This is a genomic window from Streptomyces sp. NPDC059743, from assembly GCF_042732975.1.
Classification (GTDB): domain Bacteria; phylum Actinomycetota; class Actinomycetes; order Streptomycetales; family Streptomycetaceae; genus Streptomyces.
Window position 1 is genome coordinate 505,691 of record NZ_JBHWGS010000002.1, and the last position, 57,243, is coordinate 562,933.

The 57,243-nt window shown below is 70.1% G+C and carries 49 protein-coding genes (2 of these 49 only partly in view); 28 read left to right on the top strand and 21 right to left on the bottom strand.

Translation table 11 applies throughout. The features are described from left to right. Window positions 1-226, bottom strand: partial view of an ABC transporter ATP-binding protein gene (locus tag ACFV6H_RS05435; RefSeq protein WP_385538981.1) — the 5' end (the start) only. 1,052 nt of this gene lie to the left of the window's left edge; 226 of the gene's 1,278 nt are visible here — the first part of the coding sequence; it begins with the start codon at window positions 224-226; the stop codon falls past the left edge of the window. Window positions 227-367: 141 nt separating this feature from the next. Between ACFV6H_RS05435 and ACFV6H_RS05440 the strand changes: the two genes are divergently transcribed. The 3 genes from ACFV6H_RS05440 (at window position 368) to ACFV6H_RS05450 (ending at window position 3,611) form a co-directional block, all read left to right on the top strand. Then, entirely contained in the window at window positions 368-2,059 is a 1,692-nt protein-coding gene (locus ACFV6H_RS05440; RefSeq protein WP_385538983.1) for an aromatic amino acid ammonia-lyase, read from the top strand. Then, complete coding sequence (locus ACFV6H_RS05445; RefSeq protein WP_385538823.1) at window positions 2,056-2,892, top strand: MurR/RpiR family transcriptional regulator; 837 nt, start codon at window positions 2,056-2,058, stop codon at window positions 2,890-2,892. Before ACFV6H_RS05440 ends, ACFV6H_RS05445 begins: the two co-directional genes overlap by 4 nt. Before the next feature lie 155 nt (window positions 2,893-3,047). Next, on the top strand, window positions 3,048-3,611 hold the full coding sequence (locus ACFV6H_RS05450) for a hypothetical protein (protein WP_384977466.1): 564 nt from the start codon (window positions 3,048-3,050) through the stop codon (window positions 3,609-3,611). Between the two features lie 324 nt (window positions 3,612-3,935). Here ACFV6H_RS05450 and ACFV6H_RS05455 read toward each other — a convergent pair whose 3' ends face one another. The 5 genes from ACFV6H_RS05455 to ACFV6H_RS05475 form a co-directional block, all read right to left on the bottom strand. Then, window positions 3,936-4,310, bottom strand: a complete 375-nt coding sequence (locus ACFV6H_RS05455) for a hypothetical protein (RefSeq protein ID WP_384785455.1) — start codon at window positions 4,308-4,310, stop codon at window positions 3,936-3,938. A gap of 89 nt (window positions 4,311-4,399) precedes the next feature. Beyond that, window positions 4,400-4,834, bottom strand: a complete 435-nt coding sequence (locus ACFV6H_RS05460; protein WP_093593568.1) for a roadblock/LC7 domain-containing protein — start codon at window positions 4,832-4,834, stop codon at window positions 4,400-4,402. A gap of 58 nt (window positions 4,835-4,892) precedes the next feature. Then, complete coding sequence (locus ACFV6H_RS05465; protein WP_385538826.1) at window positions 4,893-5,717, bottom strand: transcriptional regulator; 825 nt, start codon at window positions 5,715-5,717, stop codon at window positions 4,893-4,895. After that, window positions 5,714-6,178 (bottom strand): hypothetical protein, encoded by a 465-nt coding sequence (locus tag ACFV6H_RS05470; RefSeq protein WP_385538827.1) that lies wholly within the window; start codon window positions 6,176-6,178, stop codon window positions 5,714-5,716. The genes ACFV6H_RS05465 and ACFV6H_RS05470 overlap by 4 nt, the downstream gene beginning before the upstream one ends. Before the next feature lie 143 nt (window positions 6,179-6,321). Then, window positions 6,322-7,860 (bottom strand): diaminopimelate decarboxylase, encoded by a 1,539-nt coding sequence (locus ACFV6H_RS05475; RefSeq protein ID WP_385538829.1) that lies wholly within the window; start codon window positions 7,858-7,860, stop codon window positions 6,322-6,324. Between the two features lie 186 nt (window positions 7,861-8,046). Here ACFV6H_RS05475 and hutU point away from each other — a divergent pair, with 186 nt between their 5' ends. The 4 genes from hutU to hutI all read left to right on the top strand — a co-directional run bounded on the left by hutU (window position 8,047) and on the right by hutI (window position 13,938). Next, a complete protein-coding gene (hutU, locus tag ACFV6H_RS05480) occupies window positions 8,047-9,738 on the top strand; it encodes a urocanate hydratase (protein ID WP_385538831.1) in 1,692 nt (563 codons plus the stop codon). Further along, on the top strand, window positions 9,735-11,081 hold the full coding sequence (locus ACFV6H_RS05485) for an allantoate amidohydrolase (protein ID WP_385538833.1): 1,347 nt from the start codon (window positions 9,735-9,737) through the stop codon (window positions 11,079-11,081). The genes hutU and ACFV6H_RS05485 overlap by 4 nt, the downstream gene beginning before the upstream one ends. Window positions 11,082-11,164: 83 nt before the next feature. Next, window positions 11,165-12,604, top strand: a complete 1,440-nt coding sequence (locus ACFV6H_RS05490) for a formimidoylglutamate deiminase (protein WP_385538835.1) — start codon at window positions 11,165-11,167, stop codon at window positions 12,602-12,604. Window positions 12,605-12,726: 122 nt separating this feature from the next. Next, a complete protein-coding gene (hutI, locus tag ACFV6H_RS05495; protein ID WP_385538838.1) occupies window positions 12,727-13,938 on the top strand; it encodes an imidazolonepropionase in 1,212 nt (403 codons plus the stop codon). 18 nt (window positions 13,939-13,956) lie between these two features. On the opposite strand, the gene ACFV6H_RS05500 is transcribed toward hutI, so the two are convergent. After that, window positions 13,957-15,387 carry a hypothetical protein gene (locus tag ACFV6H_RS05500; protein ID WP_385538840.1) on the bottom strand — a complete coding sequence of 477 codons (1,431 nt, stop codon included), beginning with the start codon at window positions 15,385-15,387 and terminating at the stop codon, window positions 13,957-13,959. A 131-nt stretch (window positions 15,388-15,518) separates the two neighbouring features. Here ACFV6H_RS05500 and ACFV6H_RS05505 point away from each other — a divergent pair, with 131 nt between their 5' ends. Beyond that, window positions 15,519-15,914 (top strand): DUF6415 family natural product biosynthesis protein, encoded by a 396-nt coding sequence (locus tag ACFV6H_RS05505; protein WP_384785484.1) that lies wholly within the window; start codon window positions 15,519-15,521, stop codon window positions 15,912-15,914. Between the two features lie 83 nt (window positions 15,915-15,997). Here ACFV6H_RS05505 and ACFV6H_RS05510 read toward each other — a convergent pair whose 3' ends face one another. After that, window positions 15,998-16,606: a hypothetical protein gene (locus ACFV6H_RS05510; protein WP_385538842.1), complete on the bottom strand. Its 609-nt coding sequence runs from the start codon at window positions 16,604-16,606 to the stop codon at window positions 15,998-16,000. 62 nt (window positions 16,607-16,668) lie between these two features. On the opposite strand from ACFV6H_RS05510, the gene ACFV6H_RS05515 reads away from it, so the two are divergent. From ACFV6H_RS05515 to ACFV6H_RS05540, 6 genes are all read left to right on the top strand, one after another. Beyond that, entirely contained in the window at window positions 16,669-17,844 is a 1,176-nt protein-coding gene (locus ACFV6H_RS05515; protein WP_385538844.1) for a GNAT family N-acetyltransferase, read from the top strand. Window positions 17,845-17,981: 137 nt separating this feature from the next. After that, a complete protein-coding gene (locus tag ACFV6H_RS05520) occupies window positions 17,982-19,319 on the top strand; it encodes a glycosyltransferase family 2 protein (RefSeq protein ID WP_385538985.1) in 1,338 nt (445 codons plus the stop codon). Continuing rightward, window positions 19,316-20,167: a polysaccharide deacetylase family protein gene (locus ACFV6H_RS05525; protein WP_385538846.1), complete on the top strand. Its 852-nt coding sequence runs from the start codon at window positions 19,316-19,318 to the stop codon at window positions 20,165-20,167. Before ACFV6H_RS05520 ends, ACFV6H_RS05525 begins: the two co-directional genes overlap by 4 nt. Window positions 20,168-20,257: 90 nt before the next feature. Beyond that, window positions 20,258-22,303, top strand: coding sequence for a hypothetical protein (locus tag ACFV6H_RS05530; RefSeq protein WP_385538848.1), 2,046 nt, complete (start codon window positions 20,258-20,260; stop codon window positions 22,301-22,303). Beyond that, window positions 22,300-22,899 carry a hypothetical protein gene (locus ACFV6H_RS05535; RefSeq protein WP_385538850.1) on the top strand — a complete coding sequence of 200 codons (600 nt, stop codon included), beginning with the start codon at window positions 22,300-22,302 and terminating at the stop codon, window positions 22,897-22,899. The genes ACFV6H_RS05530 and ACFV6H_RS05535 overlap by 4 nt, the downstream gene beginning before the upstream one ends. Before the next feature lie 122 nt (window positions 22,900-23,021). Beyond that, window positions 23,022-24,017, top strand: coding sequence for a glycoside hydrolase family 26 protein (locus ACFV6H_RS05540; RefSeq protein WP_385538987.1), 996 nt, complete (start codon window positions 23,022-23,024; stop codon window positions 24,015-24,017). Here the strand turns inward: ACFV6H_RS05540 and ACFV6H_RS05545 are convergent. The 3 genes from ACFV6H_RS05545 to ACFV6H_RS05555 form a co-directional block, all read right to left on the bottom strand. Next, window positions 23,963-26,206, bottom strand: a complete 2,244-nt coding sequence (locus ACFV6H_RS05545; RefSeq protein WP_385538852.1) for a lipopolysaccharide biosynthesis protein — start codon at window positions 26,204-26,206, stop codon at window positions 23,963-23,965. The two genes, ACFV6H_RS05540 and ACFV6H_RS05545, sit on opposite strands and share 55 nt — an antisense overlap. After that, on the bottom strand, window positions 26,199-27,449 hold the full coding sequence (locus ACFV6H_RS05550; RefSeq protein ID WP_385538989.1) for a DegT/DnrJ/EryC1/StrS family aminotransferase: 1,251 nt from the start codon (window positions 27,447-27,449) through the stop codon (window positions 26,199-26,201). The genes ACFV6H_RS05545 and ACFV6H_RS05550 overlap by 8 nt, the downstream gene beginning before the upstream one ends. Before the next feature lie 258 nt (window positions 27,450-27,707). Continuing rightward, complete coding sequence (locus ACFV6H_RS05555; RefSeq protein ID WP_384977514.1) at window positions 27,708-28,565, bottom strand: RNA polymerase sigma factor SigF; 858 nt, start codon at window positions 28,563-28,565, stop codon at window positions 27,708-27,710. A gap of 258 nt (window positions 28,566-28,823) precedes the next feature. Here ACFV6H_RS05555 and ACFV6H_RS05560 point away from each other — a divergent pair, with 258 nt between their 5' ends. After that, window positions 28,824-29,192, top strand: a complete 369-nt coding sequence (locus ACFV6H_RS05560; protein ID WP_384977517.1) for an STAS domain-containing protein — start codon at window positions 28,824-28,826, stop codon at window positions 29,190-29,192. Window positions 29,193-29,438: 246 nt separating this feature from the next. Next, a complete protein-coding gene (locus ACFV6H_RS05565) occupies window positions 29,439-29,939 on the top strand; it encodes an ATP-binding protein (protein ID WP_385538855.1) in 501 nt (166 codons plus the stop codon). A gap of 79 nt (window positions 29,940-30,018) precedes the next feature. Here the strand turns inward: ACFV6H_RS05565 and ACFV6H_RS05570 are convergent, their stop codons facing one another. Next, window positions 30,019-31,542, bottom strand: a complete 1,524-nt coding sequence (locus tag ACFV6H_RS05570) for a peptide MFS transporter (protein ID WP_385538857.1) — start codon at window positions 31,540-31,542, stop codon at window positions 30,019-30,021. 236 nt (window positions 31,543-31,778) lie between these two features. On the opposite strand from ACFV6H_RS05570, the gene ACFV6H_RS05575 reads away from it, so the two are divergent. Then, a complete protein-coding gene (locus tag ACFV6H_RS05575; RefSeq protein ID WP_093592038.1) occupies window positions 31,779-32,456 on the top strand; it encodes a response regulator transcription factor in 678 nt (225 codons plus the stop codon). A gap of 114 nt (window positions 32,457-32,570) precedes the next feature. Continuing rightward, window positions 32,571-33,848, top strand: coding sequence for an ATP-binding protein (locus ACFV6H_RS05580; RefSeq protein WP_385538860.1), 1,278 nt, complete (start codon window positions 32,571-32,573; stop codon window positions 33,846-33,848). On the opposite strand, the gene ACFV6H_RS05585 is transcribed toward ACFV6H_RS05580, so the two are convergent. After that, window positions 33,827-34,345: a GtrA family protein gene (locus ACFV6H_RS05585; protein WP_385538991.1), complete on the bottom strand. Its 519-nt coding sequence runs from the start codon at window positions 34,343-34,345 to the stop codon at window positions 33,827-33,829. The two genes, ACFV6H_RS05580 and ACFV6H_RS05585, sit on opposite strands and share 22 nt — an antisense overlap. Before the next feature lie 211 nt (window positions 34,346-34,556). Here ACFV6H_RS05585 and ACFV6H_RS05590 point away from each other — a divergent pair, with 211 nt between their 5' ends. The 3 genes from ACFV6H_RS05590 (at window position 34,557) to ACFV6H_RS05600 (ending at window position 37,524) form a co-directional block, all read left to right on the top strand. After that, a complete protein-coding gene (locus tag ACFV6H_RS05590) occupies window positions 34,557-35,708 on the top strand; it encodes a 5-(carboxyamino)imidazole ribonucleotide synthase (protein ID WP_385538862.1) in 1,152 nt (383 codons plus the stop codon). Continuing rightward, on the top strand, window positions 35,705-36,241 hold the full coding sequence (purE, locus tag ACFV6H_RS05595) for a 5-(carboxyamino)imidazole ribonucleotide mutase (protein ID WP_384977526.1): 537 nt from the start codon (window positions 35,705-35,707) through the stop codon (window positions 36,239-36,241). The genes ACFV6H_RS05590 and purE overlap by 4 nt, the downstream gene beginning before the upstream one ends. Window positions 36,242-36,348: 107 nt before the next feature. After that, window positions 36,349-37,524, top strand: coding sequence for a dipeptidase (locus ACFV6H_RS05600; RefSeq protein ID WP_385538993.1), 1,176 nt, complete (start codon window positions 36,349-36,351; stop codon window positions 37,522-37,524). A gap of 67 nt (window positions 37,525-37,591) precedes the next feature. Here ACFV6H_RS05600 and ACFV6H_RS05605 read toward each other — a convergent pair whose 3' ends face one another. Continuing rightward, on the bottom strand, window positions 37,592-37,954 hold the full coding sequence (locus tag ACFV6H_RS05605) for a VOC family protein (protein ID WP_384785523.1): 363 nt from the start codon (window positions 37,952-37,954) through the stop codon (window positions 37,592-37,594). Between the two features lie 101 nt (window positions 37,955-38,055). Between ACFV6H_RS05605 and ACFV6H_RS05610 the strand changes: the two genes are divergently transcribed. Beyond that, window positions 38,056-38,574, top strand: coding sequence for a CGNR zinc finger domain-containing protein (locus ACFV6H_RS05610; protein ID WP_385538865.1), 519 nt, complete (start codon window positions 38,056-38,058; stop codon window positions 38,572-38,574). Window positions 38,575-38,973: 399 nt separating this feature from the next. Here the strand turns inward: ACFV6H_RS05610 and ACFV6H_RS05615 are convergent, their stop codons facing one another. Then, on the bottom strand, window positions 38,974-40,320 hold the full coding sequence (locus ACFV6H_RS05615; RefSeq protein ID WP_385538867.1) for a UDP-glucose dehydrogenase family protein: 1,347 nt from the start codon (window positions 40,318-40,320) through the stop codon (window positions 38,974-38,976). Between the two features lie 183 nt (window positions 40,321-40,503). Here ACFV6H_RS05615 and ACFV6H_RS05620 point away from each other — a divergent pair, with 183 nt between their 5' ends. Continuing rightward, window positions 40,504-41,676: an acyl-CoA dehydrogenase gene (locus ACFV6H_RS05620; protein WP_385538869.1), complete on the top strand. Its 1,173-nt coding sequence runs from the start codon at window positions 40,504-40,506 to the stop codon at window positions 41,674-41,676. Window positions 41,677-41,962: 286 nt separating this feature from the next. Here the strand turns inward: ACFV6H_RS05620 and ACFV6H_RS05625 are convergent, their stop codons facing one another. Continuing rightward, window positions 41,963-43,225, bottom strand: coding sequence for an LCP family protein (locus ACFV6H_RS05625; RefSeq protein WP_385538871.1), 1,263 nt, complete (start codon window positions 43,223-43,225; stop codon window positions 41,963-41,965). A 178-nt stretch (window positions 43,226-43,403) separates the two neighbouring features. Between ACFV6H_RS05625 and ACFV6H_RS05630 the strand changes: the two genes are divergently transcribed. Beyond that, on the top strand, window positions 43,404-43,952 hold the full coding sequence (locus ACFV6H_RS05630; protein WP_384785537.1) for an acyl-CoA thioesterase: 549 nt from the start codon (window positions 43,404-43,406) through the stop codon (window positions 43,950-43,952). A gap of 170 nt (window positions 43,953-44,122) precedes the next feature. Here ACFV6H_RS05630 and ACFV6H_RS05635 read toward each other — a convergent pair whose 3' ends face one another. Beyond that, window positions 44,123-45,547: an LCP family protein gene (locus ACFV6H_RS05635; RefSeq protein WP_385538874.1), complete on the bottom strand. Its 1,425-nt coding sequence runs from the start codon at window positions 45,545-45,547 to the stop codon at window positions 44,123-44,125. A gap of 372 nt (window positions 45,548-45,919) precedes the next feature. On the opposite strand from ACFV6H_RS05635, the gene ACFV6H_RS05640 reads away from it, so the two are divergent. Continuing rightward, on the top strand, window positions 45,920-46,957 hold the full coding sequence (locus tag ACFV6H_RS05640; RefSeq protein ID WP_385538876.1) for a glycosyltransferase family 2 protein: 1,038 nt from the start codon (window positions 45,920-45,922) through the stop codon (window positions 46,955-46,957). A gap of 91 nt (window positions 46,958-47,048) precedes the next feature. Here the strand turns inward: ACFV6H_RS05640 and ACFV6H_RS05645 are convergent, their stop codons facing one another. The 4 genes from ACFV6H_RS05645 to ACFV6H_RS05660 form a co-directional block, all read right to left on the bottom strand. Then, complete coding sequence (locus tag ACFV6H_RS05645; protein ID WP_385538878.1) at window positions 47,049-48,875, bottom strand: LCP family protein; 1,827 nt, start codon at window positions 48,873-48,875, stop codon at window positions 47,049-47,051. Between the two features lie 106 nt (window positions 48,876-48,981). Then, complete coding sequence (locus ACFV6H_RS05650) at window positions 48,982-50,811, bottom strand: LCP family protein (protein WP_385538880.1); 1,830 nt, start codon at window positions 50,809-50,811, stop codon at window positions 48,982-48,984. 220 nt (window positions 50,812-51,031) lie between these two features. Continuing rightward, window positions 51,032-52,345: an LCP family protein gene (locus ACFV6H_RS05655; RefSeq protein ID WP_385538882.1), complete on the bottom strand. Its 1,314-nt coding sequence runs from the start codon at window positions 52,343-52,345 to the stop codon at window positions 51,032-51,034. Window positions 52,346-52,588: 243 nt separating this feature from the next. After that, window positions 52,589-53,347, bottom strand: a complete 759-nt coding sequence (locus ACFV6H_RS05660; RefSeq protein WP_385538884.1) for a TIGR03089 family protein — start codon at window positions 53,345-53,347, stop codon at window positions 52,589-52,591. Between the two features lie 126 nt (window positions 53,348-53,473). On the opposite strand from ACFV6H_RS05660, the gene ACFV6H_RS05665 reads away from it, so the two are divergent. The 3 genes from ACFV6H_RS05665 to ACFV6H_RS05675 all read left to right on the top strand — a co-directional run. Continuing rightward, window positions 53,474-54,874, top strand: coding sequence for a peptidoglycan recognition protein (locus ACFV6H_RS05665; RefSeq protein ID WP_385538886.1), 1,401 nt, complete (start codon window positions 53,474-53,476; stop codon window positions 54,872-54,874). A gap of 145 nt (window positions 54,875-55,019) precedes the next feature. Then, window positions 55,020-56,102, top strand: a complete 1,083-nt coding sequence (locus ACFV6H_RS05670; protein WP_385538888.1) for a sugar phosphate nucleotidyltransferase — start codon at window positions 55,020-55,022, stop codon at window positions 56,100-56,102. A gap of 137 nt (window positions 56,103-56,239) precedes the next feature. After that, a protein-coding gene (locus ACFV6H_RS05675; protein ID WP_385538890.1) for a DNA-3-methyladenine glycosylase family protein crosses the window boundary here: on the top strand, window positions 56,240-57,243 show its 5' portion. The gene runs 10 nt beyond the window's last position; only the first 1,004 of its 1,014 coding nucleotides appear in the window; it begins with the start codon at window positions 56,240-56,242; its stop codon lies off the right edge, out of view.

Here is a 57,243-nt window from a genome sequence, read left to right on the forward strand (position 1 = left end):
GCCGCAGCTCGGCGGCGTCCTGCTCCAGGACGTCCTTGCCGCCCAGCCGGATGGTGCCCGAGGTCGGTTCGACCATCCGGTTGATCATGCGGAGCGTGGTGGTCTTACCGCATCCGGAGGAGCCGACCAGGACGGTGACACCGCCCTCCGGCATCTCCAGAGTGAGGTCGTGGACCGCCGTGGTGCCGTTGGGGAAGCGTTTGTTCACCGCGTCGAATCTGATCATCAGTCGTCCCTTGCCCGGCTTGCATATAGTCATGCAGAGTTCTTGGTGGCTGAATAGATTGTCAATGCCCTGGCGTAAATCACTGGTTACGGCTGGTCGCAGGGTGAGACGTAACGTCTGGAATGGAGGCGTTCGCGCATGATGTCGTCCCACATGGTGGACCCGTTGGGTGGGCACGCACCGGCCCCGGCAGGCACCTCCCTCGTCGTTCTGGACGGACAGAGCCTCCCGGTCGCCGATGTCGTCCGGCTGGCGGACGGCGCCGCACGTCCCGTACCCGGGACCGAGGCGATGAAGCGCGTCGAGCAGAGCTGGCATCTCGCCCGTGAACTCGCGGGCTCGGGCCGGGTGTACGGACGTTCCACCGGCGTCGGCGCCAACCGCACCGAGGCCGTGCCCACCGAGGCCGCCGCCGACCATGGGCTGCGGCTGCTGCGCAGCCATGCCGGTGCCATCGGCGATCCGCTGCCCGCCCGTCAGGTCCGCGCCATGCTCGCGGTGCGCGCCAATCAGCTGCTCGCGGGCGGCGCGGGACTGCGCCCGACCGTCGTCACCGCGCTCTGCGAGGCGCTGGAGTCCGGTGCGTATCCCGTCGTCAACGAATACGGTTCGGTCGGTACGGGCGACATCGCGGCGCTCGCGCAGCTGGGCCTCGCGCTCGTCGGGGAACGTCCTTGGGAACACGCTTGGGAACACACCGGGGAGGGCGGCGGGGAGGGCGCAGGGAAGGGCGGCGGCGCGCGTGGCGGCCACGTTCCCGAGCCCCAGGCCCTCGACAACAACGACGCCCTCGCCCTGATCAGCAGCAACGCCCTGACGCTCGGTCAGTCCGCGCTCGCCCTGGACGAGTTGCGCCGGCTCGTCGCCGCCACCGAACTGGTGGCCGCGCTCTCCCTGCTGGCCGTCGACGGCTCGTACGAGGCGTACGCGGAGCCCGTGCACGCCGCGCGCCGGCACCCGGGCTCGTACGCCGTCGCCGCCGATATGCGGCGCTTCCTCGGCGCTCCGGAACGGCCCGGGCCGCCGCTCGGCCGGATCCAGGATCCGTACGGTTTCCGCTGTGTCCCGCAGATCCATGGCCCGGCGCGCGACGCCGCCGACGCGCTGGAGAACACGCTCGCCGTCGAGATCAACGCCGCCGCCGAGAATCCGCTGATCAGCCCCGGCACGGAGGCCGATCCGGTGCCCGCCGCCTATCACCACGGCGGTTTCTATCTCGCCCAACTCGCCCTCGCGCTGGACCACTTCAGGCTTTCGCTGGTGCAGACGGCGCGGCTGTCCACCTCCCGGCTCTCCGCGCTCAACGAGCCCGCCTTCACCAGGCTGCGGCCCTTCCTCGCCGACGGCGAGCCCGCCAGCTCCGGTGTGATGATCCTGGAGTACGCCGCCGGAGCCGCCCTCGGTGATCTGCGGGCCTACTCGGCGCCCGCCTCGCTGGGCCACGCGGTACTGTCCCGAGGCGTGGAGGAGCAGGCCAGTTTCGCCTCGCTGGCGGCGCGTCAGACGCTGCGCGCGGGCAGCGCGTACCGCCTGGTCGTCGGCTGTGAACTCGTCGCCGCCGTACGGGCCCTGCGCCAGCGCGGACTGCGTCCCGAGCCCGGACTCCCGGTCGGGCGGGCCTTCGAGCTGGCCGAGACCGTACTCGACGAGGAGGTCGGCGACCGTCCGCTGACCGATGATGTGACGGCAGCCGCCGCGCTGCTCGACCGCTTCACAGAGCTGGCCGCCGCCGATCCTGTCCAGGCCGCTCCGGTCACCACTGCCACCACCCGCACGCGTAACGATCAGACAGATCTGACAGATCTCACAGATCAGACAAGGGGGATCGCATGAGCGACAGCCCTGCCGCCCGACTCCAGCAGCTCTTCGAGGGCCACCGGCTGACCCCCACCCAGCGGCGCATCGCGCACAGCATGGTGCGCCGGGCCGGCGACGCGCCGTTCCTCTCCAGCGTCGAACTGGCCGAACTGGCCGGAGTCAGCCAGCCGTCCGTCACCCGCTTCGCGGTCGCGCTCGGCTTCGACGGTTATCCGGCGCTGCGCCGGCATCTGCGGGAGGTCGCGCCCGGCGCTCCCGCGGAGGGCGGGGCCGGCCTCAACGAGTACCAGCAGGCCGTACGCGGAGAGATCGAGAATCTGCGGCAGCTCGCGGAGCTGCTCGCCGACCCGGAGCCGGTCGAACGCGCGGGCAGGCTGCTCGCCGCGTCCCGTCCGCTGCCGGTGCTCGGTCTGCGCGCCGCCTCCTCGCAGGCGCGCGGCTTCGCCTACTTCGCGGCCAAGGTCCATCCGGACGTACGGCTGCTCGACGAGGGCGGCACGATGCTCGCCGACCGGATCGACACCGCCCGGCACGCGGGCGCGAGCACGCTGCTCTGCTTCGCGCTGCCGCGCCATCCGAAGGAGGTCGTGGAGACGCTGGCGTACGCGCGGTCGGCCGGGCTGACGGTGGTGACGGTCGCCGACTCCGCGTTCGCGCCCGTCGCCAAGCACAGCGATCTGCTGATTCCGGCGGCCGTCGGGACCGGCCTGGCCTTCGACACGGCGTGTGCGCCGATGCTGCTGGGACGGATGCTGCTGGAGGCGATGTGCGACGGGCTGCCGGAGGCGCAGGCGCGGCTGGAGGAGTTCGACGCGCGGGCGGCGGCGCGGGGGCTGTTCGTCGAATAGCCGAGCGGCGGGGTGGCCGGGTAGCCGAGTGGCTGATCCGGTTCTGGCCGAGCGGTTTGTGCGCCGCCGGTTCGACGGATCGTGCTGTTCTCAGGAAAAGTTCAGAGAACGCCATTAATCTGCCCGCCAAACTCACCGGGACGAGGAGGCGGACAGTGGGGCGCGGAGGGCAGTCGCTGGCACGGGTGGCAGTGATCGTACGGGCCGGTGCGGTCCCGCTGTGGTGGCTCGGAGTGCTCGCCACCGGGATCGGGATCCTGTTTCCCGGACTGACCGGTCGCAGGATCGGTGTCTACACGGGCGCGGCGCTCTTCGTGGTGTGTGCCGCCGCCGTCGCTCTCGTACGCCGACGCAGATACAGCGCGTGGGCGGAACGGGCCGAGCGGGCCGGCCGGTACGACTACCTCCAGGACCGTCGGGTGACAGCCCGGAACTGGCGGCGCGCGCACCGCTGGTGGCTGCTCGCGGCTTTCCTCGCGGCCGTGGCCGGTTCGCTGGCGCTGCCCGCCGCCGGCGGCCTCGCTTTGGCGGGCGCGGGCGCCGGTCTGTGGCTCAAGGCCGGCTGGCTGGGACGGCGTGAGCGCCGGGAGGACGAACTGCTCTGGGTACGCACCGACTGGGCCGGCTCCGGCCGGCCCGTCGGCAAGCAGGTGAAGGGCTTCCGCACGACGGGCGTCGCCGCAGGCGACGCCCGCCCGGGCGGAGCCCGCCGCCGCTGAGCGGGGGCGCTCGGGCGGGGCGGCTCGGGTGTACGGGCCGGGCGCCGTCCGTTCGGGCTCGGGCCTCGGATCGCGATGCCCGGATCCCGATACCGATCGGGGAAGGGCCCCCGACCGGTGGCCCTGGGCACGGCCTGCGGTTCCGGTGCGTGGCTTCGGCCACCGGGCTGCGGTTCCGGCCCCGGGCCCCGGCCTCCGGCTTCGGGAGCCGATCCCGGGCCCCTGGGCCACGCGCCGCACCCTCGGTCGACCGCCTGCGGGCCCCGCCGCGTCGGGCCGTATCCGTACCCGTATCCGGACAGGGCCCGGCTTCGGGCTGGCCGGTCAGACCTCCAGGTCGGCTTCTATCTTCATGAGCTGATGGCGGGCCATCGCCAGATTCGCGCGTGACTTGTCCAGCGCCAGATAGAGGAACAGCCCGTTGTTGCCGCGTCCCTTGAGCAGCCGGATCAGGTGGTACTGGCCGCCGAGCGTGATCAGGATGTCCTCGATCTCGTCCTTGATCCCGAGCAGTTCCAGCGCGCGGACCTTGGCCCTGACCACATCGGTGTTGCCGGCCGCGGCGACCGTCATGTCGAGGTCCTTGCCGCCGCCGACCGTACCGAGGGCCATACCGCTGGTGTAGTCGACGAGAGCGGCCCCGAGGGCTCCTTCGATGGCGGTCGTGGCCTGCTTGAGGGCTGCGTCGGTGTTGGCCATGGATGTCGCACTTCCTTCCGTTCCGATGGAGGTCCGGGGAGGTCCGGGGAGTTCCGGACGCCCGGTGGGTGTTCAGGCTCGGCTCCGGCTCAGGCGTTCTCCAGCCGTTCCAGGGCGCCGTCGACCAGTTCGCCGATACGGGCGCCCGAGCGGCGGCCCTCCAGATGGAGCCGGCCCACATTGATCCGGGGCTCCGCCAGCAGCGTCAGGACCGCCGAGGAGCCGGCCGCGTACGTCGCGACATAGCCCAGCTCGCCACGGATCACCAGCTCCCGGAATCCGCCCTGGCCCGTGGCGTCCGTCAGCCGTACGGCGACGCCCAGTGCGGCGGCGGTGAGCGCGGCCACTCCCTCGGGCTCGACCTCGGCGGTGTCCTGGGCCAGCACCAGCCCGTCCGTACTGGCCGCGAGCGCGCCCGTGAGCTGGGGCAGCCGGGCCCGCAGCCGTCTGAGTTCACCGAGCACCTCGGCTTCTGCCGTCATGAGCTGTCTCCTCTCGGCACGTGCCCGCAGAGCGCGCCTCATGACGCCGTGGCGGCGTACCGGACGAGGCGGCGAACGGGCTGGTGAATGGAGCGGGGAGTCACAGGCTTGCCTCCAGGGCGTCGCGGAGCCGGCGTAACAGAGCGATGTCCGGGTCGGCGGCCACCGTCGCGACCCAGGACGGGACGGCGGCGGGCGTGGCCGCCGACGGTTCGTCGGGCGTCTCGACCAGTCCGGCCGCGGCCAGCCGCCGGACATCGAGCAAGGTGTGAAAGGCGGGCCGGCCCAGGGCCCATGCGATGGCCACCGGTGTCCGCGCTCCGTCGGCCAGTTCCAACAGGACGCGCTGCCTGCGGGTGACGGCCTGGCCGGGCGCGGGCCGACGGGCCACCACGGGAGCGGTGTCGACGGCCGGATACGGCCAGACCCGGTCGAGGAGTTCGCGTCTGCGCAGCGTCTCCCGCTCGACGGCCGCCGCAGGTACGGGCCGTACGGGACCGATCCAGTGCGCCACGCCGTAACGGAAGCGGGTGGGACCGCTGCCCGGCGCGAGCGCGAAGAAGGCCGCGTCGAACAGCGCGCCGAGATGGCAGATCTCCAGCTCGCCGTCGCCGAGCCGGCCGCTCTCGACCAGGAATCTGCCGACCTCGCGGCGGGCACCGGCCCGGTCGACCGCCTCCTCCCAGCCCTCGCGCGGCAGCCGGCCGCCCGCGGTGAGCAGGACGTCGATGCCGGGAGCGGCGGGACTCTCGGCGTGCACGATGCGGCCGTCGGTGAGATAGAGCGTGCCGTGGTCGCGGAGGAGGGCGCCGGTGGCGCGCTCACCGGCCAGCCGGACGAGCATCGGGGAGACGGAGGCGGACGACTGTGCCGACTGCGCGGGCGGCGTCGGCGGTATCGCCGGTAAGGGAGCCTTCGCGGTCATCCCAGCACCAGCCGTTCGGCGAGTTGGCCGAGGCGCAGCCGGGCCAGGGCGAGATTGCCGGTGTCGCGGTCGAGCCAGAGATACAGGAAGACGCTGCTGTCGAAGGTCGTCTCGACAAAGCTGAGGATGTGATAGCCGGTGCGGCTGGTGACGATCAGGTCCTCGACGGGCGGGCCCTTGTCCTGGTCGTCGGAGTCGGAGTCGGCGTCTACGCCGTCGGCCGATCCTGGTCCCGATAACGACCTCCCGGCCGCCGCCGTGGTCGCCGTCGGCGCGAACGCGGTGTACTCCGCCGCCGCCCTGGCCAGTTCGGCCGTCTCGGCGGCGGTGGCCTCGTGATCGCCGCCCGGCGACTCGCCCGCCGTACCGAGGGCGAGTCCGCTGGTCCAGTCGACAATCGCCGCTCCACGCGCTCCTGGCAGGCTCATGGCTTCCTGAAGGCATGCGTCGATTCCGGGCACGCGGGCTCCCCCTCCCGGCCGGGTGTACGGGTGCACTGCTGTGCGGCAGTAACCGTGAGATTACGCAACGTCGGTGCGGCGGGAGGGAGTTCCGGCATTTTCCATCGGAACATGCCGACAGAACGCGGTCGGGCCGCCGGGACCTACGCCTTCTCGTCCAGCAGTAGCGCGTCCGCGTACGCGCCGCCCGACTCGCTGACGATCTCCTCGACCGTCTGTGGCGCTCGTACGGTACTGAAGCGCACCCGGCCCGGACCGTCCGTACCGGCGCCGGGCCCGTCCGTACCGGCGCCGGGCCGCACCGTGAAGCCGTGGATGCCCGGTCTGACAAGGCTGTTGTACGCGTAGTGGTTGGTGAAGTAGTACGCGCCCGTGTCCAGCGCGGCGACGAAGTCACCTTGCTCCAGCAGCGGCAGCGGCCGGTTCTCGGCCAGCAGATCGCCCGCGAAGCAGGCCGGTCCCGCGATGTCCTGGGCCACGTGCGGGCCGCTCCTGGGCCGTCCGCCGGCGTCGTACGCGGCGATGCGCAGCGGCCAGGACACCGGGTTGTAGACCGTACGTGTGGCGATCTGCGCGCCCGCGTGTGTCACGGCGATCGGGCGGCCTCCGGCGGACTTGGCGTACTCGACGCGGGCCAGGACCAGACCGTGCTTGGCGACCAGTGACCGGCCGAATTCGGTGACCAGTCCGTAGCGGCCGTCCAGCAGCCCGGGAACGGTCTCCTTGAGCAGCCGGGCGTAGGCCGCGTACGTCGGTGTCTCCTCGTCGGAGGCGAAGTTGACCGGGAGGCCGCCGCCGATGTCGAGGGTGTCGATCTGCCAGCGGCCCGCTGCCGCGTTGATCTCCTCGGCCAGTTCGTAGACCGCCTGTACGCCCTGCGCCATCAGCTCCAGCGGGAGGCCCTGCGAGCCGGAGTGGGTGTGCAGCCTGGTCAGCCAGGGACGGTCCAGACAGGCCTGGACGACCCAGGCGCGGGCGCCTTCGTCGCGCAGCGCGACGCCGAACTTCGAGGTCGCCGTCGCCGTGGACAGCGCGCCGATGGAGCCGGCTCCGATCTGCGGATTGACCCGTAGCCCGAACGGGACGGTGACCGGGCCCGGGCCCGCCGCGCCCGAGCCGATCAGGGCGTCGATACGCTCCAGCTCCTGCGGATTGTCCGCGTTGACGGCGATCCCGAGGGCGATGGCCTCACGCAGCTCGGCGGTGGTCTTGGCGGGCGAGTCGAGGACGATACGGCCGGCCGGTATTCCCGCCGCGCGGGCGATGGCCAGCTCACCCGGACTGGCGACCTCCGCGCCTATGCCCTCCTCGGCCAGCAGACGCACCACGGGCACGAGCGCGGTCGCCTTCACGGCGAAGGCGTGCAGTACGGCGGTGCCGGGCGCGACGACCTCGTCGAAGGCGGTACGGAGCGCGGCGGCCGAGGACCGGATTCCGGCCACGTCGAGCAGCGCGACCACCGGTTCGGACTCGCTGATCAGCCCTTGTGCCACCGCCGCCCGTACGGCCAGATCGCGGCGGGCCGCCGCGTCGGCGTGTTCGGCGCGTGCGGTGCGTCCGTCGTGTCCGGCGCGTTCGCCGTGTCCGGACGCGGATCCGGCCGTACGGCGATCCGTACCGGACCGGCTGTCGTGTCGCGCGCCGTGATCCGCGCTCTGACTGTTGTGCTGAACCGAGGCCATGGACTCCAGCCAATCATCCGGCGGGCGGCCACGCAGCGGTTGACTACAAGTATTCATCTGGCCAGGATGTGAATAGATCAGCCAACAAGTCCATCGGGTCGCGGCCCTCAAGGGACACCTCACGGGACCTCAAGGACCGGCGGGCCCGCCGAGGAACGGCAGACCCATCAAGGAGGAGGCAACGCCATGTCGGGACCCCGCCCCGTACGGGCACCGCGCGGTACGGAACTGAGCGCCCTGGGATGGCAGCAGGAAGCCGCCCTCCGCATGCTCCAGAACAATCTGGATCCCGAGGTCGCCGAACACCCGGACAAGCTCGTCGTCTACGGAGGCACCGGCAAGGCCGCCCGCGACTGGCGCTCCTTCGACGCCATGGTCCGTACGCTGCGCACGCTCAAGCAGGACGAGACGATGCTCGTCCAGTCCGGCCGTCCGGTGGGCGTCATGCAGACCCATGAGTGGGCGCCGCGCGTGCTGCTCGCCAACTCCAATCTGGTCGGCGACTGGGCGAACTGGGAGGAGTTCCGGCGGCTGGAGGCCCTCGGGCTCACCATGTACGGGCAGATGACGGCCGGATCCTGGATCTATATCGGCACCCAGGGCATCCTCCAGGGCACGTACGAGACCTTCGCCGCCGTCGCCGCCAAGCGGTTCGGCGGGACGCTGGCCGGGACGATCACTCTCACCGCCGGTCTGGGCGGGATGGGCGGTGCCCAGCCGCTGGCCGTGACCATGAACGACGGCGTCGCGATCTGTATCGACTGCGATCCGCGAGCCATCGACCGCCGGATCGAGCACCGCTATCTCGATGTACGGGCCGACAGCCTGGAGCATGCCCTCCGGCTGGCGACCGAGGCCCGCGACGCGCGCCGGCCGCTCTCCATCGGTCTGCTGGGCAACGCGGCCGAACTGCTGCCCAGGATGCTCGCCGAGGGCGCGCCCGTGGACATCGTCACGGACCAGACCTCCGCGCACGATCCGCTGGCGTATCTGCCGCTCGGTGTCGACTTCGCCGACATGGCCTCCTACGCGGCCGAGAAGCCCGCCGACTTCACCCTGCGCGCCCGGGAGTCGATGGCACGCCATGTCGAGGCGATGGTCGGCTTCATGGACGCGGGCGCCGAGGTCTTCGACTACGGCAACTCCATCCGTGGCGAGGCCCAACTCGCCGGATACGACCGTGCCTTCGCCTTTCCCGGCTTCGTACCCGCCTATATCCGGCCACTCTTCTGCGAGGGCAAGGGACCCTTCCGCTGGGCGGCGCTGTCCGGTGAGGCGTCCGACATCCACAAGACCGACAAGGCGATCCTCGAACTCTTCCCGGAGAACGAGTCGCTGCACCGCTGGATCAGGATGGCGGGCGAACGCGTCCACTTCCAGGGCCTGCCGGCCCGGATCTGCTGGCTCGGCTACGGCGAGCGCGACAAGGCGGGCGAGCGCTTTAACGACATGGTCGCCACCGGCGAACTCGCCGCGCCGGTCGTCATCGGCCGCGACCATCTCGACTGCGGCTCGGTCGCCTCGCCGTACCGCGAGACCGAGGCCATGCTCGACGGCTCCGACGCCATCGCCGACTGGCCGCTGCTCAACGCCATGGTCAATGTCGCCTCCGGCGCCTCCTGGGTCTCGCTCCACCACGGTGGCGGCGTCGGCATGGGCCGCTCGATCCACGCAGGGCAGGTCTCGGTCGCCGACGGTACGAAGCTCGCGGGCGAGAAGATCCGCCGAGTCCTCACCAACGATCCGGGCATGGGCGTCATCCGCCATGTCGACGCGGGCTACGACCTCGCGGAATCGGTCGCCGAGGAACGCGCCGTACGCATCCCCATGCGCGAGGACAAGGCCGCCACCGCAGTCGGCGAGGGCGTCCCGTCATGACTCCGCGCGATCCCGAGGACACAAGTCCGGCTCGTACGGGAACGGCCCCTACGGCCCCTACGGCCCCTACGGGCACGGCGGCGCGGGCGTCCGCTCCCGCCGCGTCCGAGGCAAGCCCGCCCTCCTTCCATGAGATGTGGCGTGATCTCGCACCGCTCGGACGCGACCCGGGCAGCGGCGGCTACCGCCGCTACGCCTGGACCGCCGCCGACACCGACTGCCGCGCCTGGTTCCGCGCGCAGGCCGAGGCCCGTGGGCTGGTCCATGAACTCGACCGCAACGGCAACCAGTGGGCCTGGCTCGGCGATCCGCTCGCCGGTGACGCCGTGGTCACCGGCTCGCATCTCGACTCCGTACCCGACGGCGGCGCCTTCGACGGTCCTCTCGGTGTGGTCTCCTCCTTCGCCGCGCTCGATGAACTGCGCCGCAGAGGAGCGCGGTTCACCAGGCCCGTCGCCATCACCAACTTCGGTGACGAGGAAGGCGCGCGCTTCGGGCTCGCCTGCGTCGGCTCCCGGCTCACCGCGGGCCGACTCACCGCCGCGAAGGCCCAGGAACTGCGCGACGGAGACGGTGTTCCGCTGCCCCGGGCGATGGAGGCGGCGGGACACGATCCGTCCGCCATCGGGCCCGATCCCGAACGGCTCGCGCGTATCGGCGCGTTCATCGAGCTCCATGTCGAGCAGGGCCGCGCGCTCGATCTCTCCGGTGATCCTGTCGGTATCGCGTCCGCGATCTGGCCGCACGGCCGCTGGCGGTTCGACTTCCACGGCGAGGCCAACCATGCGGGCACCACCCGGCTCGCCGACCGCCGCGACCCGATGCTGACCTACGCCGAGACCGTGCTCGCCGCCCGCCGTGAGGCGGAACTCGCCGGGGCCCTCGCCACCTTCGGCAAGGTCTCCGTCGAGCCCAACGGAGTGAACGCCATTCCCTCCCTCGTCCGTGGCTGGCTCGACTCCCGCGCCGCCGACCAGTCCGCCCTGGACACCGTGGTCGCCGGTATCGAGTCCGCCGCCCGGGCCCACGCGGACCGCGCCGGTATCGAACTACGGGTCGTACGCGAGTCCTTCACTCCCGTCGTCGAATTCGAGCACGCCCTGCGGGACGAACTCGGCAAGATCCTCGGACAGCGTCCCGGAGCCCGGTCCGCGGTCCCTGTCCTCGGTACCGGCGCGGGACATGACGCGGGTATTTTGTCCGGCTCCATCCCTACCGCCATGCTGTTCGTACGGAATCCCACCGGTGTCTCGCACTCTCCGGCCGAGTACGCCGCCGAGGACGACTGCGTGGCCGGGATCCTGGCACTCGCCGACGTACTGGAAGGACTCGCGTGCACATGACGCAGCCGACAGCGGCAGCACGTCCGTCCGCGGAGCGGCCGAAGCCCGCCCGGCCGACAGCGGCGCCGGGAAGGACACGGATCATGACGCCCGCCGCGATCGCGGAGGCCGCCCGAGTCCCACGGAGCACACCGGAGACCGGCACCGCACCGGTCGCCCACCGGACGCCCGACGTCCTGTACTGGCTGGAGTACGCCTGGCACGACAACCATGTCGAGCCCGGTGTGACCGTCGGTGTCACCGCCGACGACGGCCGGATCACCGAGGTGCGCACCGGCGTCCCGGCGCCGCCGCCCGGCGCGACCGTACTGCGCGGACTGACTCTCCCAGGGCTGGCCAACGCCCACTCCCATGCCTTCCACCGCGCCCTGCGCTCCACCGTCCAGGTCGGCTCCGGCACCTTCTGGACCTGGCGCGAGTTCATGTACGGCTTCGCCGCCCGGCTCACTCCGGACTCGTACCACGCGCTCGCCCGCGCCGTGTATGCCGAGATGGCGCTGGCCGGTATCACGGCCGTCGGTGAGTTCCACTATGTCCACCACGCGCCGGACGGCACGCCCTACGACAACCCGAACGCGATGGGCGAAGCCCTGATCGCGGCAGCCGCCGAGGCCGGGATCCGGATCACGCTCCTCGACACCGCCTATCTCTCCGCCGGTCTCAGCAAGCGCCGTGGCGGCGCGCCGCTGGAGCGCCATCAGCTCCGCTTCTCCGACGGCACCGCCGACGCCTGGGCCGAGCGCGTCTCCGCGCTCAAGGACAGCGACCACGCCCTGATCGGCGCGGCCATTCACTCCGTACGCGCCGTCCCCGCCGAACAGCTCGCCACCGTCGCCGAATGGGCCGAGGCGCGCCGGGCCCCGCTCCATGTCCATCTCTCCGAACAGACCGCGGAGAACGACTCCTGTCTCGCCGTCCACGGCCGCACGCCCACCCGGCTCCTGGCCGACCACGGTGTCCTGGGCGCACGCACCACCGGGATCCACAACACACATCTCACCGACGAGGACATCACCCTGCTGGGCGCCGGCCACACCGGCACCTGTATGTGTCCCACCACGGAACGCGATCTGGCCGACGGCATCGGCCCGGCGGCCCGGCTTCAGCGCGCGGGCTCGCCGCTGTCGCTCGGCAGCGACAGCCATGCCGTGATCGACCTCCTCGAAGAGGCCCGCGCGATGGAGCTGAACGAACGGCTGCGCTCCCGCAGCCGCGGCCACTGGACGGCCGCGTCCCTCCTCCACGCCGCCACCGCCGGCGGCCACGCGGCGCTCGGGCGGCCGGAGGCGGGCCGGATCGAGGCCGGCGCGCTCGCCGATCTCGTCACGATCGCGCTCGACACGGTCAGAACAGCGGGCCCGCTGCCACGGCTCGGTGCGGAGACCGCTGTATTCGCCGCCTCCGCGGCGGATGTACGCCACACCGTCGTGGGCGGCCGTCATCTCGTACGGGACGGGCTCCATACGCTCGTGCCCGATGTGCCCAAAGCCCTCGCCGAGTCCATCGCGGCCCTGCGCGGCTGACAGCTCCCGGACTCCCGACAACTCCCGGACTCCCGACAGCCCCCGTACGCCTTACAGCGCCCAGGCCACCCGGGCCACCCGAGCCGCGCAGGCCGAAGCCGCCGGAGGAGAGAACCCCCGCCATGAGCATCACCACCACCATGACCGCGGCCACGACCACGCCCACGTCCACCGTCATCACCAACATCGCCAGTCTGGTCACCAACGACTCCTCCCTCGGTGACGGAACCCCCATCGGTCTGATCCAGGACGCGGCCGTCGTCATCGACGGCGACCACATCGCCTGGGTCGGTGAATCAAGCAAAGCACCCGCCACTGACAACGCCGTCGACGCGGGCGGCCGGGCCGCCGTTCCCGGCTTCGTGGACTCCCACTCCCATCTCGTCTTCGCCGGTGACCGCACCGAGGAGTTCAACGCCCGGATGTCCGGACGCGCCTACTCCGCGGGCGGCATCCGCACCACCGTCGCCGCCACCCGCGCCGCGACCGATCCCGAGCTGGCCGCCAATGTCGCGCGCTATCTCGCCGAGGCGCTCCGTCAGGGCACCACCACCCTGGAGACCAAGTCCGGCTACGGGCTGACCGTCCAGGACGAGGCCCGCGCCGTGCGTATCGCCTGTGATCACACCGACGAGGTCACCTATCTCGGCGCGCACATCGTCCCGCCCGAGTACGCCGACGATCCCGCCGCGTATGTCGCCCTCGTCACCGGCGAGATGCTCGACGCCTGTGCTCCGTACGCCCGTTGGATCGATGTCTTCTGCGAACAGGGCGCCTTCGACGGCGACCAGGCCCGCGCGATCCTCACCGCGGGCCTGGCGCAGGGCCTCCAGCCCCGTGTCCACGCCAATCAGCTCTCGTACGGTCCCGGAGTGCTGCTCGCTGTCGAACTCGACGCCGCCTCCGCCGACCACTGCACCCATCTCACCGACGCCGATGTGGACGCGCTCGCCCACAGCGACACCGTGGCGACACTCCTTCCCGGCGCGGAGTTCTCCACCCGCGCCGACTGGCCGGACGCCCGCCGTCTGCTCGACGCGGGCGCGACCGTCGCCCTTTCCACCGACTGCAATCCGGGCTCGTCCTTCACCTCGTCCGTGCCGTTCTGTATCGCCCTCGCCGTACGCGACATGGGCATGACTCCCGACGAGGCGATCTGGTCGGCCACCGCGGGTGGCGCGGCGGCCTTGCGCCGCCAGGACATCGGCCGTGTCACGCCCGGTGCCCGCGCCGACCTCGTCCTTCTCGACGCCCCGAGCCATGTCCATCTGGCCTACCGCCCGGGAGTCCCCCTGGTCTCCTCCGTCTGGCGTGGCGGCCTGCGTATGTTCTGATGTTCCGACGGCCGATGCTCAGCCCTTCAGTACCGCGACCTCGTCGATCCTCGGCCGCAGCCGCTGCACCGCGCGCGTCTTCGCGTACGGCTTCAGCCGCCGCCGCATCGTCTCGAAGTGCTCGTCCCCGCGCGCCGAGGACACATGCTCGTAGTCGTCCAGGAACTGCCACCAACTCCCGCACGCGGCCTCAAGATGGCCCAGCTCCAACTGGCGCTGAGCCAGCACCGCGAGGAAGTGGACCCGGCCCTGGCGCTCGTTCTTCTGCTGCGCCTTCAAGGACTGCTGGAGCGCCGAGATCGAGCCCGGCAGATCCTTGAACTCGTACAGCACGTGCGACACATGGAAGAGATAGGCGGTCTGGTCGTAGCCGCCGATCGACTCGCGCCGGTTGTCCGCCTTGGTCAGCGCCGTCTCCGTCTCGCGCAGCCGTGTGAAGGCCTGGCGCTTGTCGCCGACCATCGAGGCGGCATGGGCCTGCTGTCCCGACAGGAACGCCTGAAGGCGCGGCTCCGCCTTCGAGGAGGCCTCGGCGGCCGAGTCGGCGAGTTCCAACGCCCGCCTGCCGTAACCGAGATTGGACGCCTGGAGGGACATGCCGCGCAGTGTGCGGCAGTAGGTGACATGGTCCTCGGCGGCGCCCGCCAGTTCGAGTGCCCTGAGGTAGTAGCGCTGGCCGAGCCCGTGCGCGCGCTCGTACATCGCCATCCATCCGGTCAGATAGACCAGATCGGACGCCGCGGCCAGCATGTCGTTCCGTACGCGCTCCGCGGCCTCCGCTTTCAGCCAGGGCATGACGGTGTTCACCAGGAACGCGGCGGCCATCGGACGCGCGTGACCGCCTCCGAGTTCATCGAGGATATTGGCGATCCGATCCGTCATCGTCCGTACGGCCTGCACCTGAGGTGCGCCGATCCGGACCGTCCGCTTCCCCGGAGCGGCCGGCGGCGGAGTGGCGGCCTGCGCCAGATCCGGGAACAGCGGGACGACGACGGCGGCCGAAAACAGACCCGCCGCGATCAGGCCACGGCGTGACGGATCCATGTCCGCCCGTCCCATGTCGACGAGTTCTTCAAGGGTGTTGAGGCGAGCCGCCGCCGGATCGCCCGGCGAGGCGTGCAGAGACGTTTGCGCAGACCCGTGTACGGCCCCGTGTACGGACGTACGCGCAGCGGAAAAGCCGGCCGTAGCGACCGCGAGACCGGCCTCCGAGTGTGTCACCGGCCGGTTGAGCTTCCGCGCGAACGCCTCCAGTATCAGCGGTCTGACCTGCTCTTTCGGCATGGTGCCCGCGACCCAGTGGGAGACGGCGGACTGGTCGTAACGAAGCTCGAGACCGGCTTCGGCACCCATGCGGTTGATGATTTGCGCGAACTGCGAACGGGACCACTTCGCCTGCTCAAGCAGGCAGGCCAGCCCGGTATTGGGTGTGCGTGAGTTACTCGCCATGCTCTCAACTCCCCCAGTGCGTTCATGGCTTTCATTCTCAGACCTGCTTCCACGGTACTCGTGGAGGCTGATAACGCGGTTTTCTCTTCGTAGACGCCGATCACACGAAGACGGGGGCCAAGGTGACCACAGTGACAGACCACAGAGCCGGCAGCACAGACGAAAACGCGCACACCGAGGCCATGGCCCACGATGCCACCTCCATAGCCGTGGACTTCGACGCGATCGCCTTCGACGCCGATCGCGCCCTGGCTCCCCATCGTCTGATGCCTCCGCCGCAGGAGATCGCCGACCTCACCGAGCGGCTCATCGCCCATGGAGCGCGGCTCGTGGGCGTGGTCGAAAGCGTGCCCGAGGCCGAGCACACGGTGCGGGCGAAGGGCGCGCTCAAGGACTGGTACGACCTGACGGAGAGCGGGCCGGGCGACGGGGCCATGGCCAACTGGGTCCATATGCGGGCCATGGCACGGATGTGCCGCACATTCATGGACTATCTGCGTGAGCGCGAAGGACGAGGCCGACCATGACGCCCGAAGCGAAACATCAGACGTGGTTCGTCGTCGCGGTCTGCACGCTCGGGCTCACGATCGCCCTGGCCGTGGGACTACGTCTATGACCACCCGAGATGAGTACGGTCCGATGAATACGTGAGCTGACAACCACAATCGAACACACGGCGGACTACCCGGGCACCATGGGCAGTTCGCTCACACTGTTGTCCACGAAACTCCGCCACACCAGCGTCCAAACCGGCGTCGGCGTAGGTGTTGGCGGTGGTACCCGGGCCGGGACCGAGGTCGAGATCGGCGTTGGCTTCGGCACCGGGATCGGCCGCGGTGCCCTCCTCCGCGCGTAGATCAACCACACCGCCGCGCCCGGCGGGCGCTCTGTCCGGAATCCGCGCCTCACGCGGCGCTGTGAAGTGCTCGGCGCCCTTGGCGACATCCGGGCGGCCGGTGAACTCCTTGAGCGCCTCGTGCCCGAGCGCCGCCATGGCCGGCGCCTCGCCGGGAAGCACGACGCGGGCCGTGGCTTCCTGTGTCAGCAGGGCGGCATGGGCGGCCTGGGGGAAGCCGCTCATCGGATCCGTCCGGTGTGACATGAGCATGGAGACCTCCTTCCGGGCGAGCGTCGCGGTCGATGCGTCCTGCGATCCTATGTGCGATCGGACCGCTTCGGACAGTAGTTGTTCGGCCTCTGGCGAATGGTCGCCGCGCACTATCCCGGAACGATTTGGGTCGGTACCGTCCTTTCGGTGGGGTTGGGGACCGGGGGGTCGAAATGACTGACGTACGTAGTGCTGCGCGCCATCGGGCGCGTATCCGAATTGCCGCGCCGGCAGATCTTGACGAGACCGAGATCGACGCATGGCGCGCGTTACGGGCCCTGTCCGGCGCGCCTGCCAGCCCGTTCATGGAGCCGGAGTTCACGCGCGCTGTCGGCCGTGTACGGCCCGGCGCCCGGGTGGCGGTGGTGCGGGAGGAGCTGTACGAATACGGCGCCGGAGGCGAGGGAAGCGGCGGGGGCCGGGCCGGCGCCGGTGGCCGGTATGGCGAGCCCGTCGGCTTCTTCCCTTACGAGACAGGGCCGTTGGGGCATGGCAGGGCCATCGGCCTCGGTGTGTCCGATGTGCAGGGAGGCGTGTTCCGCAGCGGCCTGCGGCTGTCGCCGACCGGTCTGCTGAAGGCCTGCGCGCTCTCCGCCTGGGAGTTCGACAATCTGGAGCCGGGACAGGAGCTGTTCGTTCCGGCTGCGGCCGAGGAGTTCGAGTCCCCGGTCATCGATGTCCGTGAGGGATACGAGGCGTACGAGACGGGCCTGCGCGCGCGGTCGCCCAAGTTCTTCAGGACGACGGCCGCGAAGGAGCGCAGACTCGGCCGCCAGGCGGGCGAGGTCCGCTTCGTCTTCGACGAACGCGATCCGGCGGCCCTGCGCACGCTCATGGAGTGGAAGTCCGCGCAGTACCGCAGGACGGGCCGCCGTGACCGTTTCGCCAAGGAGTGGATCCGCGCGCTCGTACGGCAGTTGGCCGAGACCCGTGCGCCGGGCTGCTCCGGTGTGCTCTCCGTGCTCTATGTCGCGGACCGGCCGGTCGCCGCTCACTTCGGGCTGCGCTCGCGCACGGTGCTGGCCTGCTGGTTCCCGGCGTACGATCCGGCGTTCGCCAAGTACTCACCGGGACTGATCCTGCATCTGCGGATGGCCGAGGCCGCCGCGGCGGCCGGGATCCACACGCTCGATCTGGGGCGCGGGGCCGCCGAGTACAAGGACGCGCTCAAGACCGGCGGACTGCGGGTGTACGAGGGCTCCGTGGCGCGGCCGGGCGCGCGGGCGGCTCTCTACTGGCTCAGCCGGGAGCCGTCCCGCAGGGCGCACAGCTTCGTCAGAAGCCGGCCGAGGCTGGCGGGATACGCGCAGCGGACGCTGAGCCGGGTGGGCCGGCTGCGGGAGAAGTGACGGCGGGGGCCGCATCACCGACGGGGGAGCCGATGACATACACGCCCAGCACATCCACATCCACATCTGCGTCTGCGTCTGCGTCTGCGGCGCGCGCGTCCGACGGACGGCCTTCCGAGTTAACGGAGTTGCCGCCCATCGCCGTGGCCGAACTGGATCTCGATCTCGACGGTCCGGACAGCCCGGACGGCCCGGTGCTGTCCTTCGGCCCGGCGCTCGGCGGCCCGCCTCCGGGCGCCGGGGACATCTTCGCGCTCGTACGGCTCCGGGGCCGCCCGGCCGCCACCGTGCTCGGCCATGTCAGGGCGGACGAGGATCCGGCGGAGGTCCTCACGGCCGTCTTCCGCGCGCGGAAGGACCCGTACGAGCCGCCTGCGCCCCCAGAGCCAGCGCCCGCAGAACCCGCGCGGCCCGCGACCGCGCTCGCCGCGCCTCCTCGTACCACCGTCGTCGTCGCCACCCGCGAGCGCGCCGGACAGCTCGCCCGTGCGCTCGACTCGCTTCTCGCGCAGGACCATCCGGATTTCCGTGTCCTCGTCGTGGACAACGCTCCTGTCACGACCGCCACGCGCGATCTTGTCGTGTCCCGTTACGCCGGCCGCGTCGACTACGTCCAGGAGCCGTGTCCCGGTCTGGCCGTCGCGCACAACTGCGGTGTCGCCGCCGCCGACGGCATGGTCATCGCCTTCACCGACGACGATGTGATCGCCGATCCGCACTGGCTCACCGCGCTCACCACGCCCTTCGCGGCCGATCCCGGCCTCGGCTGTGTCACCGGACTGATCCTCCCCGCCCGGCTGACCACCTCCGCGCAGATCCTGCTGGAGAGCCACGGCGGCTTCGCCAAGGGCTTCGAGCCCCGGCTGTACGATCCGGCAAGTCCACCCGCCGACGAGCCGCTGTTCCCGTTCACCGCGGGCAGCTTCGGGTCCGGCGCCAATATGGCGTTCCGTGCCGAGGCGCTACGGGCCGTGGGCGGCTTCGATCCCGCCACCGGCACCGGCACTCCCGCCAAGGGCGGCGACGACCTCTACGCCTTCGTAAGGATCCTGGCCGCCGGGCACCGACTGCGTTACGCGCCGGAGGCGCTCGTCTGGCACCACCACCGCGAGACCTGGCAGGACCTGCGGAACCAGGCGTACGGATATGGCGCGGGCCTGACCGCCTATCTCACCGCGATCCTGGTCCGCCGTCCGGCACTGTTGCCCGCGCTGCTCGCCAAGCTGCCGCGCGGTCTCGCCCACGCCCGCGCGATCACGGCGCACCGCCCGGATCCGGCCGGGGAGCCGGCGCCCGGGACCCATGGCGCGCGGGCCCATCCCTGGCCGCGCGATCTCTCCCGGCTGGAGCGCCGAGGGATGCTGTACGGCCCGCTCGGCTATTTGAAGGCGCGCGTACGGGTACGCCGTCAGGCGCGCGGTGCGGCACTCGGCGAGGCACGGATCCACCGTCGCGCAGTCCGGAGGCGGTCATGAGCGACAGTCCGCCGGCGCCCATTCCGGTCCTTCTCTATCACGCCGTGATGGACGATCCGCCTGCCTGGATCGCCGAATTCACCGTCACACCAAGGGACTTCGCCGCCCATCTGGACGCCGTCCTCGCCAGCGGCCGTACTCCCGTCACGATCAGCACCCTCACCGGCCGTGCGAGGGCGACGGCGGGGGCGGAGGCGGGGGCGGCGGCCGAGGTGCCCGTACCGGCGCGGCCCGTCGTGCTCACCTTTGACGACGGCTTCGCCGATCTCCCGGGACCGACGGCCGAGGCGCTCGCCGTCCGGTCGCTGCCCGCCACTGCGTATCTGACCACCGGAGCGATCACGCCGGGCCTGACCAGCCTGCTGCCGCCCGCGCCGATGATGACGCTCGCCCAGGCACCGGCGCTGGAGCGGTACGGCATGGAGGTGGGCGCCCACACCGTCACCCATGCCCAGCTCGACACTCTCCGCCCTGCCGACCTCCACCGTGAACTGCGCGACGCGAAAGGCGCGTTGGAGGACACACTCGGCCATGAGGTCGCGCATCTCGCCTATCCGCACGGCTACAACAGCCGCGCCGTGCGCCGGGCCGCCGCGCGCGCCGGATACGCCTCCGCCGTCGCCGTACGCCATGCGCACAGCTCGGACCGGGACGAGACGTACCGCATCTCCCGGCTCATCGTGCGCCGTACGCACACCGCGGCGGACGTGGCGTCCTGGATGGCGGGCGGCGCGGCCGACGGCGAGCGGGCCAGGACCGCGCCCTTCCCCGACTCACCGCGCACGCTGGGATGGCGGCTGTACCGAGGCGCGAGGGCCCGGATACGGGGGCCCGAGTTCGCCGGTTAGAACCGAAACAAACGCGTTGAGAGTTCCTATACTTCGCTTCAGGGACAGCGGCGTGACGGCCGCGACCACATCTGTGGGGGGAGTCGCACTGTGCAGCAGCCTGTGCCCACGCCGGTCGAGGGGAGCAGCGAGCCACCGCCCGAGCCCGAGACCGATCCGGCGCCCGGTCCCACAGCCGAGTCCGCGCGTACGCCCATGCCCGAGACCGCGCCCGCGCCCGCCTCGGACGCTCCGTCGGACGCCCAGGCACAGAAGCCCGTTCCCTCACGCCTTCCCTCACGCCGTCGTGGACCGGGCCGCCCGAAGGCGGCCCTGCTCCGTCCTCAACTGCTCCTGACCTGGCTGCCGTTGGTGGTCGCTGCGGCCCTGTGGAGCTGGTCGTTACCTCGGATCGACTTCCACGGCATGGGCGACTTCGGGCTTCTCGACCGGTTCCCGATCGCCTTCTACGCCGCACTGCTGGTGCTCACGGCCGGCTTTCTGGTCAGTCTGCGCCGCGCGGGCACCGCTCCTTGGTGGCCGCTGACCTACTGCGTCACTCTGCTCGTGGCGCTCAAGGCACCGCCCGCCCTGCTCTACGACTCGGTCCGCTATGCCTGGGCGTCCAAGCACGATGCCGTGATAGCCCGGCTGCTGGCCGAAGGGACCGTACATCCCACCGTTGAACTCTCCGGCGGTATGTCCGCGTACGACCAGTGGCCCGGCTTCTTCTCGCTCAACGCAGCGCTGGTCCGTGCCTTCGGCGTGGAGGGCGCGGCGGTGTACACCAACTGGGCGCCCGTCGCGTTCGGTCTGCTGACGATGCCGGTCCTGGTGCTGATCTACCGCACCTTCAGCGACGACTGGCGTCTGGTGTGGACCGCGGTCTGGATCTTCCAGCTCGCCAACTGGGTCGGACAGGACTATCTCTCGCCGCAGGGTTTCGCCTATCTGCTCTTCCTGACCGTGTTCGCCGTGGTCGTACGGCATTTCGTACGGCCGGGATCCGCCGGGCGGCTGCGCGACCGGTCGTCTCTCGATCCGGCCGCGGCCTCCGCACCACCGCCCACCGGCCTTCGGCAGCGGGCGATCGGTGTGGCGCTGCTCGCTCCGCTCCTCGCGGCCGTCAACGCCTCGCACCAGCTCACTCCGGTCATGCTCGGGATGACGCTGATGGCCCTCTGTCTCACCCGGCGCTACCGCAATCTCGGGCTGCTCGTGGTCACCGGCGTCATCATGCTCGTCTGGGATCTGACGATGGGCCGCGTGCTGTTCCTGGACACGCTCGGCACACTGCGCGACACGGCCGGCGATCTGCTGAGCAACTCCCGTGCCGGGTTCGCCGGTGAACCGACCGGTCCCGGGCCCGAGCTGGTCGGTAACGCCAACATCCTGATGGTGGCCGTGCTCGGCGTACTGGCCGCCGTGGCCGTGCTGCTGCGGCGCGCGCTGACCAGGAGCGCCCTGCCGCTGCTGCTGGCCGCCGCCGCGCCCGTACCGCTCTTCGCCGTCAACGACTACGGCGGCGAAATGCTCTTCCGCGTCTATCTGTTCGGGCTGCCCGGCACGGCGTTCTTCGCCGCGGCGGCCCTGGTCCCCGCCGTCGCCGGGACCGGCAGGGCACGGCGGCTGGCTCGCGGGACCGGCGCGGTGGCGCTGCCCGTGGCGCTGGTCGCCCTGCTGGCGGGCTTCCTGCCGTCGTACTACGGCAAGGAGGCCATGCAGTACGCGCCTCCGGCGGAGACCGCGCTGGTCGGACGGGCCTACGACCGTGCTCCGGACGGTGCGCTGATCCTGGCCACCACCGGTTCGTTCGCCGGTGCCTACTACCGCTACGACCACTATGAGCGCTGGTTCTTCACCGAACAGGAAGTGCCGGAGAACCTGAAGATGCTCAGGGATCCGGCCGGATATCTCGACGCGGGCATTCCGGACGGGCGGCCGGCCTATGTCATCCTCACGCGGACCCAGGAGAGGGCCACGGCAGGCGAGGGATATCTGCCGCCCGGCGGCTTCGCCCGGATGAGCGCGGCGCTGAAGGCCTCGCCGCTGTTCCGGGTGGTCGAGGAGAACGAGCACGGGCTCGTACTTGAGCACATACCGGATCCCACCGAGACCGCCGCCACCACCACGGCTACGGCTACGGCTGACCGATGACGCACGAGGAGGAGGCAGTCGCCGTGACGGACACGGAGAACGTGACGGACACCGAGAAGCCGGCCGACTCGCGGGCTCCGGCCGCCGACAAGAGACAAGAACCGGACCAGGCAGAAGAACCAGCGCAGACGCAAGAACCGGACCAGGCACAGGAACCCATCCGTACCCGGACACCACGACGGCTCCCTGCGCAGCCATGGCTCAGAGCTGCCCTCGCCCTTTCCGGATGGGTCGCGCTCGCGGCCACGGCCCTGCCCGGCGGCTCCCCGCTGCGCTGGCTGCCTGTCCTGCTCTTCGTCACCTTCGGTCCCGGATTCGCGCTGCTCCTGCCCAGGCCCGCCGCGCACACCCTGTCCGGCGCCCGGCTGGAGACGGTGGCACTCGCCGCGCCCTTGAGCCTGTCCCTCGCCGCGCTCACCGCGACCGCGCTCTTTCTGGTGGAGGGCTACTCGGTCACGCTCTTCCTGGCCTCGCTCGCCGCCTTCTGTACGGTCGTCGCGCCGCTGCCCGCCGTACCGCTGCCCGCAGCGACCCGGGAGGCCGCGAGCCTACGGGCCGCCGAGCGTCTCAAACCGGGCCCTTGGAGGGGCCGGTGACCGGCATACCGGCACGGCGCCGGACCGAGGAGGGCTCGCGCCGCCGAGCCAAGGGCGGGCGGCGGTCCACCGGTATCGCGCTCGTCCTGGCCGCCGCAGGCGCGCTGCTCGTCGGTCTCGGTATCGGAGCCACGGGACCGGGAGCGCCCGGCGGCAGGGACGACTCGGCCGACGGACCGTGCGCGGCGGGCCCGTTGCTGGAGCCGCCCTGCGGCGCCTGGTGGGGCGCGTATGTGCCGTACGCGGAGAACGGTTCGCTCAAGGACGCGGTGTACGGCTTCGAGAAGAAGATCGGCCGCAAGCTGGATCTCGTCTACAACTACCACGACATGTCCAACACCGCCCGCGACGGTGTGCTGCTCACGCCCGACGAACGCGAGCTGGGCCGGGACCGGATGCTGATGCTGGCCTGGGAGTCCACCGTATGGACCGAGCCGCACCACAAGAACTGGACCGAGACCCAGCTCGGCTGGCGCAATGTCGCCGCCGGGAAGTTCGACGAGGAGATCATCGATCCGCAGGCCCGCCGTCTCAAGGCGTACGGCAAGCGCGTCTTCTTCTCCTTCGACCAGGAGACCGACTTCCGCACTCCGGACGCGGGCACGCCCGAGGAGTTCATCGCCGCATACCGCCATATCCACGACCGGTTCGAGAAGCTCGGTGTGGACAATGTGGTGTGGGTGTGGACGGTCTCCGGCTATCTGGGCAACGCCGAGCTGATGAAGTCGCTCTATCCGGGCGACGAGTACGTGGACTGGATCGGCATGGACCAGTACAACTACTTCGCCTGCCATGACTCACCGAACTGGCTGGACTTCGAGCGCAGCCAGCGGCCGTCCTACGAGTGGCTGCGCGCGAATGTGTCCGACCGTAAGCCGGTCATGCTCGCCGAGTTCAGTACGGCGCCCGATCCCGCCCGTCCCGGCCGGCAGCGCGGCTGGTACGAGAAGATCCCGGAGGTCGTGCCGACGCTTCCCAGGGTGCGGGCGCTGGTGCACTGGAACCGTCCCGTACCGGGCCGGCACTGCGATCTCACCGTCAACAAAGGCCCGGCGCTGGAGGGCTATCGCGAAGCGGGCCGTGATCCGTACTTCCGCCAGCCCGTTCCCGCACGGTGACGGTGACGGTGGCGGCGTACGGCGAGGGCCACCGCCGTCACTCCGCACAGCCCGCACAGCCCTGCCGTCATGGGCAGCGCGACCGTCGCGAACGGGTGCTGCGCCGCCCAGCCCGTCACGGCGAGCACCCACACCACGCTCGCCGTGACGCGTCCGTCCGTACGCAGTGCCCACAGCGTGAGGGCGGTCAGCACCAGGCAGAGCAGTTGCAGGGCGATGGGCAGGGCCCGCAGCGCCGCGTCGGGAAGGTCCGCGACGGCACCGTGCCAGAGACCTGACGCCCGGTCGGGCGGTATGCCCAGCAGCGGAGGCGCGGAGTGCAACGCGGCGAAAGTGGTCAGCGGTCCCAGCGCGAGCAGCACCGGGCCCGGCCGGTCGAGCGAGACGGTGGCGCACTGGACGACGATCAGCAGGATGCCCGCGATCAGGGTGAACGGCGGCAGCACATCGAGGAGTTGGGCACCGGTGAGCCGATCGAGGCCGATGTCCTCGGCCCGTGCGAGCGGCGACCAGAACAGTCCGCCCGCGATCCCGAGCAGCAGCCACAGCAGACTGACCGTACGGCTCTCGTCGACGGGCGCGGATACGGCCGCGGGCGCGGGCGACGGAACGGATATCGGAAGGCCGACGGCCGGAGTCGCGGTGTCGTGGACACCGCGCAGATAGGCCGTGCGCTCCGCCCAGGTCGTGCCGTACTCCGCCCGCTCCCGCGACGCTTCCTCGGCCGTGTCCCGACGGCGCCGGGCGGCCCTGCGAGCCCACTCGGTGCCGTACTCGTCTGCGCCTGCGTCTAGCCCTGCCGCCCTCTGTTCCTGCCCTCGCACGCCCCCGCGCTCCCGTCCCGTACGGTGGCCGTCCCGCAGCGCCGCCCGCAGTCCCGGCGCCGCCACCAGCGCGACCAGCGTCATGGACAGCAGCATCGCCAGCCCCGCGCCCGAGATCCCGGCCGGGCCGAGCAGGAACAGCGCGCTGCCCAGGACGAGTGCGCACATGGCGCCCTGGAGCGCGGCGAGCATGCCCGTACGGCCCTGGACCCGCAGTACGCCGATGTACAGCTCCACGACGACCCGGGGCAGGGCGGCGGCGGCCAGCAGCCGTAGCACGGTCGTGCCGTTGCGCGCGTAGTCGTCGCCGAAGGGCGCGAGGACCTGCGGCGCGAACAGCACCAGCACCAGCACCACGGGCACCAGCAGGAACGTCATCCGGCGCAGCGCTCCTCGTACGCCCTCGGCGAGCCGGTCCGGGCTGTGCGAGGCGTGCGCGGTGAGCGAGGAGGCCATGTTGATGGCCATGAACTCCATCGTGCCGCCCACGGTGTAGGCCGTGTAGAAGAAGGCGTTGTGCGCGGCGTCGAAGCGGACCGCGACCATCACCGGCAGCAGATTGATCATTGCCAGACTGAACAGCGCCCCGACCGAGTCACCGGCCAGGAACCGTCCGATGTCGGCCGGCCGCGGCGGCTCGCGGTCCCGGTCGGCCGCCGCCTGCCGAGGGATGAGCCTGCGGAAGACCAGCCAGCCGAGCGGCAGTACGGACAGGGCGATGGCCGCTGCCCAGGAGACGAAGACTCCGAGTACGGGCAGCGCGCCGGCGAACACGGCGAGCAGCAGCAGCTTGCCGATGGAGAAGACGGCGTTGCCGACGGGTACCCAGAAGGCCTTGCGCAGCCCGGTCAGCACACCGTCCTGGAGCGTGAGCAGCGCCCAGGCGACACAGGAGGCGGTGAAGACGAGGCCCGCCATGACGCCGTCGAGCGGTGCGTAGGACGGGCCCCACAGATCGAGCGTCAGCAGAAACACCACGCAGGCGACACACACGACCAATGAGCTGATGGTGTAGGCCCGCCACACCAGCGGCCCGGTGGCCCGGCCGGCGCGCGGCACATAGCGCACCACCGCGCCAATCATGGTGGTGGCGGTGATCGAGGCCAGCAGCCGCATGGCGGCGATGGCGGCCGAGCCCTGCCCTACGGCCTCCTCCGTGTAGTAGCGCGCGGCGACCAGCCAGAAGCCGAGGCCCAGGGCGGCGGAGACACCGGTGGAGAGCATCAGGGCATAGGCGTTGCGGAACATCGAGTCGCCGCCGCCGGACTCCGTCTGTGTCCGCTGCGTCTGCTGTGTCCCCGAGGCGCCGGGCGCGGAGTCCGCCTGGCCGGCGGCCGGCTTCCCCAACCGGGCGGTGTCAGCCACCGCCGCCGAACCCTTCGCCGCCGAGCCCTCCTCGTTCCATGGGCCGTTCGTCCGGTTGCTCCACCGGCCGGGCGCCCAGCGCGGTGAGTACAGAGATCACCTGGTCGGCCCGTCGCGGGTCGACCGGCAGCGCGTGCCGCGCGAACCAGGCGGCCGGTCCCGGCGAGGGCGAGGGATCGGTGAAGACCTCGCCCGCGTAGACGTCCAGCGGCGGATCGTAGAGATATCCGGTGGTGACGCGGTGCCGGGCGAGGGCGGCGATCGCCGCGTCCCGGTCCTCGACCAGCAACGGCACCCGGAACAGCGGCTGTACGGGCCTTGCGCCGCCGCCCGGACCGCCGTCGGGGCCGCCGACCGGACCGCCCGAGCGGCTGCCGCTCCAGGGACCACCCGCCCACGGAGTGGCCAGCAGCTTCTCCGTACCGCGCCGGTGGGCGTCGAGCCGTGCGTCCAGGCCGGCGAGGAGCCGTTCCGTACGTCCGAGCCGTACGCGGCCGGGCCGGAGGCGGTAGTCGTGCAGATCGACCCGGATCCAGGGATGAAGCGACGCGAGACCGGCGCCGCCGTCGATCGCGCGCGTCAGCTCGCCGGGCCGCAGCGGCATCCGGATCTCCGCGCGCTCCTCCTGACCGAGCAGCCGCAGCGCCGCGCGCGCCGCCCGTACCAGCCGCAGTCCGCGAACTCCGGCCTCGGCGTACGGACGCAGCGCGTAGGCGAGTTCGGAGGTGAGACGCGCCGGCTCCAGCAACGCGTCCCGGGCCGCGGCCATTTCCGAACGCAACGCCGGATCCGCCACCGTCAGAAACCCACCGGTCTTCGCGCCCACATGTTTGGAAAGGCTGAACACGGACGCGTCGCCGAAGCTCCCGACCGGTTCTCCCGCCACCTCGCTGCCCAGCGCGTGCGCCGCGTCCTCGATCAGCGGAATGCCCAACGCGTCGCACCGGGCGCGCAGTTCGGGCGCCGGATCGGGATTCCCGTACAGATTGGTGGTCAGTACGGCGGACAGCCCGCGCCAGTACGCGTCGGGCACGGCCGCCAGGTCGAGAGATCCGTCCCGCGCGTTCAACGGCGCCTGTACGGGACGGAGTCCGGCCGCGAGCACCACAAAGAAGATCACGTCATCGTTGACCGGCGACATAAGGACGCGTCCACCGGGCGGGCACCAGTGGCGCAGCGCCACATACAACCCCAGACGGCATGAGGGCATGTACACACATTCCCTGCCCAGCCGTTGGCGCATCAGCGCCTCCAGCGTCGCGTACGCCGAAGACGCGCCGTCGTCCGCCGAGTGCCCCGAGTGCCCCGAGTGTCCCGTGCCCGCCGGAAGCACCGAGTGCTCCGGCGGGCAGCCCTCCCCAAGAGCCATTCCGTTCCCCCCTGCCCCCGGCTCAATGTGTCCCATACCGGACGAGCCGTCAATAACGCCGAAGGGCCCGCCCTGTGTGCGGGCGGGCCCTTCCGGCGACGGTGTCGCGACGGCCGTGGCCGCCGCCGGGCGCTACTCGTCCAGCGTCAGGCCCTTTCTGAGCCTGGTGAGCGTGCGCGAGAGCAGCCGGGACACATGCATCTGGGAGATGCCGAGCTCCTCGCCGATCTCCGACTGCGTCATATTGGCGACGAAGCGCAAGGAGAGGATTTTACGGTCCCGTTGCGGAAGGCATGCGATCAGCGGCTTGAGCGACTCGACGTACTCGATGCCTTCGAGCTCGTGGTCCTCGTAACCGATCCGGTCCGCGAGCGAGCCCTCGGTGTCGTTCTCCTCGGGCTGCGCGTCCAGCGAACTCGCGGTGTAGGCGTTGCTCGCCGTCATGCCTTCGACAACCTCGTCCTCGGAGATGCCGAGGCGCCGGGCGAGTTCACCGACGGTGGGCGCGCGGTCGAGCCGCTGCGCCAGTTCGTCGCCCGCTCTGGCGAGGTCGAGGCGGAGTTCCTGGAGTCTTCGCGGGACGCGTACCGACCATGACGTGTCGCGGAAGAAACGCTTGATCTCGCCGACGACGGTCGGCATCGCGAAGGTCGGGAACTCGACACCGCGGCTCAGCTCGAACCGGTCGATGGCCTTGATCAGGCCGATCGTGCCGACCTGGATGATGTCCTCCATCGGTTCGCTGCGGGTGCGGAACCGGCCGGCGGCGAACTTCACCAGGGCGAGATTCAGTTCGACCAGGGTGTTGCGGACGTATGCGTGCTCGTGCGTGCCCTCTTCGAGGGACTCCAGCCGGGCGAAGAGCGTCTTCGACAGGGCCCGTGCGTCCATGGCGCCGACTTCGGCGAAGGGCGGAATCTCGGGCAGATCGGCCAGGCTCTCCGGGACTTCGGGAGCGGTGACCTGATGGGCGGGGGGCGGGGGTGACATGGTCTCCTCCATCGTTCTCGGCATATGGCTGCCGATGCCAGTACGTGTTCGCAGCGGTGTGCGGCGCCTCCAAAGCCGGCCGTGTCGGATGTGTCTCTTCCAGCCCTACCGGTTCACCCTGGATCGTTGCAAGTGTAAATTGTGCTATTTGCCCGCAATGCTGGGGACTTGGAGTACCGGGCTCCGGGTGAAAGGCGTAATGTTCGACCGGCGATGGCATCTGACACACGGCATCTGACAACGGCGAAGAGGACGGGCATGGACCGCCAGACGGTCGGCAGCGTGAATCGGGGCCGGCTTCGGGTCGGGGTTCGGACCGAGGGCCGGAGCGAGATAGTGACCGTGGCCGGTGAGCTGGATCACCACACGGCCGAGCTGTTGCGGGCGCCTCTCGACGACGCGCTCGAACAGGGCCGGGCACGCCTGGTGATCGACTGTTCGCAGCTTGAGTTCTGTGATTCCACCGGGCTCAATGTGCTGCTCGGCGCCCGTCTCAAGGCGGAGGCCGCTGGGGGAGGAGTCCATCTGGTCAGCATGCTGCCGGTCGTGGCGCGTGTCTTCGAGATCACCGGCGCGGACGCGGTGTTCACCGTCCATGGCTCGATGGAAGACGCCCTGACCGACTGACTGAGCCGGCTGAACCGGCTGAACCGGCCGAATGGGCTGAGTTGACCGGGTCGGCTGAGTCGGCTGAGCCCCAGGTGGCTTCCTCCGACTCGCGTTCCGACTGGCGTTCCGACTCGCGCGCCTTTCCGAGAAGTGGGTGTTGTCACGATTCGGAGGGGCAGAAGACCCCGGGGCGGGCCGCACAGGATCCCGCACGCTCTGTATTGATGAACTCGCGAATTGGTGAATCGGTGAGGTGAAGCGCTGATGAGCACCACCCGGCAGCCTCGGCCGGGCGACCTCGGCCCCGAGCCGGACGCCGCGGAAGCGCCTCCCACGCCTTCCGCGCCGTCCGACGAACGGGTGCGGACGCTCGCGCTCTCCGGCGCCAGCGGTGTCGTCCCGCTGTCGCGCGACTTCACCCGCCAGGCGCTCCACGACTGGGGGTGGCTTCCCGCGTCGGCCGCGGACCGGCGGGCGGCGGCGGAGGATGTGCTGCTCGTCGTCTCCGAGCTGGTCACCAACGCCTGTCTGCACGCGGAGGGACCCGAGCGGCTACGGGTCGCCTGCACCGCCAAAGTGCTGCGGCTGGAGGTCACGGACCGCGGTACGGGACAACCGGCGCCGCGCACTCCGCACCGCGCGGGACGGCCCGGCGGGCACGGCATGTTCATCGTCCAGCGGCTCTGTCTCGACTGGGGCGTGATCAGAACGCCGGGCACCCCGGGCAAGACGGTCTGGGCGGAGCTGGCCGCGCCGCCGATGTAACGCGCGTAAACGTATGTAAACGTGCGTAACCGGCATGCATACGACGGTAACAACACACATACGCCGGTCCGCCGCGTCCTCAGTGGATGCCGCCCATCAGCGCCCGTACCTTCCTGCGGTACATGAAGACCGCGCCGCCCGCCGCGACGGCGAGCACCGCCTCCAGGCCCACCACTCCCGCGCGGCTCAGATCGACTCCGGCGATGGAGAGCATCCCGGTGACCGAGTCGCCCGCGGTGACCGCCAGGAACCAGACGCCCATCATCTGGCTCGCGTACTTCACCGGCGCCATCTTCGTCGTCACCGACAGACCCACCGGCGAGACACACAGCTCGCCGACCGTCTGGATCAGATAGATGCCCACCAGCCACATCGGGCTGACCAGAGTGCCGTCGCCCGACATCACCAGCGGGACCAGGAAGAAGAGGAACGAGACGCCGACGAAGAACAGCCCGGCGGCGAACTTCGCGACCGTACTGGGCTCCTGGCCTCTGCGGTTCAGCCAGAGCCAGCACCACGCGGCGACCGGCGCCAGCGCCATGATGAACACCGGATTGAGCGACTGGTACCAGGAGGTCGGGAACGTCAGCCCGAAGAGCTGGTCGGCGGCCTTGGCCGTACCGAACGCCTGGACCGTGGAGCCGCCCTGGTCGTAGATCATCCAGAAGACGGCGGCGGCGACGAAGAACCAGATGTAGCCGGACATCCTGGTCTGCTCGGCCGAGGTCAGCTCCTTGTCGCGCTTGATCCGGATCAGCACTCCGGCCGGGATGACGACTCCGGCGAGCGTCAGCGGGACCATCGCCCAGTTCAAGCTGAAGTGACCGCTGAGGCCGACCACGCCGTAGAACACCGCGGCGACCAGCAGCCAGACCATGCCCTTGCGCAGCCAGGTCGCGCGCTCCTCGCGGGAGAGCGGAGTCGGGACCACGCTGCTGCTTGGGCTGAGATGCCTCGTACCGAGCAGGAACACGAGCAGACCGATGCCCATGCCGACGGCGGCGAGGGCGAAGCCGAGATGCCAGTCGTACTTCTCGCCCACGGTGCCGATGACCAGCGGCGCGAAGAAGGCGCCCATGTTGATGCCCATGTAGAAGACGGTGAAGCCGCCGTCGCGACGCGGGTCGTCGGTGCCCTCGTAGAGGTGGCCGACCATCGTGGAGATGTTCGCCTTCAGCAGCCCCGAGCCCAGCGCCACCAGCGCCAGCCCGGCGAAGAAGGTCTTCGACCCGGGCAGGGCCAGTACGAGATGGCCCGTCATGATCGTGCAGGCCGCGATCGTGACGGTCTTACGCGGGCCCCAGACGCGGTCGCCCAGCCAGCCGCCCGGCAGCGCCAGCAGATAGACCATCGACAGATAGATGGAGTAGACGGCCGTGGTCGTGGCCAGATCCATCCCGAGCCCGCCGGACTGAAGCCCTTTCGACGCGTCGGGGCCGCCGGAGAGCAGATAGATGGTCAGCAGGGCCTTCATGCCGTAGAAGCTGAAGCGCTCCCACATCTCGGTCATGAAGAGAGTGGCCAGTCCGCGAGGGTGGCCGAAGAAGGTCTTCTCCGGGCCCGCCGGCAGGCTGGGCGAGTCCTTCGTCAGGCTGGACGCCATGGGTCGTCGTTCCTTCCGGCACCGCACCGGCGATGGGTCCAGCCACCATACGGCAGGACAGAGTGGTATATGAAGGGACTTGGGATAATGAATCCTAGGTGGTGATGGAATAACACACTTATATTCGAAGGTGGATCACCGGATCGAACCCTGGACCCGTAGGCGTCGCGGAGCGCGGCCCGAGCGCTGCCCACCAGGCGGCCCGAGCGCCGCCCGGTGCGGTCTACCATCACCACATGACCCGTGTACTGCTCGCCGAGGACGACGCTTCCATCTCGGAGCCGCTGGCCCGCGCCCTGCGCCGGGAGGGTTACGAGGTCGAGGTCCGCGAAGACGGTCCGACCGCGCTGGACGCCGGACTCCAGGGCGGTGTGGATCTGGTCGTGCTCGATCTGGGCCTGCCCGGCATGGACGGCCTCGAAGTCGCCCGCAGACTGCGCGCCGAGGGCCACGCCGTACCGATCCTGGTGCTGACCGCCCGCGCCGACGAGGTGGACACCGTCGTCGGACTGGACGCCGGCGCCGACGACTATGTGACCAAGCCGTTCCGGCTCGCCGAGCTGCTCGCCCGGGTACGGGCGCTGCTGCGGCGCGGCGCCGCCGATCCGGCACCGGCACCGGCCACCCATGGCGTACGGATCGACGTCGAGTCGCACCGCGCCTGGATGGGGGACGAGGAACTCCAGCTCACCGCCAAGGAGTTCGACCTGCTGCGGGTCCTCGTCCGGGACGCGGGCCGGGTCGTCACCCGTGACCAGCTGATGCGCGAGGTCTGGGACACCACCTGGTGGTCCTCCACCAAGACGCTCGATATGCATATCTCCTGGCTGCGCAAGAAGCTCGGCGACGACGCGGCGAACCCGCGCTACATCGCCACGGTGCGGGGCGTCGGCTTCCGCTTCGAGAAGAGCTGAAGAAGAGAGCTGAAGAAGAGATTCGACAAGCGCCGAAGCAGAGCTGAAGCAGAACTGCGGTAGAGCCGACGCCTCGGGCCGTCGAACGCGTCACCTCGCCCGGAGGGCAGCACCATGCGCCGTCGTCTGATCAATTCCACGCTCGCCGTGGTGCTCGTCGTCATCGCCGTGTTCGGTGTCTCGCTCGTCATCGTGGAAACGCGCACGATCAGCAACAGCGCCCAGGAGAGCGTCGAAACCGAGGCGGTGCGCCTGGTGAGCATTGTCGACAGCCGGCTTCTCGGCGGCGACAACATCTCGGCCAAGGTCCTCTCCGAGCAGATCGACCGGACGCGGTACGCCAGGATCGAGATCCCAGGACGGGCGCCCGTCGAGATCGGCACCCGTCCCACCGGCAGCGTCATCCGCGGCCACGCCGACGGCGAGGAGGGCGAGACCGTCACGGTCGAGGAGGCCCGCTCCTCCATCAACCGGGAGGTCGGCAGAACGCTGCTGATCATCGGCGCGGTGGCCCTGCTCGCCGTGATTGCCGCCGTCCTGCTGGCCGTACGGCAGGCGAACAAGCTGGCCTCGCCGCTCACCGATCTCGCGGAGACCGCGGAGCGCCTCGGTTCGGGCGATCCGCGCCCACGGCACAAGCGGTACGGAGTGCCCGAGCTGGACCGGGTCGCCGATGTCCTCGACTCCAGCGCCGAACGCATCGCGCGGATGCTCACCGCCGAGCGGCGGCTCGCCGCGGACGCCTCGCACCAGCTCCGTACGCCGCTGACCGCGCTGTCCATGCGGCTGGAGGAGATCTCCGCCACCGATGACCTGGACACCGTGAAGGAGGAGGCGATGGTCGCGCTGACGCAGGTGGAGCGGCTGACGGACGTGGTGGAGCGGCTGCTCACCAATGCCCGCGATCCGCGTACCGGCTCGGCGGTCGCCTTCGACCTGGACGAGGTCGTCAAGCAGCAGATCGAGGAGTGGCGCCCGGCCTACCGCAGCGCCGGACGCGCCATCGTCTGCTCGGGCCGGCAGGGCATGCGGGCCGTCGGCACTCCGGGCGCGGTCGCCCAGGTGCTCGCCGCGCTGATCGAGAACTCACTGATGCACGGTGGCGGTACGGTCGCGCTGCGTACTCGGGTCACCGGCAACCAGAGTGTGATCGAGGTGACCGACGAGGGCCCGGGCGTACCGGCGGATCTCGGCGCGCGGATCTTCGAGCGGAGCATCAGCGGACGCAACTCCACCGGGATCGGGCTGGCCGTGGCGCGCGATCTGGCGGAGGCGGACGGCGGCCGGCTGGAGCTGCTCCAGCAGCAGCCGCCGGTCTTCGCGCTCTTTCTGAGCCGTGAGGCCGGTACGCGCAAGCCGCAGAAAGATGATCAGGACCGTCCGGTCCGCTGACGCGCACGCGCGAGAGCCCGGTCCGTCGCGGACGACGCGACCGCGGGACCGCTCGGGCCGGGGCCCGGCAGCGTCCTGAACACCCAGGTGCGGTACGACCAGAAACGGAAGAGCGTGGCGACGCCGATGCCCAGGAACTTGAACACATTGCTCTGGAGCGGGCTGTCCCAGTCGAAGCCATAGGTCGCGGTGTAGAGCACACCGTTCTCGATCACCAGGCCGACCGCGCTGAACAGCAGGAAGAGCGAAAGCTCCTTGGTACGGCGGTTCTTGTCGCGGTCGCGATAGGTGAAGTAGCGGAAGCCCACATAGTTGAAGGCGATCGCCACGACGCTGGCCAGGACGCTGGCGCGGACCACGGGCAGCGGAGTGGTGTGCCGTACGAGATTGAAGACCAGGAGATTGACCAGCAGGCCCGCGCCGCCCACCGCGCCGAACTTGGCCACCTCGCGTACGAGCCGGTCCAGTCGCACGCGGAGTGCGCCCCGTTCGCTCATATGCCTGTTCAGCCCCGTCCGGTCGACGTCAGTTCCGACCATGCTAACCAGGGCCTCTCACGGCCGCCTGGGCGACCGTATGTGACAGAAAACCACAACTCCAGGTAGCTGAATGTGGCGGTGCGTGATGGCTGACGGCGGGCGAGCGACGCGCCGGAGGACGGCGGTCGCACGCGGTCGGGCCACGGCGGGCGGCGGATACCCTGGGAGCGTGACGTTCCCGGTAGTCGGCATGGTCGGCGGCGGTCAGCTCGCCCGTATGACCCACGAGGCGGGTATCCCCCTCGGCCTCAGATTCAAGCTCCTCAGTGACACCCCGCAGGACTCGGCGGCCCAGGTGGTGAGCGAAGTCGTGATCGGCGACTATCGCGATCTGGACACGCTGCGTGACTTCGCGCGCGGTTGCGATGTGATCACTTTCGATCACGAGCATGTCCCGATCGAGCATCTCCGTGCCCTGGAGGCGGACGGTATCCCTGTCAGGCCGGGCCCGGACGCGCTGGAGCATGCCCAGGACAAGGGTGTGATGCGCGCCCGTCTCACCGAGCTGGGCGCTCCCTGCCCGCGCCACCGCATCGTGGCCGGTCCGGCGGATGTCACGGCCTTCGCGGCCGAGGTGGGCGGCTTTCCCGTCGTCCTGAAGACGGTGCGCGGCGGCTACGACGGCAAGGGCGTCTGGCTCGTACGGTCCGAGGAGGACGCCGAGCAGCCGTTCCGGGCCGGCGTCCCGGTGCTCGCCGAGGAGAAGGTCGACTTCGTACGGGAGCTGGCCGCGAATATCGTGCGCTCGCCGCACGGCCAGGCCGTGGCCTATCCGGTGGTCGAGTCGCGGCAGGTCGACGGAGTCTGTGACACGGTCATCGCGCCGGCGCCCGGTCTGCCCGACGAACTGGCGGGCGAGGCCCAGCGGCTCGCCCTGCGGCTCGCCGCCGAGCTGGGAGTCGTCGGCCATCTCGCGGTGGAGCTCTTCGAGATCCGCGACGCGGACGGGACGCCCGGCATCCTTGTCAATGAACTGGCGATGCGCCCGCACAACTCCGGGCACTGGACCCAGGACGGCGCGATCACCTCGCAGTTCGCCAACCATGTACGGGCCGTGCTGGATCTGCCGCTCGGCGATCCGCGTCCACGCGCGCCCTGGACGGTCATGTGCAATGTCCTCGGTGGCGACTATCCCGATATGTATGCCGCCTATCTGCACTGTATGGCCCGGGACCCGCAGTTGAAGATCCATATGTATGGCAAGGACGTGAAGCCCGGCCGCAAGGTGGGGCATGTCAACACCTACGGCGACGACTTGGACGACGTGCTGGAGCGCGCCCGCCATGCCGCCGGCTATCTCCGAGGAACGATCACCGAATGACCTCTTCTCTCGCCGGACCACTGGTCGGCGTCGTCATGGGCTCGGACTCCGACTGGCCCGTCATGGAGGCCGCCGCGAAGGCCCTCCACGAGTTCGAGATCCCGTACGAAGTCGATGTCCTCTCCGCCCACCGGATGCCGCGCGAGATGATCGCCTACGGCGAGGAGGCGGCCGGACGCGGGCTGAAGGCGATCATCGCGGGCGCGGGCGGCGCGGCCCATCTGCCGGGCATGCTCGCCTCGGTGACCACGCTGCCGGTAATCGGCGTGCCCGTACCGCTGAAGTATCTGGACGGCATGGACTCGCTGCTCTCCATCGTCCAGATGCCGGCCGGCGTCCCGGTCGCCACGGTCTCGGTGGGCGGCGCCCGTAACGCGGGGCTGCTGGCCGCTCGTATCCTCGCGGCGTACGACCCGGAACTGCGCACGCGGATGCGGGAGTTCCAGCAGGAGCTGAACGAACAGGCGACGGAGAAGGGCAAGCGGCTGCGCGCGAAGGCCGAGGGCGCGGAGCACTTCGGGTTCGGACGGTGAGCGCCGTGAGCGTGCCGGGCTCTCCGGACGCGACCGAATCGCGTGCCGCCGCGAAGTCGCCTGAGACCGCAGGCTCTCCCGCCGCCGGCGAGTTCCTTGCCCAGGCGATCGGACTGCTCTCCGAATTCCCTGTGGTGGACGGCCACAACGATCTGCCCTGGGCGCTGCGGGAGCAGGTCCGCTACGACCTGGACCGGCTCGATATCGCCGACGACACGTCGGCGCGGCTGCACACGGATATTCCCCGACTGCGGCGCGGCGGTGTCGGCGGACAGTTCTGGTCCGTGTACGTACGGTCCGACATGGCCGGTGACGACGCGGTCAGCGCGACGCTCGAACAGATCGATGTGGTCGGCCAGTTGCTCGCCCGCCATCCGCGCGATCTGGTCCGCGCGCTGACGGCGGACGACATGGAGAGTGCGCGCCGCGACGGCAGGATCGCCTCGCTCATGGGTGCCGAGGGCGGCCACTCCATCAACAACTCCCTCGCGACCTTGCGCGCCCTCCATACTCTGGGTGTCCGCTATATGACGCTCACCCATAACGACAACAACGCGTGGGCGGATTCGGCGACCGATGTCCCGGGCGTGGGCGGGCTCTCCGCCTTCGGCCGTGAGGTGGTCCGCGAGATGAACCGGACCGGCATGCTGGTCGACCTCTCGCATGTGGCCGCCACGACCATGCGGGACGCGCTGGCGGTGAGCGAGGCGCCGGTGATCTTCTCGCACTCGTCGGCGCGGGCGATCTGCGACCATCCGCGCAATGTCCCGGACGATGTGCTGGAACTGCTGTCGGCGAACGGCGGCGTCGCGATGGCCACGTTCGTACCGAAGTTCATCCTTCCCGCGGCGGTGGCCTGGACCTCGGCGGCGGACGAGAACATGCGGGCGCACGGTCTGCATCCGCTCGACACCACGCCCGGCGCCATGAAGATCCATGAGGCCTTCGAGGCGGAGCATCCGCGTCCGGTCGCCACGGCGGCCACGGTCGCGGACCATCTCGACCATATGCGCGAGACCGCCGGTGTCGACCACATCGGGATCGGCGGCGACTTCGACGGTACGGCCTTCACTCCGCAGGGCCTGGACGATGTCTCCGGCTATCCGAATCTGATCGCGGAACTCCTCTCCCGCAAGTGGTCGACGGCGGACCTCGCCAAGCTGACCTGGCAGAACTCGGTCCGCGCACTGCGCGCGGCGGAGGACGTGGCGCGCGCCGCCCAGGCGGTACGGGGCCCGTCGCGGGCGACGCTGGAGGACCTGGACGGCGAACGGGAGGCCTGAGCGGGTCCCTGCGGCCGGCTCGGCGCGCACCGGAGCCCGTTCACGCGGGGCGCGCTCCGAGCCGGCTTCAGCAGGCGCAGAGGCAGAACGGGTGCCCTGCGGGATCGGCGTAGACGCGCCACGAGCGCGTGGAGTCCGCCGCGTCCAGCGCGGTCGCGCCGAGCGCCAGTACGCCCTTCTCCGCCGCGTCCAGATCCTCGACGGTCAGATCCAGATGGAACTGCTGCGAGCCCTCCGGCGCGGGCCAGGCCGGAGGTACGAAGCCGGGCGCGATCTGGAACGCGAGCGGCGTCCCGGTCGCGCCGGTCAGCTCCACCCAACCGTCACCGTCGTCCTCGATCTCACCGCCCAGCACCTGCGCGTAGAAACCGGCGAGTGCGACGGGATCGGGGCAGTCCAGGACGACGGTGCCGAGCGTGGCGATGGCCATGGCGTTCTCCTTCTGCGTTGCTGCGTGTTACCGCTAGGGCGATGCAACCGGTAACGGTTGTGGTGACTGCATGCTCCCGCACAGGAGGTAACGTCGCAACCATGAATGACAAGCCGCCCGCACCGGGAGGGCTCGCCCTGATCGAGGCCCTGGTGAACACGCTGGACATCGAAACGGGCGCCGACTCCCTCGACACACCGGACGGCCGCGCGGCCTTCGGCCTCACCGAACGCGACGCGGTCGCGGCCCGCGAACTCCGCGAGGCCCTGCGTACGGTCTGCCTCGCCCACGCGGGCCACCGCCCGCGGGGCCGCTCGACGGCCGACCTGGACCGTCTGCTGGCCGCCGCGCCGCTCCGGGTCGCCGTCGACACCGACGGCGCCGCCGCCCTCCGCCCGGCCGCGGCCCCCGACGCGCTGACGTCCCGCGTCGCGGAGGCGATAGCGACGGCGGTCACGGAGGGCACCTGGCTCCGCCTGAAGGCGTGCGAGGCCGAGGACTGCCAGTGGGTGTACTACGACCGGAGCCCGGCGGGGCGTGGGCGGTGGTGCTCGATGTCGGTATGCGGAGCCCGAGCAAAAATGCGAACGTACCGGGCTCGGAGGGGGCCGGCGATCTGAGGTCCCGCCGTCCCGGCGGTGCGGTGCGCCTCCCGGCGGGGGGCCGGTGCGGTGGGTGGTGCGGGTGTCGGGTCCTCCGGAGGTACATGTCTGGACGGCATGCTGTGTTTTCCCGGGGGACACCCCCGGACCCCCGTACGCCGCGTGCGGGTTGTGTTGTTGGGTGCGGGCCGGTGTGCGGCACAAATCACGCTTTAGTGTCCGGACACGCACCTCCTCCGACCCCGACCCCCTCCCGCCCGGAGTCCGGCTGCGGCTCGGTCCGGGCCCGCATATCCAGCCCGTCCGGCGTTTGAGGACGGAACGGCCAACCCCGGTACCGGGTGCCCAGACGGCGGGGCAAAATCAAGCCCGTCCGGCGATTGAGGACGGAACTGTCGGCCGGGGCCGGGGCCGGGATCAGGCTCGCGGTCGGCCCATGGCGCGGTATGTCCAGGCCGCCGCGCGCCAGGCGGCCGGGTCCAGGGCGTTGCGGCCGTCCAGGATCAGGCGGCGCGCCACCGCCGCGCCCAGGACCGCCGGGTCCAGCTCGCGGAACTCGCGCCACTCCGTCAGATGCAGTACGACATCCGCGCCGCGCACCGCCTCCACCGCGGAGTCCGCGTACCCCAGCGTCGGGAAGACACGCTTCGCGTTCTCCATTCCCTTGGGGTCGTACACCGTCACCTGCCCGCCCTGGAGATGGATCTGCCCGGCGACATTGAGCGCGGGGGAGTCCCGTACATCGTCGGAGTCCGGCTTGAAGGTCGCGCCCAGTACGGCGACGCGCTTCCCGAGGAAGGACGAGTCGCCGCCCACGGCCTCCCGCGCCAGTTCCACCATGTCGCGGCGGCGCCGCATATTGATCGAGTCGACCTCGCGCAGAAAGGTCAGGGCCTGGTCCGCGCCCAGTTCGCCCGCGCGTGCCATGAACGCGCGGATGTCCTTCGGCAGACAGCCGCCGCCGAAGCCGATTCCCGCGCGCAGGAACTTCTTGCCGATCCGCTCGTCGTGTCCGAGCGCCTCCGCGAGCTTCGCGACATCGCCGCCGGCCGCCTCGCAGACCTCCGCCATCGCGTTGATGAACGAGATCTTCGTGGCCAGGAAGGAGTTCGCGGAGGTCTTCACCAGCTCGGCGGTCGGGAAGTCCGTCACCACGAACGGCGAGCCCTCCCCGACCGGCGTCGCGTACACCTCGCGCAGCACACGCTCGGCGTGCTCGCTGTGGACGCCGACCACGATGCGGTCCGGGTGCAGGGTGTCCTGCACGGCGAAGCCCTCGCGCAGGAACTCCGGGTTCCAGGCCAGCTCCACCTGGCCGCCCGCGGGCGCCAGTTCGGCGATACGGGCCGCCAGCCGTTCCGCGCTGCCGACGGGCACCGTGGACTTGCCGACGACCAGCGCGGGCCTGGCGAGATGCCTGGCGAGACTGTCGACCGCGGAGTCGACGTACGACATGTCGCACGCGTACTCGCCGTGCTTCTGCGGGGTGTTCACACAGATGAAGTGCACATCGCCGAACTCCGCGATCTCCGCCCAGTCCATGGTGAAGCGCAGCCGGCCGGTCGAGCCCTCGATGCCCGCGACATGCTTGCGCAGCAGCTCTTCGAGGCCCGGTTCGTACATCGGTACGCGGCCCGCCGAGAGCATCTCGATCTTCTCGGGGACCACATCGAGCCCGAGGACCTCGAAGCCCAGCTCCGCCATGGCCGCGGCGTGCGTGGCACCGAGATAACCGGTGCCGATCACTGTGATCTTGAGGGCCATGGAGTGCTCCAGGGGACGCGGGGCGGGGTGCGGGCCTGAGCATAGCCGCGCGTAGTGACAGCTCCGCAGGGCGCTTGTCCCCAGGCCGAGGGCTTGTCGGCAAACTCACCTGTACCTGTGGGAGCTCCGCCCCTAAAATTGGGTTACTTAACGGTAGTTAGCATCCCTGGGGAGTGAAAGACCGTGGCCGGATCGGCTGATTTCGACCTGTACCGCCCGTCCGAAGAGCACGACATGCTCCGCGATACCGTGCGCGCGCTCGCCGAGGCGAAGATCGCGCCCTTCGCCGCCGCGGTCGACGAGGAGGCCCGCTTCCCGCAGGAGGCGCTGGACGCGCTGGTCGCCTCGGATCTGCATGCCGTCCATGTGCCGGAGGAGTACGGCGGCGCCGGCGCGGACGCGCTCGCCACCGTGATCGTGATCGAGGAGGTGGCGCGGGCCTGCGCCTCGTCGTCCCTGATCCCGGCCGTCAACAAGCTCGGCTCGCTGCCCGTCATACTCGCCGGCGGCGAGGACCTGAAGAAGAAGTATCTGGGCCCGCTGGCCAAGGGCGACGCGATGTTCTCGTACTGCCTCTCCGAGCCGGACGCGGGCTCCGACGCCGGCGGGATGAAGACCAAGGCCGTACGGGACGGCGACCACTACGTCCTCAACGGTGTGAAGCGCTGGATCACCAACGCCGGTGTCTCCGACTACTACACGGTGATGGCCGTCACCGATCCGGAGAAGCGCACCAAGGGCATCAGCGCGTTCGTGGTGGAGAAGACGGACGAGGGCGTCTCCTTCGGCGCGCCGGAGAAGAAGCTCGGCATCAAGGGCTCGCCGACGCGCGAGGTCTATCTCGACAACGTCCGTATCCCGGCGGACCGGCTGATCGGCGCCGAGGGCACCGGCTTCGCCACCGCCATGAAGACGCTCGACCACACCCGCATCACGATCGCCGCCCAGGCTCTCGGCATCGCGCAGGGCGCGCTCGACTACGCCAAGGGCTATGTCCAGGAGCGCAAGCAGTTCGGCAAGCCGATCGCCGACTTCCAGGGCGTGCAGTTCATGCTCGCCGACATGGCGATGAAGCTGGAAGCCGCGCGCCAGCTCACCTACTCCGCCGCCGCCCGGTCGGAACGCGTCACCGCCGGCTCCACCAAGGAGGACCTGACCTTCTTCGGCGCGGCGGCCAAGTGCTTCGCCTCCGACGCCGCCATGGAGATCACCACGGACGCCGTCCAACTCCTCGGCGGCTACGGATACACCCGCGACTACCCGGTGGAACGCATGATGCGCGACGCGAAGATCACCCAGATCTACGAGGGTACGAACCAGATTCAGCGCATAGTCATGGCCCGCAACCTGCCGTAGGGAGCCTTCGGCTCCGCCTCGATCAGGCAGGAGAAGCCGGGCAGGAGAAGCCTCGATACGGCGGGCCGAAATGACACACGTTGGCACCCGCCCTGGCGTCCGTTCCCCCGACGGCTCTAGCGTTGCCGGGGGAACGGGAACCGATGAGACGAGGCCGATGGCCGCGCAGGTTCCCGGTCCGCTCCGCCGCCCCGGCCGGTCCGTGTCCCCAGCACCCGGCCGGGGTTTCTCCGTACCGGGCCGACGAGGGCCGGCGCGGCCCCGGCCCCAGTCGTACGTACGGACATCAGTTGCCGGAGACCGTGACCTTCTCGTCGTTGTTGAGCTGGTTCACCAGCTCCTTGACCTTGGCCTTGTCCCAGACGAGATTGCCGCCCACACTGCCCGAGATCGGCATGTTCATCGACTTGCCGTCGCCGCCCGTCACGCCCTTCATCGCGAAGAACATCTGGCCCAGCGACCACAGGGACATGTCCTTGTCCACGATCAGCGTGTCCAGGCCCGCGCCCATCGTCGGATAGAGCTTGAACGGGTTGAGGATCGTGCCGGGCGTGGCCGTCTGCGAGGCGAGCGCCGCGAGGAACTTCTGCTGGTTCTTCGTACGGTCCAGGTCGCTGTTGGCGAAGGCGTACCGCGTCCGTACGAAGGCCAGCGACTGCTCGCCGTTCAGCGTCTGCTTGCCCGCCTGGAAGTCGGCGCCGGACTTCTTGTCCTTGAACGCCTTCGGGATGTCGATCTCCACCCCGCCGATCGCGTCCACGATATTGGCGAAGCCCGCGAAGCCGATCTCGACGTAGTGGTCGATGTGCAGCCCGGTGTTGAACTCGACCGTACGGACGAGCAGCTCGGGGCCGTCCTCCGCGTAGGCCGCGTTGAGCTTGGTCTGCCGGCCCGTGTTCGGGAACAGCTTGCCGGACTCCGAGCCGCGGAACGAGGGAATCGTCACATTGGAGTCACGCGGCAGCGAGATCAGCGTCGGCCCGTTCGATCCGTCGTGCAGGATCATCATCGAGTCGGTGCGCTTGCCGTCGGCCGAGCCCGTGTGGAGCTTCTTCTTCTCCTCGGCGGACATGCCCTCGCGGCTGTCCGAGCCGACGATCAGATAGTTCGTACCGTCGCCCGCCTCCGGGCGCTCGATGACCTTGGAGAGATCGACCTCGCGCTGGAGCTTGGAGTCGGCCCAGAAGTATGTACCGATGGAGACGCCGAGGACCACGACGACCAGCGTCAGCGCGCCGATCTTGATACGGCGGCGCCAGTCGGGCGCGTACCGGGGCGCGGGAGGGCCGCTCGGCGGAGGCGGCGGGCCGCCGCCGTTGTGACCGCCGCCGTTACCGGGAGGCGAGCCGTAGACCTGGCCCGTGTTGTAGCCGCTGTCGTATCCCGGCTCATAGCCCTGGTCGTACCCCTGCGACTGCCGGGGGACGCCACGAGGCTGCACATGCGGCATCGCGCGCGCGCCCTCAGGCTGTGCGCCCGCGCTCCCGCGCCCGTAGCGGTCGCCGCGGTTGTCGCGGTCGCCGGTCCATCCATCGGGCCAATCATTCATGCGGACCAGTGTGCAGGGCGCCGGCGCGTCGCTGACAGGGGCTGTGGAAAATCGGGTCGGGCCTGTTGCCAAGCTGATGCAATGCGTACCGCCCGATGTCATACGTACGGGCCGATGCCGTGCGTACCGCGCCCGGACCCGGCCGGAACCTGCCGGACCTGCGCATAAGGTGGGGGCCATGACAGATCAGGCCGACCGTCCGGAGTCCCCGATACCGGGCAAGCCCACCTCCGCCTCCCGGACCACGCTCAGCCACATCATGACCGGCAGTGACACCAATCTGCTCGGTACGGTGCACGGCGGCGTGATCATGAAGCTGGTCGACGACGCGGCGGGCGCGGTCGCGGGACGGCACTCCGGCGGGCCCGCGGTCACCGCCTCCATGGACGAGATGGTCTTTCTGGAGCCGGTGCGGGTCGGAGATCTCGTGCATGTGAAAGCCCAGGTCAACTGGACGGGCCGGTCCTCGATGGAGGTCGGGGTACGGGTGCTGGCCGAGCGCTGGAACGAGTCCACTCCGGCGACCCAGGTCGGCAGCGCGTATCTGGTCTTCGCGGCCGTCGACGCGGACGGCAGGCCCCGTCCCGTACCGCCGGTGATCCCGGAGACGGAGCGCGACAAGCGGCGCTACCAGGAGGCCCAGATCCGGCGTACACACCGGCTGGCCCGGCGCCAGGCGATCAAGGAGCTACGGGAGAAGCGCGCGGCGGAAGGCTTTGACGACTAGTGCCGCGACCGGCAATGTTTGCCCGTCGAGGAGCGGCGTCCGGTGCGTGTGATCGCAAGGCGGCCGGAAGCCCTTGTAGCGGAGCTACCTGGGGTTTTGGCCAACGCGGCGAGCGCGCGTGCTGGGCGTCGCGACGGGGCAAACGTTGTCGGGAGGGGCACTAGGTCCTCTCAGCGGCATACGGCCTGGTCGCCGGTCACCGTCTCGAACCGGTCCTTCGGCGGGGCCTCGACACGTACCGGCGTCACCGTCCGGAAGTCCGTCCCCAGCGTCACCTTGAGCGTCGCGCCCTGCTGCCGCACCGCGCGCAGTTCGCTGCCGGGCAGCGCGGCGGCCAGGGATCTCGCCGAGCGGTCCCAGCGCGGGTCGTACAGCACGACCGTCCGCCGCTGATCGTGTTCCCGCGCGTTGAGCGGCACACGGGTCGTGTCGAAGCCGGCGGCGCGCAGCGCTTTGTCGGCCCGTCTGGCCAGTCCGTCCTTGCGTGTCCCGTTGTAGACCTGCACCTTGACCCGTTTCGGCTCCACTTCGACCGGCGCGGCGTCTTGCTCGCCTTCGGGCCGGCCGTCTTCGGGCTTGCGCTCCGGCGGCCGGCCTGTCGGCTTCGGCTCGTTCAGCGTGGTCAGCGGGCGGTCCTCGCGCAGTGCCCGGAAGAGCCGCTTCGACTTCACCGGATCCCATTTCACCGTCGAGCCGACACCTTTGACCGCGACGCCGGCCCCGGCTTCCGCCAGTGGCACCGAGGTGAACTCCGACGACGCGGCCGAGAAACCGTGCATCGCCTCGTTCAGGGCGAGCATCTGCTCCGTACCGAATTCCGCGTCGGCCCGGACCGAGGTGAGCATTGCCGAGCTGACATCACGGAACTTCACCGGATTCAGCAGCACACCGCTGCTGGTGGCCCGGTCGATCAGCGCGGCCAGGAAGCGCTGCTGGCGCCGCATCCTGCCGAGGTCGGCCGCGCCGTCGATATGCCGGGACCGTACGTACTGCAACGCCTGCCCGCCGTTCAGCTTGTGTGTGCCGGGCGTCAGATCGAGTCCCGTGTACGAGTCCTTCAGCGCCCTGGGCGTGCAGATCTCCACACCGCCCAGGGCGTCCACCGTCTTCATGAAGCTGGTGAAGTCGACCTCCAGATAGTGGCTGATCTTCACACCGGTCATATGCTCCAGGGTCCGGACCGTCAGATTAGGCCCGCCCTCCGTGTACGCCGCGTTGAGCTTCACCACATGCGGCTGGTGCTGTTTGCCGGTGGTGGTGTCGATGTGCTCGGGCAGCTCCGTATAGCTGTCGCGCGGCAGGCTCACCACGCTCGCGCGCTCGCCGTTCGCCGAGAGATGCACCAGCATGATCGTGTCGGTGCAGTGGCACGGCGCTCCGCCGAGCCGGTACTTCTGCCGCTCGTCCTCCGTGATCTTGTCGCGGCCGTCGGTGCCGACGAGCAGGAGGTTCAGACCGTGCCCCGGGTCCGGCCGGTTCTTCATGTCCTTGAACGCGTCCACCCGGTCGATCTCGGTGTCCAGGCTGCTCACCACCGCATGGCCGATCCCGCCGGCGCTCAGTACCAGTACGGAGACGGTCGTCGTCACCCGCATTCCCCAGCGGGATCGCTCCCGTCGGCTCTCCGGGGCCGGTGGGCGCGGCACGGGCTGGCGACGGACGGGCGGTACGGGGCGGTACGGGCGACGCGGGGAGCGGGGTGGCGTGGTCAACGGGGGACACCTCCGCGGTGGTCGAGGAGCGGGGAGCGGGTGGCGGGGGAGCGCGGGTGCTGGTGTGGGCGCTGGTCCGGTGTGGGTGCGGTAGTACGTCCATACGATCAGCGCAGCCGGGCACCGTACGCGCACCGCACGGGTGGCGCGCGTCGCTGTCGCCCGTTCGCGGTAACGTGGCCGCCGTATCAGCCGCCGTATGCATCGCTGTATGCACCGCCGTACCGACGTCTCCCGAAGGACCCAGAAGACTCCATGCCTGCCTTGCCGCCCGCGGTCTCCGTGATCATGCCGGTGCTCGACGAGGAACGCCATCTGCGGAACTCCGTCCGGCACATCCTGGAGCAGGAGTACGAGGGCGAGATGGAGGTGGTGATCGCGCTCGGGCCCTCCACGGACCGTACGGACGAGATCGCCGCGGAGCTGGTCCGGGAGACCGCGTCCCATCCACGGGCCACTGTCCGGACCGTCCCCAATCCGACCGGCCGCACTCCCGCCGCCCTGAACGCCGCGATCAAGGCGTCCAGGCATCCCGTCGTCGTACGCGTCGACGGCCACGGCATGCTCTCGCCGGACTACATCGCGACCGCCGTCCGGCTGCTGGCGGAGACCGGCGCGCAGAACGTCGGCGGGATCATGCACGCCGAGGGCGAGAACGACTGGGAGAACGCGGTCGCCGCCGCCATGACCTCGAAAATAGGCGTCGGCAACGCGGCGTTCCACACCGGAGGCGAGGCCGGGCCCGCCGAAACCGTGTATCTGGGTGTCTTCCGGCGCGAGGCGCTGGAGCAGCAGGGCGGCTACAACGAGGAGTTCATCCGGGCCCAGGACTGGGAGCTGAACTTCCGTATCCGCGAGGCCGGCGGCGGGATCTGGTTCTCACCCGAGCTGCGCGTGCAGTACCGTCCCCGGCCCTCGGCCAGGGCGCTCGCCAAGCAGTACAAGGACTACGGGCGCTGGCGCCATGTCGTCGCCCGCTACCACTCGGGCTCGATCAATCTGCGCTATCTCGCGCCGCCGACGGCCGTCTGCGCCATCGCAGCGGGCATTATTGTTGGCGCGGTGCTCACGCCGTGGGGCCTGATCGTCCCGGCCGGCTATCTCGCGGCGATCGCCGCGGGCTCGGTGCCCGCGGGCAAGGGCCTGCCGCTGAAGGCCAGGCTCCAGATCCCGGTGGCGCTGGCCACCATGCACATGTCGTGGGGATACGGCTTTCTGACCAGCCCGCGTTCGCTGGCCAAGAAGGTCATCGCGAGCCGCCGCCCGGCGGTACGGCCGACGGTCGAGGCGTAGCCGTAACCGTGAGGCCGTAAGAACGGAAGATACGAAGCGCCGCCCGGTGGATCCCACCGGGCGGCGCTTTTCGTCACGTAGATGCAGACGGTCAGAAGCGGTACGGCGCGTACACCGGCATGCACGCGTCCTTCTTCGAGCCGTTGATCGCGTCCGCCGAGTCCGGTATCCCGCCCGCCTCCGGCTTGGACTCCTTCGGATACGACGAGCCGCTGCGCCAGTCCGCGCCCACGACGAGCGTGACGCCGGACACATCGGTCGACTTCTGTACCGAAGTCAGCGGAATTCCCAGGGACTTGGCCACCGCCTGCGCGTCGCCCTCCAGATCCGCGCTGGGGAAGTTGACCGTGGTCTTCTCCTGCGGGCTCGGCGTGGAATCCGCCTGGGCCAGTGTGTAGCCCTTGCCGTTGAGCTGCTGGGCGATGTCACGGGCGCGGTTCGGCACCGCGCTCCGCTGCTCGCTGCCGGTGCCGTTGCGTACGATCACACCGGTCTCGGCGGGCGCCGCGGCCGGATCCTTGGAGACCGGCTCGGCCGGCTTCTTGCTCTTGCCGGCGTCGGCCTTGCCGCCGTTGGTGTCGAAGGCCACGTCCTCACGGAGCATCGTCCAGACCTGGTCGGCATCGGGCTCCTTGGGTACGAGATGGTTCCGGTTCTGCGGATCCTCGACCGACGGCATGGTCGTCATGGTGATGCGGTTGGTCGGCACGCTCTTGAGCTGCATGGCCAGGCCGTACAGCTTCTTGACCGTACCGATCTCCTCGGAGACCTCCAGCGACTTGGTGGCGGACTCCGCCAGACCGGTCAGCCGCATGGTGTCGGTGAAGACGTTCTGCGACTTCAGCTCGCGGATCATCGAGTTCATATACATGTGCTGGGCCCTGGCCCGGCCGAGGTCGCTCTCGAAGGCGTGGCGGGTGCGCAGCCACTGGAGGGCCTGCTTGCCCTGGATATGGTGCGAGCCCGCTGTCAGCTTGAGCCCGGAGCCGCCGGGAACACCGGGCAGCGGGCGGTCCCAGACGTTGTTCTCGACACAGACCTCGACGCCGCCTATCGCGTCGGCCATGCTCACCACACCGGAGAAGTCGATCGTCATCCAGTGGTCGATATAGACGCCGGTCAGCTTCTCCCAGGTGCTCAGGGTGCAGCCGGCACCGCCGCGCGCCAGTGTCTCGTTGATGATCGCGTTGGTCGCCGGGAAGACCTTGCCGGTCTCGGTGTCCTTGCATTCGGGGATGTCGACGCGCGTATCACGCGGGATGCTCACGACCGAGGCGTTCTTGCGGTCGGCGGAGACATGGAGCAGCATCTGCACATCCGCGAGCGGCGGGTTGCCCGCGGTGTCCTTGCTGCCGCCGAGTTTGACGTTCTCCGCCTTGGCGCGGCTGTCGGAGCCGATCACCAGGATGTTCAGCGGAGTCTGGCCCGCGGCGTTCGCGTCGGGCTTGGCGAGACCGCTGGAGCCGCCGCTGCGGTCGCCGCTGCGGATGTTGTCGTTCAGATGCCGGTAGTAGAGATAACCGGCGCCGGCCGTGCCGAGCAGCAGGAGCGCGAGCCCGGCGGCGACCCAGCGGAGTATGCGCCAGGCGCCGCGTTTCGCGCGGCGGCGTGAGGTGGTGGCGGTGCCGCGTGCGCCACCTTTGCCACGGCCGGTCCGGTCGGCCTTGTGCTGGGTCGCGGTGGACCGGCTCTCGGTGGTCTGGGCCTCGGCGGCCAGGGCGTTGTCGCCCGCGACCGTTCCGTTCGGGGCCGCTCCGTCGCCGCGGTGAGTCTCCTGGGTGCCGGGACCGGTGCCGGTGCCGGTGCCGTCAGCAGTGTCGCCGTCGCGCGGGCCCTGCGGACCCGCCGCGTCGCTCTCCGTACCCGTGACGCCTGTGCCGTCGGTGGAGTCCTCGTACAGGCTGTCGTCCCAGCCCAACTCGCGAGGGTGCGGTATGTGTTCGTCCGCCCCTTCCCGTCTCACACTGCTCTGACGCACCCAGACCCCCCTCGTCAGATCGTCCGTATGAGCCGGAGTTCCGGCGTCACTTGGCGCAGACCTGCTTGTCGGCTTCCACCTTCTGCACACCCTCCGGCGCCTTTGCCGGTCCGGTGATGGGCACGCCCGCGCCCTTGAAGTCCGCCCCGAGCGTCAGCGTCATCGCTTGCAGTCCTTCGGCGTCCTCCGTGCCCGGCTTCAGGGCCGCCGCGGGCAGGCCCATCATGTCCGCGAGGGCACGCGCCTGGTCGGCCTGGTTCGGCGCGTACTCCAGGGTCGTCCTGGGCAGATCCGCTCCCGGGGAGTTGCCCTTGTTGGTGGACCTCGGTACACCCTCTTCGTTCTGGAGCCAGGCCAGGGTCTCCTGCGCGGAGCCCTGCGGACCGCCGCCGTTGTACACATCGACGCGCACATCCTCCGGCGCCGCCTTGGGGCCCTTGAGCAGCTCCTCCTGCTTGCTCTTGGCCGCCTGCTCCTTCTTCTTCACCTCGGTGAGCGAGGTGTCGCTCTGCATCATCGCGAACAGCGGCTTGGCCTTGGCCTCGTTGACGACGACCGTGGCCTTGACGACCTCCGCCGGGTTGTCGAGCACCGGCAGTGTGGTGAAGGTGATGTTCTTGGCGTCGACCTTCGCCAGCTCCGTGGCGAGGTCGCTCAGCTTCTGGATGTCGCCGATGCCCGTGTCGACGGTGAGCGCCTTGGTCGCGGCCTCCGCCAGAGCGAACAGTTTCTTGGGGTTCGTCAGAGTGTCGCCGGACTTCATCTTCCGGATCATCGAGCTGAGGAACTGCTGCTGCGTCTCGATCCGGGTGAGGTCGCTCCCGGTGCCGAACGCGTGGCGCGTACGGACGAAGGCGAGGGCCTGCTCGCCCTCGATGGTGTGCGTGCCCTTGCTCAGCTTGAGATGCGACTTCGGGTCGTCGACGTCCTTGGCCACGCACACCTCCACACCGCCGACCGCCGTGGACAGTGTCTTGACCGCGTTGAAGTCGGCCATCATGAAGTGGTCGACGGTCAGCCCGGTGAGTTCCGTGACCGTACGCATCGTGCAGCCCGGGTCCCGGCCGTTCTGGCCGAGGCTGGTGTTGAAATGCGCCTGCGAGGCGCCGGGGATGACCTTGGTGCCCTCCGCCGTCTTCGTCTCGCAGTCGGGGATGTCCGTGATCAGGTCACGCGGGATGGAGAGCACCGTCGCGTTCGTACGGTCCTTGGAGACGTGGAACAGGAGGTTGGTGTCGGCATGACCGACGCTGCCCGCGTCTCCGTAGCCCTCGTTGCCCGAGCCGGTCCGTTTGTCCGTACCGATCAACAGTATGTTGATGGCCTGGTCCTTCTTGAACCCGCCGCTGCCCGCGTTCCCGACATCGATCTTGTCGATGTTGCTGTTGAGGTGCTGGTAGTAGGCGTACGCGCCGACGGAACCGGCGACGAGCACGAACGCCAGCGCACCGCCCGTCCACACCAGCGCCTTCTTCTTGCCCGACTTCTTCGCCTTGCGCTTGCGACGGCCGGCCGCGGCGGGCGCCGTGTCGGCCGCCGGGCCCTTGCCCGCGCGACGGCTGCGCTGCCCGGGCACATCGGCACGCGGCCTCTCGGCGCGCGTCCCCGACGCCTCGGCGCGTGTGCCCGTCGCCTTGTCACGCGGCGCCGTCGACCGGCCTTCGGAAGGCGTGCGCGCGGCACCGTCCCGGGGCGCGGCCGTTCTCCGGCCGCCCTGTTGCGGAGCGCCACGTCTGCCGGCGCCTCGCGGCCGGGAGGAGGGCGGCTGCCCTGTGGAGTGGTCCAGTCGCAGTTCGTAGTTGCCGGTCTGCGGGTTGAGGACCCACTGGTCGGCGGGGTCGATCTCGTCCGCCTGTCCACGGCTATGCGCATCCACGGTTGCTTGAATCCTCCGTCGGTGCCACGCGAGGCGCCTCCCCCAAGGCGCTCGGTCTTTCGATCCAGCGGTGCAGGGCCTCGCGGTCCGATGCACCGGATCGCGTCACACTATCCGCCCAGTTCAGCGTCGAACGACGCCAGTGACAAATTCCACGACTCTTACAAGCGGGCAATCTGCCCAATCTTCATGGACTGAAGGACTTTGTTTGATTATTGCTTTACTCACACAGGCCCGCCGCGGCGTTTGAGCCCTCGAAAGTGGGCCCAGGGTTCGGTGTCGAACCGGCGGTCGCGGTCGGTCCCGCGGTGGGAGTCGAGCTGGTGGTGGGAGCCGGACCGGCAGTGGATGTCGAACCGGCGGTGGGACTGGCGTCGGCGGTGGTGCTCGGTCCGTCAGCCGGTCCGTCGGTGCGACCGGCGTCGGCGCCGTCCGGCGTTTTGACGGAGACAGGTCCGTCCTCGCGCAGCCGCTCGAAGAGATTCTCCGCGTCGGGCTGGACGAGTTCGTCGCGGTTCCGGTCCGCGCTGTACGGCTGCCGGGGAACGGTCATGAACTGCACCTTTTCCACCGGTACGCTCTGCATCGAGCGCGCCAGATCGTAAAGATCGGTCAGCGAGGCCAGGCCCGGATCGGTGGTGATGGACTTCGTCGCCGCGTCCAGCACCGGATAGAGCCGCGTCGGATTCAGCAGCACTCCATTGCTCTGCACCTTCTTGAACAGGGCGCCGAGGAACCGCTGCTGCCGTTCCATACGCTGGGTGTCGCTGCCGTCACCGATGCCATGACGTGCGCGTACGAAACCGAGGGCCTGCTCGCCGTCGAGTGTCTGGGTCCCGGCGGGCAGTTCGAGCTGTGCCTGTATGTCGTCGACCGGTTCCTTGAGGCAGACCTCGACACCGTCGACCGCGTCCACTATGTCCTTGAAACCGCTGAAGTCGACCACCATGTGGTGATCGACGCGGATACCGGTGAGCTTCTCGATCGTACGGATCGTGCACGCGGTGCCACCGAACTGGAACGCCCAGTTGAACTGCGCGAACTGGTCCGTGGTGCGGGTGCCGTCCGGCTTGCGGCAGCTCGGGATGTCGACCATCAGGTCGCGGGGTATGGAGACGGCGGTCGCGCTCTGCCGGTCCGCGGCGAGATGCAGCAGGATCGTGGTGTCGGAACGCTGTGAACCGCTGTCGTCGCGCCCGTACTTGTCATTGCCCTCGCCCGAGCGGCTGTCGGAGCCGATGAGCAGGATGTTCTTCGCGTCGAGCACGATCGGGGTGGGACGCTCCTTCTCGTACGTACGCAGCTCGGCGGCGGCGGTGGTGTCGGTGGTGATGTTGCCGTCGAGCTTCTTGTAGAACCACCAGCCCGCACCGGCGACGGAGAGCACCACGACGGAAGTGCCGAGCGCGGTCCAACGCAGCCAGTTGCGCCTGCGGTTGAGATCCGATGCGGTGGCTTCGGCATCGTTGTCGTCGCTGACTCCGTTGTCGGGGTCGGCCGGTTCGGCCGGCGTGCTGCCAGCACTGTCGGTCACGTCTGCGTCCATCCTTCAAGCCGTCGGCGGCGCACTGGGCCGCCGCCGGTTGCTGGGGTAGACGGGCGAACACCGCGCTTGGTTGTGCTGTGCGTTGCTGTGAATTGCTGTGAATCGCAGGTATCGCTGATCCTGAACGGCCTGGTGACGGTGTGTGTTACAGGAACGTTCAGTGGTGATGACGACGCGGTGCGCGGGCGACCGAGCCGCGGTTGTGGTGGCTCAGCGTGTGCTCAAGTGCGCTCACAGTGCGCGATGCGTCACACGCTCGCTCTCGACGCGCTTTTCGAGCCCGTCGGCCGGCAGTTGGCCGAGATGTCGGCACAGGACGGCGGATCCGCCCGCCGCGAGCGGCGCGAACAGTCCGGCGGACAGCCCTTCCCAACTGTCGTACGAGAGGCCCGACAGCAGCCGGGATCCCGCGGTGAGTCCGCGCTCGTCGGCGTCCTTCCGCGCCCGCGCGACGAGTTGGGCCGAGGTCAGCTCCGTACCGTCGACGGCGAGCGCGGGCGCGTCCGGGTCCACCGGTGCGTACGGCGCGAAGCGGTCGCCCTGGCCGGGCACCTCCACCGCGTAGTCGATGAAGCCCTCCGGAGGCCGCGGAAACCGGCCGCCCAGCGGGCGCAGTGCCAGCGCCACCCGCTCGCCGCCGCACGCGCGCGCCGCGTCGAGCGTCTCGGGATCGGGACCGCTGACGACGAGATCGGCCGCGGCCGGATCGCCGCCGATGTCGACGGTCACACCGACCGAGGAACAGGCGAGCAACCACACCGCGCTCTGCCAGTGCGCGGGCAGCAGCAGCGCGAGCCGGTCGCCGGGCGCCGCGCCGAGATCGCCCTGGAGCAGGTTCGCGGTCTTGGACACCCAATTGGCGAAGGTGGCCACGGACAATTCGACACGTTCACCGGTGGCGTCGTCGTAGAAGGTGACCAAAGGGCGGGCGGGATCCGTGGCGAGAGCGGATCGCAGCAGGTCGGCGGCGGTGCGATGGCTGGCGTTCACTCGGGAAAGAGTACGCGGCGGGGCCGGGCGGCCACCGCCGTACCGGTGAAGGCGTCCACCGGTTGGACCGGCACACCGTCAGTTTTCCGGCGGGCGGGTCCGGCGGGCCGCGCCCAGGATCGGCACATGCGTGCCTACCTTGCGTCTTCGATCGGAGCGGTGTGCACCGCCGCGCTGGTCCTTCCACTGTCACAGCCGACAAGCGCGCTCGCCGCGCCACGGATCACCGCTCCACGGGACGCCGAAGCGGCACCCGGCTCCACCCGGTCGTCCACCCAGTCGCTCCCGCTGACCGCCCTCGCCTCGGACCGCGCGTCGGGTGCCGCTCCGGAACAGGATGCGGCACAAGGGCTGGTCCGCCGCGCGGTCCGGCCCTTCTCACTGCTCGGTGTCGTCTGGGACGACGCCGACGCCGAACTCCACGGCACGGTCCAGGTCCGTACCCGCGCCAGGGCGACACACGGCTGGTCCGGCTGGCAGGACCTGGAGACACACAACCAGGAACACGGCGCCGATCCCGGTACGACGGAACGCGACGCGGCCACCGTGCGCGGCTCCACCGCACCGCTCTGGGTCGGCGACTCGGACGGTGTGGAGATCCACGTACGGGCGGCGGAGGAGCCGGGTACGGAGGAACACGGCCCGGGTACGGAGGAACACGGCGGCGAGGGACCGGGCATGGAGGGACCGGGCATGGAGGGAGCGGGTACGGGGGGAGCGGCCCGCGAACTGCTGCCGCACGGGCTGCGCCTGGAACTGGTCGACCCGGGGAAGGATCCGGCGGATCTCGCCGGGCCCGGCGCCACCGAGATTCCCGCCCTGTCCAAGGCGGAGACCGAAGCGGGCCTCGCCGGCGCGGGCCGCACGGGCCGCGCAGGAGCCGGTCGCACCGGTCCGGAGCGAGCCCGGTCCGCGAAGCCGTACATCGGACCGCGCCCGCGCATCGTCACCCGCCGGGGCTGGGGAGCGGACGAGTCGCTGCGCGAGAGGCGGTTCGGCTACAGCAAGAGGCTCACGGCGGCCTTCGTCCATCACAGCGCCACGGGAAACAACTACGACTGCCGGCAGTCGGCCTCCGTCCTGCGCGGTATCTACCGCTACCACGTCAAGAGCAGCGGATGGCGTGACATCGGCTACAACTTCGCCGTCGACAAATGCGGAAACATCTACGAAGGGCGCGCGGGAGGCGTGGCGAAGCCCGTCAAGGGCGCCCATACGCTCGGTTTCAACGCGAACACGATGGGCATCGCGGTGCTCGGAACGTACGGCGGTACGAATCCGTCGGCAGCCGCCACGACCGCCGTCGCCAGGCTCACCGCGTGGAAGCTCGGTCTGCATCGCGTCGATCCGCGCGGAAAGGTCACGCTGATCTCCAGTGGAAGCGGCAAGTACAAGAAGGGAACCAAGGTCGGCCTCCGTGCCATCTCAGGGCACCGGGACGGATTCAACACCGACTGCCCAGGAAGCAGGCTCTACGGAAAGCTCGGCACCACACGGACCACGGCGGCGAGCTACCAGGGCCGTTGAACGACGAACACTGGTCGGTTCCGGGTGCGGACACAGGTATCCATGAACGTGCACGGCGTACATCACGACGTCACGACGTACGTACGGCATGACGTACACACGGCATACGGAAACGCCGGCCCGAGCGGGAAGCGGAGACGACACGGTGACAGAAGCGATCCTCCTGGTCGGCGGCAAGGGCACCCGGCTCCGGCCGCTCACGGTGCGCACACCCAAGCCGATGGTGCCCGCGGCGGGCGTCCCGTTCCTGGCGCACCAACTGGCCCGCGCGCGGGCGGCGGGCGTCGAGCACATAGTTCTGGCGACGTCGTATCTGGCCGAGGTCTTCGAGCCGTACTTCGGTGACGGCTCGGCGTTCGGTCTGGAGCTGGAGTATGTGACCGAGCGCGAGCCGCTCGGTACGGGCGGAGCCATCAGGAACGTCGCCTCCCGGCTGCGCTCCGGGCCCGACGAGCCCGTACTGATCTTCAACGGCGACATCCTGACCGGCCTGGACATCCGCGCGCTGGTCGGCCTCCACGCGCGGACGGGCGCCGACATCTCGCTCCATCTCACCCGTGTCGAGGATCCGAGAGCCTACGGTCTGGTGCCGACGGACGAGAACGGGCGGGTGACGGCGTTCCTGGAGAAGCCGCAGACGCCGGAGGAGATCGTCACGGATCAGATCAACGCGGGCGCGTATGTGTTCCGGCGCTCGGTGATCGACTCCATACCGGAAGGGCGCCCGGTCTCGGTGGAGCGGGAGACATTCCCTGATCTGCTGGCCGCCGGCGCGCATCTCCAGGGCATGGCCGACCGTACGTACTGGCTGGACCTGGGCACTCCTCAGGCCTTCGTCCGCGGCTCCGCCGATCTGGTGCTGGGCCGCGTTCCGTCCCCGGCGCTTCCCGGCCGCTGCGGTGAACGGCTGATCCTCCCGACGGCCTCCGTGGCTCCCGACGCCAAACTCACCGCGGGTACGGTGATCGGCGCCGGCGCGGTGATCGGCGCGGGCGCCCGTCTCGCCGCCACCGCGGTCCTGCCCGACGCGGTCGTCGAACCGGGCGCTCTGATCACCCACTCCCTCATCGGCGCGAACGCCCGCGTGGGCGCGCGCTCGGTCCTCTCGGGCGCGGTGATCGGTGACGGCGCGGTGGTCGGAGCCGACAACGAGCTACGGGACGGTGTCCGCGTCTGGTGCGACACGACGCTCCCGCCGGCGACGGTGAGATTCTCGTCGGACCAGTAGTCCCACGCGGAGACCGGCTTGTTCCTGGTCCAGGAGGGATACGGGAGGGATACGGGAGGGATACGAGAGGGGCAGGGCGGGGCAGCAGCGGGCGCCCCGTACTCTCGTGAGTGACTCCGACCCCGAGGACCTCACCCGTGGCAGGCCGCTTCGTTCCACGCCCGGCGCATGCCTCAGCCGCCCGGCGCCCGACCGTCCCGCGTCCCGCCGCGCCCGTTCCCGCCGCGCCCGTGGACGGGATCCGCCGCCGGTGGACGCCGTCGGGCCCGTACGACCTCGGGCTCGTCCTCGGACCTCTCCGCCGCGGTCCCGCCGATCCGACCTTCCGTGCCGCGCCGGACGGCTCGTATCTGCGGGCCAGCCGTACGCCCGCGGGTCCCGGCATGCTCCGGACCGTGGCGTGCGGAGGTGCCGTGGAGGCGGAGGCCTGGGGCCCGGGGGCCGAGTGGATGCTGGAGCAGCTTCCCGAACTGCTCGGCGCGTCGGACGAGCCGGACGCCTTCGTCCCGCGCCACCGTCTCCTCGCCGAGACCCGGCGCCGCCGTCCCGGTCTGCGTCTGTGCCGCACCGGACTCGTGATGGAGTCGCTGATCCCGTCGGTCCTGGAACAGAAGGTCACCACTGTCGAGGCCTACCGCGCCTGGCGCAGGCTGGTACGGACATACGGAGAGCCCGCGCCCGGCCCGGCGCTCCCGTCCGGCGAGCGGCTGTACGTCGTGCCCGACGCGCGGACCTGGGCGCTGATTCCCTCCTGGGAGTGGCACAAGGCGGGCGTCGATGCCAAGCGCTCCACCACGATCCTGCGCGCCGTCCGCGTCGCCCGCCGTATGGAGGAGGCCGCGGCCATGGAGCCGGAACCGGCCGCCGCCCGGCTGCGGCTGATCCCGGGCATCGGTCCCTGGACGGCTGCGGAGACCGTCCAGCGCTCCAACGGCGCGCCCGACGCCGTCACCGTCGGCGATCTCCACCTCCCGGGCATCATCGGTCACGCCCTCGCCGGAGACCGGGACGCCGACGACGCCACGATGCTGGAACTCCTCGCGCCCTACGCCGGCCAACGCCACCGCGCCACCCGCCTGATCCTGCTCTCCGGCCGCACCCCGGCTCGTCGGGCCCCCCGTATGCCGGTCGGAAACATCGC

Bases quoted from the DNA above. Each gene is read 5' to 3' on its own strand.
- ACFV6H_RS05440 (WP_385538983.1), top strand. From the start codon at position 368: ATGTCGTCCCACATGGTGGACCCGTTGGGTGGGCACGCACCGGCCCCG.
- ACFV6H_RS05445 (WP_385538823.1), top strand. From the start codon at position 2,056: ATGAGCGACAGCCCTGCCGCCCGACTCCAGCAGCTCTTCGAGGGCCAC.
- ACFV6H_RS05455 (WP_384785455.1), bottom strand. From the start codon at position 4,310: ATGGCCAACACCGACGCAGCCCTCAAGCAGGCCACGACCGCCATCGAA.
- ACFV6H_RS05460 (WP_093593568.1), bottom strand. From the start codon at position 4,834: ATGAGGCGCGCTCTGCGGGCACGTGCCGAGAGGAGACAGCTCATGACG.
- ACFV6H_RS05465 (WP_385538826.1), bottom strand. From the start codon at position 5,717: ATGACCGCGAAGGCTCCCTTACCGGCGATACCGCCGACGCCGCCCGCG.
- ACFV6H_RS05475 (WP_385538829.1), bottom strand. From the start codon at position 7,860: ATGGCCTCGGTTCAGCACAACAGTCAGAGCGCGGATCACGGCGCGCGA.
- hutU (WP_385538831.1), top strand. From the start codon at position 8,047: ATGTCGGGACCCCGCCCCGTACGGGCACCGCGCGGTACGGAACTGAGC.
- ACFV6H_RS05485 (WP_385538833.1), top strand. From the start codon at position 9,735: ATGACTCCGCGCGATCCCGAGGACACAAGTCCGGCTCGTACGGGAACG.
- ACFV6H_RS05490 (WP_385538835.1), top strand. From the start codon at position 11,165: ATGACGCCCGCCGCGATCGCGGAGGCCGCCCGAGTCCCACGGAGCACA.
- hutI (WP_385538838.1), top strand. From the start codon at position 12,727: ATGAGCATCACCACCACCATGACCGCGGCCACGACCACGCCCACGTCC.
- ACFV6H_RS05500 (WP_385538840.1), bottom strand. From the start codon at position 15,387: ATGGCGAGTAACTCACGCACACCCAATACCGGGCTGGCCTGCCTGCTT.
- ACFV6H_RS05515 (WP_385538844.1), top strand. From the start codon at position 16,669: ATGACTGACGTACGTAGTGCTGCGCGCCATCGGGCGCGTATCCGAATT.
- ACFV6H_RS05525 (WP_385538846.1), top strand. From the start codon at position 19,316: ATGAGCGACAGTCCGCCGGCGCCCATTCCGGTCCTTCTCTATCACGCC.
- ACFV6H_RS05535 (WP_385538850.1), top strand. From the start codon at position 22,300: ATGACGCACGAGGAGGAGGCAGTCGCCGTGACGGACACGGAGAACGTG.
- ACFV6H_RS05550 (WP_385538989.1), bottom strand. From the start codon at position 27,449: ATGCGCCAACGGCTGGGCAGGGAATGTGTGTACATGCCCTCATGCCGT.
- ACFV6H_RS05555 (WP_384977514.1), bottom strand. From the start codon at position 28,565: ATGTCACCCCCGCCCCCCGCCCATCAGGTCACCGCTCCCGAAGTCCCG.
- ACFV6H_RS05560 (WP_384977517.1), top strand. From the start codon at position 28,824: ATGGACCGCCAGACGGTCGGCAGCGTGAATCGGGGCCGGCTTCGGGTC.
- ACFV6H_RS05565 (WP_385538855.1), top strand. From the start codon at position 29,439: ATGAGCACCACCCGGCAGCCTCGGCCGGGCGACCTCGGCCCCGAGCCG.
- ACFV6H_RS05570 (WP_385538857.1), bottom strand. From the start codon at position 31,542: ATGGCGTCCAGCCTGACGAAGGACTCGCCCAGCCTGCCGGCGGGCCCG.
- ACFV6H_RS05575 (WP_093592038.1), top strand. From the start codon at position 31,779: ATGACCCGTGTACTGCTCGCCGAGGACGACGCTTCCATCTCGGAGCCG.
- ACFV6H_RS05580 (WP_385538860.1), top strand. From the start codon at position 32,571: ATGCGCCGTCGTCTGATCAATTCCACGCTCGCCGTGGTGCTCGTCGTC.
- ACFV6H_RS05585 (WP_385538991.1), bottom strand. From the start codon at position 34,345: ATGAGCGAACGGGGCGCACTCCGCGTGCGACTGGACCGGCTCGTACGC.
- purE (WP_384977526.1), top strand. From the start codon at position 35,705: ATGACCTCTTCTCTCGCCGGACCACTGGTCGGCGTCGTCATGGGCTCG.
- ACFV6H_RS05605 (WP_384785523.1), bottom strand. From the start codon at position 37,954: ATGGCCATCGCCACGCTCGGCACCGTCGTCCTGGACTGCCCCGATCCC.
- ACFV6H_RS05610 (WP_385538865.1), top strand. From the start codon at position 38,056: ATGAATGACAAGCCGCCCGCACCGGGAGGGCTCGCCCTGATCGAGGCC.
- ACFV6H_RS05615 (WP_385538867.1), bottom strand. From the start codon at position 40,320: ATGGCCCTCAAGATCACAGTGATCGGCACCGGTTATCTCGGTGCCACG.
- ACFV6H_RS05625 (WP_385538871.1), bottom strand. From the start codon at position 43,225: ATGAATGATTGGCCCGATGGATGGACCGGCGACCGCGACAACCGCGGC.
- ACFV6H_RS05630 (WP_384785537.1), top strand. From the start codon at position 43,404: ATGACAGATCAGGCCGACCGTCCGGAGTCCCCGATACCGGGCAAGCCC.
- ACFV6H_RS05635 (WP_385538874.1), bottom strand. From the start codon at position 45,547: ATGCGGGTGACGACGACCGTCTCCGTACTGGTACTGAGCGCCGGCGGG.
- ACFV6H_RS05640 (WP_385538876.1), top strand. From the start codon at position 45,920: ATGCCTGCCTTGCCGCCCGCGGTCTCCGTGATCATGCCGGTGCTCGAC.
- ACFV6H_RS05665 (WP_385538886.1), top strand. From the start codon at position 53,474: ATGCGTGCCTACCTTGCGTCTTCGATCGGAGCGGTGTGCACCGCCGCG.